The organism is Mesorhizobium sp. LSHC412B00, from assembly GCF_000503035.1.
Taxonomy (GTDB): domain Bacteria; phylum Pseudomonadota; class Alphaproteobacteria; order Rhizobiales; family Rhizobiaceae; genus Mesorhizobium.
In genome coordinates, this window is sequence record NZ_AYWB01000004.1 from 288358 (window position 1) to 345678 (window position 57321).

Consider the following 57321-nt stretch of genomic DNA (forward strand, 5'->3'; position numbering starts at 1 on the left):
CGCGGCCGGGAAAACGCATCCACGCCAATGCATAGGCGGCGAAGGCGGCGATCAGGATCGGGATGACCGTCGCCGGGATGGTGACGGTCAGCGAGTTTATGAACGAGCGGCCGATGCCCTCCGAAAACAGCACGGTCTTGTAATTGTCGGTGGTGAATTTCGGTGGCGCCGACGAGGCGTAATAGACGCGCTGGCCACGGTCGCCTTCGAAAGCCTTGGGCGAACTCATGACGAACGTTCCGTCGGCATTGAGCTGCAAGGTCACGCCGTCGCCGAGATCGGCAGTGGTGCCGGCCGGATATTGCGTCGGTGCCGCCGACTTGACGCCGAAGGCGCTGATGTTGCGCGCAGCACCGTCGCCGAAGATATTGCCGGCAAGCACGAACTTGCCGTCCTTCTCGACCTGCGCCGAGGCCGGCGGCAGGCGGCCGGCTTCAGTCTGGCTGGAGCTGGAGAACGAGTTCCACCAGCCCGAGGCGATGATCTGGTCCTTGTCGCGCAGCGACGAGACCAGGATGCCGAGCGTCGGCACGGTCCAGACGGCGACGAAGACAAGCACGGCGATGTGGACGCCGAAGCGGCTGGCAAAGGACTTTCCGGTCGCGACGGCCATCTCAATGTCCTCCCGTCTCTTTGTTCGCCTGGCGGATGTTCCAGACCATGATCGGGATGACCGCGATCATGATGATGATGGCGATGGTGGCGCCGCGGCCGAAATCGCCGCCGCCGCGGAACATCCAATCGAACATCAGATTGGCCAGCACCTGGCTGTTCCATTGGCCGTTGGTCATGGTCAGCACGATGTCGAACACTTTCAGCACCAGGATGGTGATCGTCGTCCAGACCACGGCGATGGTGCCCCAGATCTGCGGCACCATGATCTTCCAGAAGATCTGGAACGGATTGGCGCCGTCGATGACCGCGGCTTCAAGCGTCTCTTCGGGGATGCCGCGCAACGCCGAAGACAGGATGACCATGGCAAAGCCGGTCTGGATCCAGATCAGGATGATCATCAGGAAGAAATTGTTCCAGAACGGCAGCGATATCCAGACCTGCGGCTGGCCGCCGAAATACTGGATGATGGCGTTGAGCAGGCCGATCTGCGTCTGGCCCTCGCCGCGATATTCGTAGATGAATTTCCAGATCACGCTGGCGCCGACGAAGGAGATCGCCAGCGGCAGGAAGATCAGGCTCTTGGCGATTGTGCCCCACCAGATCTTGTCCGTGAGCACGGCGATTATCAACCCTAGAAAGGTGCAGGCGGCGGGCACCACCGCCAGCCAGATGATGTTATTCAGGATCGAGTTGCGGAACTCGCGGTCGCCGAACGCCCATTCATAGTTGGCGAAGCCGACAAAATGCTGGCCGCCGCGGTCGAGGAAGGACAGCCAGAGCGTCGCCACCACCGGATAGATCAGGTAGACGGTGAGGATGATCATCGCCGGGCCGACGAACAGCCACGGACGGACCAGTCCTTGCCGGCGCAGATTGTCGATGGCCGCAGCCCCGGCCACGCCGCGCGACGGGAATATCAGGTCGACCAGCTTGTTGGCGCCCCAGAAATAGGCGACGCAGCCGCCGACGCCGATGATGATGACAAAAATGGCCGATAAGATCTGAGCAGCCATGGGTCCCTCTTCCCTGCGCATGATCGGCCGGGCCTTGAACAGCCCTGGCGATGTGGCTCTGCGCCGATTTAAGTTATTCTGAAACGAACGAACGCAAATCGGTCCGGCGTAAGGCGCCGGTCGGATCCGGGCCATAGCGGCCCGGACCCAGTCTGTGGAGGAAGTCCTGAATTTGCCGCCAAAGCGGCTGATTACTTGGCAGTGGTTACTTGCCAGCTGACTGCTTGCCAGCTGACTACTTGATAGCGTCCCAGCTCTTCTGGATGTCGGTGGCGACATCCTGCGCCGACTTGCCGCCGACCAGATCGATCATGCCGGTCCAGAAGGCGCCGGCGCCGATCTTGCCCGGCATCAGGTCCGAACCGTCGAAGCGGAAGGTCGAGGCATTGGCAAGGATATCGCCCTGCTTCTTCAGCGCGTCGCTGGCATAGGCATCCTTGTTGACCGACTTAAGCGGCGTGACGAAGCCGCCCTGGGCCATCCAGATTTCATGTGCCAGCGGCATTTTCAGGAATTCGATGAACGCGCGTGCACCCTTCGAGTCCTTGGTGATCATGGCCAGCGTGCCGGCGCCGAGCACAGGCGTGCCCAGCTCGGGCTTGGATGCATAGGGCGGGAAGTAAAAGAAGTCGGCGTCCTGTCCAACCTTTGTGCCTTCCGGGAAGAAGGTCGGGATGAACGATGCCTGATGGTGCAGGTAGCATTTCGGCGGCACCGAGAAGAGGCCCTTCGGGCTGTCGCGGAAGTCGGTCGCGGCAACCGCCTTGGCCCCACCGTCGACCATCTTGTCGTCGGTCGCGATCTTGCCGAAAATGTCGATGGCGTTGACCACCGCCGGATCGTTGAACGGGATCTCGTTCTTTACCCACTTGTCATACACGTCGGGCGCCTGGGTGCGCAGCATGATGTCTTCGACCCAGTCGGTCGCCGGCCAGCCGGTAGCGCCGCCTGAGCCGAGGCCGATGCACCACGGCGTGCCGCCGTCGGCGATGATCTTCTTCTCGAGGTCGGCGAGCTCTTCCTGGGTCTTGGGAACCTTGTAGCCGGCTTCCTCGAAATTGTCGGGCGAATACCAGACCAGCGATTTCACGTCGGCCTTGTAGGGGAAGGCGAAGAAGCCCGGCTTGCCGTCCTTGTCCTTGAAGGTGCCGAGATCGACCCATGACTGGCCGGCGCCGTAATTGTCCTTGATCCATTTGGCGGTGTCGTCGCCCAGCGGCGTCAAAAGGCCCTTGGACGCCAGATCCTGGATCAGGCCCGGCTGCGGCAGTACGGCGATATTGGGCGGGCTGCCGGCCTGGGTATCGATGACGATCTGCTGTTCGTAATTTTCCGACGAGGAGTATTTGATCTCGGCGCCGGTGGCTTCCTGAAAATATTCGAGAACAGTGCGGATGAGGCCTTCGTCCTCGCCGCGCCAGGGCCCGAAGATGGTCAGTGTCTCGCCCTTGAGATCGACCTTCTTCAGTTCTTCGTAATTGGCCCAGTTGAAGCGCTTGTCTTCCCCGGGCTTGAACTTCAGTTCGGCTTGCGCCGGCAGGGACAAGGCGAGCGTGGCAAACGCTGCGCCAAGCAGAAGCATCTTCTTCATCGGTATTCCTCCCAGTGTGGACACATACACCCGGACGGAACCTCCATTCCGCCCGCCGACGCTGCAGGACTGTGACTCGTTCAGTAAGGAACCGCAACCTTTCCAAGAGTCTTCCAAAGCGCTTTGGCCTTTTTGATCTCGCCATTGAATCGGCTGAAAGTCAAGAGGGCGGTGGGCTAATCGATTTAATTTCGAGCTGGAAGACTTGGTAAAGTGCACTGCAGCATAGTTTTACGGCGGTGCAGCAGCGTATTAAGCTTCAAACTGGCCGGACCAGTGCGTATGGTCGACCAGCTTGGCCGCGCCCGTTGTGGCGCCGCGTGGCTTCAAAATTAAAAGCGCTTTGAGGCTTGGAGACCTCCCAGTGAACCTGAAGCAGCTCTCTCATTTGCTAGCCCTGTCGCAGACAACGGTAAGCCGTGCGCTCAACGGCTATCCGGAGGTCAACGAGGAAACCCGCCGGCGCGTGGTGGATGCCGCCAAGCGCCACGGCTACCGGCCCAATCCGAGCGCGCGCCGGCTGGCGACCGGCAAGACGGGCATGATCGGCTATGTCCTGCCGACGGGCGCCTCCGTAGACATCGACCCGCATTTCGTCGAGTTCCTGTCGGGTCTCGGCGACTATGCCCGCTCGCACGAGCTCGACCTGGTGCTGTCGCCGGCCGATGCCGACGACCAGGAAACCACCTATCGCCGCATCGTCGCCAACCGCCAGGTCGACGCCGTTTACATCTCCTCGCCGCGCCCGGCCGACCGGCGGGTGGCGCTGGTCAACACGCTCGGCATTCCCTTCATCGTCCATGGCCGCAGCGAAGGCTTCGATTTCGACTACCCCTTCACCGACATCGACAATGAGGGCGGCTTCCACGACGCCGCCCGGCTGCTGGTTCAGCTCGGCCACCGCCGGCTGGCGCTGATCAATGGCGACGACCGCGAGACCTTCGCCATCCACCGCGAGCGCGGCATGCGCAGGGCGCTGGCCGCGAGCGGCCTGACGCTCGGCGAGCGCCATGTCTGCTCGGTGACGATGACCGAGGAGAACGGCTATCGCGCCGCCAGGCGCCTGCTCGAACAAAGCGAACCGCCGACGGCGATCGCCTGCTCCAGCCTGATCATGTCGCTCGGCGTCGTGCGCGCCGTGCGCGACCTTGGCCTGACCATTCCCGGCGACCTGTCGCTGATTGCCCATGACGACGTTTTCCCATGGCTGAAGCCGGAGAATTTTTCCGTGCCGCTGTCGACGACGCGCTCGTCGATCCGCCTGGCCGGCGCCCGCATCGCCGAACGCCTGGCAGCGCGCATTTCCGGCTTGGAAGAAGGGGCGCGAGGCGAGGTCTGGCCAGTCGACCTTGTGGTCAGGGGTTCGGTCGCAGGCGCCCCGGTCTAGGGATTAATCCATCGCTCCGCTGGGCAAGTTCACCCTTGTGGATGTTGCCCGCAGATAGATTGACTTTGTTGGGACAACGGTCTGCCTGGACCTGTCCTTGATTTGCCTTCTAGTGGGTGGCAACCAGTAAGCCAGAGCCATCAACCAGTCCTCAGGGTGCGCCACTTGCCCACATTCCCGTTCTCCGAAACGGATCCAATCCGGCATCCTGGCCCGCCGCCGAAAGCGTCGGAGGTGGTCATTGTCGGTGGCGGCATCATCGGCGTAACGACAGCGCTTTTCCTGGCACAGCGGAACATCCCGGTGACGCTGCTGGAAAAGGGACGCATTGCGGCCGAACAGTCGTCCCGAAACTGGGGCTGGATCCGAAAGCAGGGACGAGACGCGGATGAACTGCCCATCGTCATCGAGGCCATTCGCCTGTGGCGGCAACTGGCTGAGGAATGCGGCGAGGACATCGGCCTGACCCAGACAGGTGTGACCTACCTGGCGAACACCGACAAGGACATGGCCGGGTTCGAAGCCTTCATGAAGATCGCCGCGATCCATGCGCTCGACACCCGTCTCCTGGATGCAGACGAAACCGCGACACTCATCAAAGGCATGTCGCGCAAATTCAAGGGCGCGATGACGACGCCCTCCGACATGCGCGCGGAGCCTTGGCTGGCGGTGCCCGCACTTGCCCGGCTCGCCGTGCGAAAAGGCGTCAAAATCGTCGAGAATTGCGCAGCGCGAACCCTCGAAATCTCAGGCGGCAAGGTCAAGGGCGTGTGGACCGAGACGGGGTATATCGAGGCCTCCAGCGTGCTGGTCGCGGGCGGTGCCTGGTCATCCTTGTTCCTGAGAAGACACGGCGTCTCCATCCCCCAGCTCAGCGTCAGGGTAACCGCAGCCGCAACGGACCCCTTGGCTGAGATCTATGCCGGTGCCGCGGCCGACGAACACATCGCGTTCCGGCGCCGGCAGGATGGCGGCTACACGCTCGCCGCGGGCGGCAGCCATTTGCTTTATTTGGGACCTGACGCCTTCCGGCACGCCACCAAATACCTTCCCGCCCTCAGGGACAATCCGTTCGGGACGCGCTACTTTCCGTTCGCCCCGTCAGGCTACCCTGACGCCTGGTCGACGCCGCGCGATTGGGCGCCGGATTCCGTCAGTCCTTTCGAAAAAATGCGAGTGCTGAACCCGCCCCCTGAACGAGCCGGTCTGCGTTCGATAGAACGTAACTTCGGGTGTCTTTTTCCACAGTTCGAAGCAGTTCGCCTGAAGGCAGGCTGGGGCGGCATGATCGACGCCATGCCGGACGTCGTCCCCGTCGTGGATCGGGTTGAGGCAGTCGGCAGCCTTTTCGTCGCAACGGGAATGAGCGGCCACGGCTTCGGCATCGGGCCTGGCATAGGCCGCGTCGTTGCCGACATGATCCAGGGAAACCAGACGGGGCACGACCTCAGCCGCTTCCGGCTGTCGCGCTTCCATGATGGCAGCCCTGTCCGGCTGGGTCCGGCGCTCTGAATTGGGTGGCGCGAAATTCGCCCGGTTTACTTGTTCGCCGCCGCCTTCGTATCCAGCAGCCCATAACCGAAATCATTGTCCCGTCCCTTCGGACCGAGATCCCTGGCGGTGGCGGCCAGCGCCTTTTCGATATTGTCGGCCGAGCGCTCGGGTGAGGCGTGGATCAGGTTGGCGATTGCGCCGGACACGATCGCGGCGGCAAATGAGGTGCCGGTGACGACGTCAGAGCCGGCGCCGCTCGGCGCCACCATCTCGACACCGGGCGCCGAGATGAAGACATAAGCGCCGCGATTGGCCTGCTGCATCAGCCCGTCCTTGGCGTCGGTGGCGGTGACCGCGATCACGCCGTCATAGGCGGCGGGGTAGCCATAGGGCGCTTTCGGTCCGTTGTTGCCGGCAGCAGCGACCAGGATGATGCCTAGCCCGCGCGCATTGCGGCAGGCGGTGGCGAGCAGATCGTTCTTGGGGCCGACGAAACTCATATTGATGATGCTGACATTCTGGTCCGCCGCCCAGTCGAGCGCCGACAGGATGACATCCATGGTCGACCTGCCGTCCTCGAAGGCGCGGGCGTGATAGATCCTGGCGCCGGGCGCCATGCCTTCGAGCGCGCCGACGCCGGCGATCAGCCCGTCGACCGAGGTACCGTGGTCACGCTTTTCGACCGGCACGTTGGGCATGGCGTCGAACTGGTCGGCAATGACGCCGGTCAGCGCCGGATTGGTGTCGTCTATGCCGGTGTCGATGACGGCGATGCGCACGTTTTCGCCACTGGCTTGCTTGTTGTCGAGCTGAATGCGCTCGAAGGCATAGTTGACGATGCCGGCCGCCTGCTGCAGCGAATAGATATGGTTTGGCTCGCGCCGCAGGGTGCGGCCATCGGCGGCCAGCTGCGCCAGCACGGCGCCGACCGGGCGGCCGTCGGGAATGCCGAAGCGCACCAGCGTGGTGCCGAGCAGCCGCGACTGGCGCTGCGAGCGCACTTCAAGACCGAAGGAGGCGGCGATCTGCTGGACGGCGCCGGCATCGCCGTCGACGGTCACCAGCACCTCGTCGGGCACGAACTCGCCGGCGATGGCACGGCGCGGCGCGGTCGCGACAAGATCGGTCGGCGAAACGATCGCCCCGCCGGCGGGTGGCCCGGCCTGCGTGTCGGCAGGCGGCGCTGACGGCCGTGGCGTCGGCACGGGCGCTTCGGGAACCGGTGGGTTGGGAAACAGGTCGACGATCAGGGCCGGAAGGGTAACTGCGCCTGGTTCGCCGCCGACGTTGGCCTCATTGCCGTCTTTCGGGCAGTCGGCAGCCGCCGCTCCGGCCGCGTCGGTGCAGTCGGCCCGGCCGGCATTGGGATCATTGGTCTGCGCCGACGCCGGCACGGCGACGATTGTCGTCGCCGCCACCAGGATCGCCGCAAATCGAATGACCGCCCTAGCTGCCATCAACCGGTTTCCTTCCCTCGATCACAGTCTCCGCGAACGGCTGGGCGGCAATAAGGCCGACGAGCCTGGTGTAGTCTGCTCCGGTCTTGACCGGGATGGCAATGCGGAAGACGCCCGAGGCGGTCGGCCCGCCGGCGATCTTCAGCGCGTTCTGGTCGAGGAAGGCGGCGATGTCGGACATCTTCGCATCCGGCTTGAACTTGACCAGCGCGAACGGCAGTTTCGTCAGCTCATCCTCGGCGCCGGCAACCTCGAAATCATGGCTCTTGCCGCCGGTCTGCACGTAGGACTGCACCACGACCAACGCCAGCAGCACCGCCGCTGCCGCCCAGCCGACCGTGGCCGGCATCGCCGTGAACCGGCCGAGTGCCTGCGCCAGCCAGGAACGGCCCGCGGGAGCGCGGACCGGGCCGGCTTCGGCGTCGAGCGCCCTGGCAAAGCGGCTGAGCGCATCGGCCGGTGGCCGGATCGCCTCGTTGGCGGCGGTGGCGCCGGAGAATTCCGCCTCAGCCTCGCCAAGCGCCGCCATTGCCGCCGGATCGCTCGCCAGCCATTCCTCGACGGCTTCGAGGTCCGAGCCTTCCAGCGAGCCGTTCAGGTAGAACGGCAGCAGCGTTTCCATTTCGTCGCGGCGTGACATTTTTCCAGCGGCGCTCATATCTTCAGGATTGCTCATGGCCACCCCCTGTCGTAACCGGCGGCCTTGAGGGCTTCGCCGAGTTTCTTGCGGGCGTAGAACATTCGGGTCTTGACAGTGGCGACCGGGATGCCGAGCACCTCGCCGATCTCCGTCACCGACTGTCCATGGTAATAGGCAAGGTCGACCACCGAGCGGTGTTCCTCCGGCAAGGCATCGACGAAGCGCCGCAAGGCGGCGCCCTTGTCTTCCTTCATGGTGGCGACTTCCGGCGTGTCGGCGCCATCGGGAACCTGCGCCGCATCGTCGTCATCGATCCAGTCTTCTTTTTTCTTGCGCAGCATCGACAGCGCCTTGAAGCGGGCGATGCCGAGCAGCCATGTCGAGACTTCCGAGCGCCCTTCGAAACCGGGCGCCTGGCGCCACAGCTCAAGAAAGACCTCGTTTGCGATATCGTCGGCCATCATTTCCGATCCCGTCTGGCGCACCACGAAGCGGTAGACCCGCGCGTGGTGACGCATGAACAGCAGCCGAACAGCGGCACGGTCGCCCTTCGCGACCCGGTCGACAAGCGCGCGATCAGTCTCGGTCGCTGCCGTCATGGCCGGTCGAGCCGCCTGGCTCCTGTCTGCTCTGTCGCCGATCGGTTCAAAAAGGTTCATCCTTCCGCCAAGGAATTTTGGCGAAGCTAACCGAAGAAGGTGAGTGTTGCCAGAGTGTCTCCCTTCTCCCCGTGACTATACGGGGAGAAGGTGGCGGCAGCCGGATGAGGGGCGGCACCGGCGTTGGGGTATTTATGTTTGATGTTGCGCTGCCCCTCACCCTTACCCTCTCCCCGTATAGTGACGGGGAGAGGGGGGTAGCGAACGGCGGCTCAGCGACGACCTCCGTCACCCCAAAAACGGCTTAGCCTTCATGGTCTCCGGCACCGGCACACCCAGCCGCTTCAGCACCGTCGGCGCCAGTTGCAGCTGATCAAGCAGCGTGTCCGCATCCGGCCCTTTGCCGGCTCCGAAACAATACAGCGCGAAATCCTGCATTTCATCGTCGCGGCCGCCATGATGGCCGCGGTCTGTCTGGCCGTGGTCGGCGGTTACGATCACCTCGTAACCGGCTTGCCGCCAGCCCGGCAGGAAGGCTGCCAGCATGCCGTCCATCGCATAGCAGGCATGGTCCATTTCGTGGCAGTCATGGCCGAAGCGATGACCCATCGAATCCAGCGTGCAGGTGTGCAGGATCCCGTAGTCGATATCATGGCGCCGGGTCAGCATGGTCAGCGTCGCAAACAGGTCGACATCGCTCGGCGTCATCTGGTTGCGGGCATTATAGCCGGTCATGGTGTGGAAGCGGCCATGCGTGATGGGTCCGTTGGGCTCGTCGAACTCCATGTCCTCGATCAGGTCGAACGGATAGGAGCGGAAGAATTCGGACCAGTAGGAGTGCGTCACCGCGCCGGTCTTGCCGCCGGCCTTGCTGATTTCGGAGAAAATATCCGGCTTGTTGACGAGAAACCGGTTTTCGTTGGACAGGATGCCGTGCTCCTGCGGCGAAACGCCGGTGTGGATCGAGGCATAGCAGCAGGCCGAGGTCGACGGCAGCACCGAGCGCATCTTCCACACCTGCGCCTCGCCCGACTGCACCCAGCCCTCGAGATTGCCCATCAGCCGGCGCCAGTTCCGGTAGGGCACGCCGTCGAGAATGATGAGCAGCAGTTTGGTCTTGAGCGCCATGGGCGGCTCCGGAAAGCTTTTGCCGTTGAAGGAAGTTTTCGCGACAAAGGCCGCGAATTCCCTACTAATTCCCCGCGCTCGCCATGCGCCGTCCCTTGATCGCCTTTTCCAGCCAGCCGATCTCCATCTCGGGAACGGACGACAGCAGCAGGTCGGTATAGGCGTCGAAGGGCGGCGTCAGCACCTTGCTCTTGGCGCCATAGCGCACCACCTCGCCGCGATACATCACCGCGATCGAATCGGCGATCGACTTCACCGTCGCCAGATCGTGGGTGATGAAGAGGTAGGCGACCTTCTCGTGCTGCTGCAGGTTGAGCAGCAGCTTGAGAATGCCGTTGGCCACCAGCGGGTCGAGCGCCGATGTCACCTCGTCGCAGATGATCAGCTTGGGCTTGGCGGCGAGCGAGCGGGCGATACAGACGCGCTGTTTCTGGCCTCCGGAGAGTTCGGCCGGATAACGATCGAGAAAGCCCTTGCCCATCTCGATCTCGTCGAGCAGTTCGGCGACGCGCTTGTCGCGCTCGCGGCCGCGTATGCCGAAGTAGAATTCCAGCGGCCGGCCGATGATGGTGCCGACGGTCTGGCGCGGGTTCATCGCCACGTCGGCCATCTGATAGATCATCTGCAACTGGCGCAGATCCTCCTTCGGCCGGTCGGCAAGCCGGTTGGCGAGCGGCCTGCCATCGAAGGTGACGGTGCCTTCCTCGGGCGGCAACAGCCCGGTGATAGCGCGCGCCAGCGTCGACTTGCCAGAGCCGGATTCACCGACGACCGCCAGCGTCTGTCCCGGATAGATCTCGACCGAGACGTTCTTCAGCACCTTGACGTGGCTGCCGCCGTAAGCGGCGGTGACGTTCTTGACCGACAGGAACGGCGCGGCGCCGGGCTTCTGCTCGGCATGCTCGATCTCATGCACCGAGACCAGCGCATTGGTGTATTCCTGGCGCGGCTCCTTGATGATCTGGCGAGTGCCGCCCCATTCGACCAGCCTGCCATGGCGCAGCACCATGATCTCGTCCGAGACCTGGGCGACGACGGCAAGATCGTGGGTAATGTAGAGCGCCGCGACATGGGTGTCGCGGATGGCGTCCTTGATCGCCGCCAGCACGTCGATCTGCGTCGTCACGTCGAGCGCCGTGGTCGGCTCGTCGAAGACGATCAGGTCGGGTTCCGAACACAGCGCCATAGCCGTCATCACCCGCTGCAACTGACCGCCGGAGACCTGGTGCGGGAACCGTTCGCCGATGATTTCGGGGTTTGGCAGGCTGAGCTTCTTGAACAACGCCACGGCACGTTTCTCGGCCTCGGCGCGTGTCGCCGTGCCGTGCAGCAGCGTTGCTTCCACCACCTGGTCCATCAGCTTGTGCGCCGGATTGAAGGCCGCGGCCGCCGACTGCGCGACATAGCAGACCTCGCGGCCGCGCAATTTGCGGAAACCTTCCTTGCCGCCCTTGAGGATATCGCGGCCGTTGAGCAGCACCTCTCCGCCGGTGATGCGCACGCCGCCACGGCCATAGCCCATCGACGACAGGCCGATGGTCGACTTGCCGGCGCCGGACTCGCCGATCAGGCCGAGCACCTTGCCCTTTTCCAGCGTCAGCGAGACATCGTGGACCAAAACGATGTTCTTCGGCGCCTCGCCGGGCGGAAACACTGTCGCTTCGATGCGCAGATTGCGGATATCGAGCAGCAGGCCGGGCTTTGCTTTTGTGTCAGCCATCACCCGCGTCCTCCCTTCAGGCTTGTCGTGCGGTTGAGCACCCAGTCGGCGACCAGATTGACCGAAATCGCCAGTGCTGCGATCGCCGCGGCGGGAATGAGTGCCGCCCCGATACCGAAGACGATGCCGTCCTTGTTCTCCTTGACCATGCCGCCCCAGTCGGCATCCGGCGGTTGCACGCCAAGCCCGAGAAAGGAGAGCGTCGACAAGAACAGCACCGCGTAGATGAAGCGCAGGCCAAGTTCCGAGACCAGCGGCGAAAGCGCGTTGGGCAGGATCTCGCGGAAGATGATCCAGCCGCTGCCTTCGCCCCGCAGCTTGGCTGCCTCGACATAGTCCATGACGTTGATGTCGACGGCCACCGCGCGCGACAGCCGGTAGACGCGGGTCGAGTCGAGGACGCCCATCACCAGGATCAGCGTCACCAGGTTGGTCGGCAGCACCGAAAGCACGACGAGCGCCATGATCAAGGTCGGGATCGACATCAGCAGATCGACAAGGCGCGACAGCAGCGTGTCGAACCAGCCGCCGAACACCGCCGCCGAAAAGCCGAGGATGGCGCCGAGCGAGAATGACAGCGCGGTGGCCAGCACCGCAATGAACAGCGTGATGCGAGCGCCGTAGATCATGCGCGACAGAAGATCGCGACCGAGATTGTCGGTGCCCAGCAAATGTGCCGCCGTCATCGGTTCCCAGACATCGCCGACGATTTCGGCATTGCCGTACGGTGCGATCAACGGTGCGAAAACTGCCGCCAACACGAACATAGCCGTCAGCACGATGCCGATCAGCGCGGGGATGGGGATGCGTTTGATGTCGAGCATGCCCGCCGCCTATTTCGGATGTCTGAGGCGCGGATTGGCGACAATCGCCCCGATGTCCGCAATGATGTTCAGGCTGATATAGACGGCGGCGAAGACCAGGCCGACCGCCTGCACCACCGGCACGTCGCGCTTGGTGACGTGGTCGACCAGATATTGTCCCATGCCGGGATAGACGAAGATCACCTCGACCACGACGACGCCGACGATGAGGTAGGCGAGGTTGAGCATGACCACGTTGATGATCGGCGCTATGGCATTGGGGAAAGCATGCTTGCGGATGACGTTGAAGGCCGACAGGCCTTTCAGTTCCGCCGTCTCGACATAGGCCGACTGCATGACGTTGAGGATGGCCGCGCGGGTCATGCGCATCATATGCGCCAGCACAACCAGCGTCAGCGCGGTGGCCGGCAGCGCGATCGCCTGCATGCGCTCACCGAACGGCATGCCGTCATAGACCGTGGAAATGGCCGGGAACCATTGATACTTCACGGCAAAGAAATAGACGAGCACATAGCCGATGAAGAATTCCGGGAAAGATGTCGAGGCGAGCGCCAGGCCGGAGATCAGCTTGTCGACCCAGCCATTGCGGTAACGCACGGCGATCAGGCCGAGGATGATGGCCAGCGGCACGGCCACGATCGCAGCCCAGAAGGCGAGGAACAGCGTGTTCCACAGCCGCCCCTTGATCGACGTGGCAATATCCTGGCCGCTCGACATCGCCGTGCCAAGATCGCCGGTGAGCACACCGCCTAGCCAATGGAAATACCTGATGTAAGCCGGCTGATTCAGGCCGAGCTGCTCGCGCAGATTGGCGAGCGATTCCGGCGTCGCCGACTGTCCGAGAATGGCTTGCGCGACGTCGCCGGGCAGGATCTGGGTGCCGGCGAAGATCAGGACCGAAACGGCCAGCAAGAGGACGATGCCCAGCGCAACGCGCTGGGCCACAAGTTTCACGACGGGTGAGGACATATCCGCAAAGCCGGGCTCAGGCTTCGAGCCAGCACTTCGCCAGCGCGTAGCCGTTCATCAGCTCCTGATGCGGATCGTCGACCCAGCCGCCGACCTTGGCGCCTGTCGCATCGATGAACTGATTGAACATCGGCAGGATCAGGCCGCCCTCGTCGCGCACCAGCACGGCCATGTCGTGGTACATCTGCTTGCGCTTGGTCTCGTCGAGTTCGGCGCGTGCGGCTAGCACCAGCTTGTCGAAGTCCGGACGCTTGAAACGGGTGTCGTTCCAGTCGGCGGTCGACAGATAGGCGGTCGAGTACATCTGGTCCTGGGTCGAGCGGCCGCCCCAATAGGAGGCGCAGAAGGGCTGCTTGTTCCAGACCTCGTTCCAGTACCCGTCGCCGGGCTCGCGCTTGAGCTCGATCTTGATGCCGGCCTTGGCCGCGCTCTGCTGGAAGAGCTGCGAGGCGTCGACCGCGCCCGGGAAGGCGACGTCGGAGGTGCGCAGCAGCACGGTGCCGTCATGGCCCGACTTCTTGTAGTGGAACTTGGCCTTGTCGGGATCATATTTGCGCTGCTCGATCTCGGAAAACAGCGGATAGGACGAATTGATCGGGAAGTCGTTGCCGAGCGAGCCGTAGCCGCGCAGCACCTTGTTCAGCATCTCCTCACGGTCGATCGCGAGCTTCAGCGCCATGCGCAGGTCGCTGTTGTCGAAGGGCGCGGTGTTGCAATGCATGATGAAGACATAGTGGCCGGGGCCGGCATGGTTGCGGATGGTGACGCCCGGTACGCGCTTGATCAGGTCGACGATCTTCGGCTCGACGCGGTTGATCATGTTGACCTGGCCGCCCTGCAGGGCCGCCGTGCGCGCGGTCGCGTCGTTGATGACGATGATCTCGATCTGGTCGGCATGGCCCATCTTGTCGGCCTGCCAGTAATTGGCGAAGCGCTCGCCGCCATGGCGCACGCCGGGCTCGTTGGTGGTGACCTTGTAGGGTCCTGCCGAGATGCCGGCATCCGCCTTGTCCTTGCCGCCGTTGGGCTGGACGATGAGGTGGTAGTCGCTGAGGAGATACGGAAGGTCGGCGTTGGCCTCCTTCAGCGTCAGGACGACTTCCTTGCCACTGGCTTTGATGCTGTCGATGCCCTTCATGTAGCCCAGCGCGCCGGACTTCGACTTTTCATCGGAATGGCGCTCGAGCGTTGCCGCCACATCCTCAGCGGTCACCGTCTTGCCGTTGTGGAATTCGACGCCGTCGCGGATTTTCAGCGTCCACACCTTGGCGTCGTCCGACGAGCCGATCTCTTCGGCGATGCGGTTCTCGAGCTTGCCTTCCGGAGACAGCTCGACGATCAGTTCGCCCCACATCTTGCCAAAAGCGAACGGCACTTGCGTCATGAACAAAGCCGGGTCCAGGCTGTTCGTGGATTCGCCGCCGACGAGGCCGGCCTTCAGCGTGCCGCCCTTGACCGGGCCTTCCGCGCGAGCCGCACTGGAAAGCAGCATATTGGCGAAGGGCGCTGTGACGCCGAGTGCTGCGGCGCGGCCGAGGAAATCACGACGGCTCAGCTTGCCGGACGCAACGCGCCGGCTCAGATATTCGAGTTCGTTGGACATTTGAGTTCCTCACTCTGTTGGTTCGACCTTATGGTCGTTTTTTGCTTGTTGTTACCAAAGGGATATTGACCGGAAGGCAAAGCGGTAAGCAAGACGGAATGCGACATGCCGTGGCGTAAATCGTGCGTCGCAACTGGACCAGTCGGGTGGACGCTCAGAGCAGGTCGCGCGGGATCGTCTCTTCGAAATCGCGTTCGAAAACCAGCGTTTCGCCCTCATAGGCTTCGATTCTGGCGCTGACGATGAAGTTTTGCGCATCGCAGCGCATTTCAGCCGACGTCTCGGTGCGCACCGACCACCCGTTTCGCGACAAGGTCTGCGTCCAGTGCGTGCGACCCGAGGCAGACAGCGGCTCGTCGGGGTGGATCGTCCAGCTCTCGCGGGCAATGCTGCCATTGGCCAGTCCATGCGCGAGATCGCGCACTTCGCCGAAATCATCCGTGATCGAGAGCGTGACGATGCCGGTCTTCTCATCGCGATCGACGTGACGCTCGGAATTCGCTGCACGAACTGTCGCGGTTGCCCAGGGTGTTGCGCCTTCGGGAGACTGGAACGAGGTCTCGTCGGCTTTTGCGAGCGGGCGCAGCGGCAGCCTCAGCGTCGCCGCTGAAAGGTCGAGCCGCACCGGCTCCGGCGACGGCCAGATCATCGGCCAGTAAGCATTGGAAACCGCGATGCGCAGGCGGTGTCCGGCCGGCACGCGGTAGGCGCACTGGTCGAGAATAACGCGCGCCGAAACCGTTTCGCCCGGCACCAGCGCTTGCGGCTGTTCGTGCGAAGAACGATGCGTCAGGTTGAGCACGCCGTAGGAGATCAGTTCCGAGGCGCCGTCGGGGTGCACGTCGCACAGCCGCACCGCGATGTTCGCCTGCGGGCGATCGGACGACACCCGGATGAGAAGCTCCGGCGCGCCGACGATGTCGAGTGCCTCGGCAAGCACAGGCTGATCGAAGCAGACGGACAGCGCGTCGTCCGGGCGCTGGTCGCCCGGCAGTTCCGGGCCAAAGGTGAAGGGAAAATATTCGCCGCCGGCGAGCCCGCAGCTTTGCGGGGTCGCCACGATCGCCGGCCTGACGCCGTCAGCAATGAGTTCGATCGCCCCGACCTTGATGTTGGGAGACGGCCATTCCTGTTCGGCCACCCAACGGCCCGGCCGCTCCGGGTGCCAGCGCGCCGGCCGCACACTGTCCATGACATAGGCGCGGTAGTCCGGGTCGGCCTCCACGCCGGTCTCGACGCCCTTCAACCAGCTGTCCCACCAGCGCAACGCCTCCTGCTGGAAGCCGATGGCGGGTTTGGGTTCGGCATAATGCGGGTATTTGTGGATCCATGGCCCGACAATGCCCTTCACCGGCGCCTGGATGCTGGTGACCAGATGCGAAATCGTGTTGCGGTAGCCGTCATGCCAGCCGCCGATCGACAGCACGGCGGCTTTGACCGCGGAGAAATCCTCGCAGATCGAACCGCGTTTCCAATAGGCGTCGCGATGCTGATGGCTGAGCCAGAGCGGCAGAAGGAAAGACTGGTTCTCCAGGCGCGTCAGCCAGAGGTCGCGCCAGCGGTTGTCGCCAGCAATCAGCGGATCCGGCGGTCGCGACGAATAGGACAACATGGTCGAGGCCCAGCCGAAATTTTCCGTCAAAAGGCAGCCGCCCTTGTAGTGGATGTCGTCGGCGTAGCGGTCGACGGTCGAGCACAGGCTGATCACCGCCTTCAGCGCCGGCGGCTGCTTGGCCGCCACCTGCAGGCAGTTGAAGCCGCCCCAGGAAATGCCCATCATGCCGACACTGCCATTGCACCAGGGCTGTGCTGCCGCCCAGGCAATCACATCGCAGGCGTCCTGCAATTCCTGCTCGGAATATTCGTCGTCCATCAGCCCTTCGGAATCGCCATTGCCGCGCATGTCGACGCGGATCGAGGCGTAGCCGTGGCCGGCAAAATAGGGATGCGTCAGTTGATCGCGAAAGATGGTGCCGTCGCGCTTGCGATAGGGCAGGTGCTCAAGGATTGCCGGCACCGGATCCTCGCTCGCATCGTCCGGCATCCACACCCGCGCCGACAGCCGGCAACCATCCGGCATGACGATGCCCATATCGGGGAATTCGATGACCTTGCGGGGAAATTCGGTGATGGTTTTCATGCGATGCTCCAGGATGTCAGTGACGCATGAAGCGGGCATGTCATGAAGTCAAACGGGCGACGGCCGGTGTCGCCGCGACGACGCCACGATATGTAGCCCGATTGTTTTGCCCTGATGTTGCAGGATTATAATTAATGTATTACATTTATTAACTGAACCCAACGTGATGAGGATTTCGCCTGAAAATCGTTTGGGATGAGCCAAAGCGCGTGACGAACCTGGACAGCCGGGGTCTCGATTTTGCCGAACTCGATATTGAGTTTTTTTGCGACTTCAACCGTCCTTCCAGCCAAGGCCGACCGGTTCAAGGCGATTGGCGAATTCGGAGAGATCATCCTGGCCGTGATTTTCAAGCCGCTTGGTTCGGAGGCGATTTCGGTGATCTCGATGCGCCGTGCCAGCCGAAAGGAAAGGTCAGTATATGAACAATCCTAAATCGCGTGTTCGACCGCTTACCGATGCGGAGGAAGGGGAAATTCAAAGACAAATTGTTGATGATCCCGACGATGCGGAGACGACAGACGAACAGTTGGCGCAAGCCAGGCCTTTCGCGGAAGTGTTTCCAGAACTTTTCGAGAGCATAAGGCGTACTCGTGGCCGGCCAGCCGTGGAGAAGCCTAAGCAAGTCGTGTCCATCCGTCTGGATCAGGATGTCATCAGTAAATTCAAGGCGACCGGCAAGGGCTGGCAGGCCAGGATCAACGAGGTGCTGAAAAACGCGAAGGTAGGCTAGGCAATCCGCGTCAGTTCAGCGGAATGTCGTTTTCGGCCTTGCGCGCCTGATAAGCGCCGGACAGTTCGTCGTAGCGGGCAGAAATATTGCCGATCCTTGCCTCAAGCCGGCCGCGCTCGGCCTCGGGCAGCGCCCGCACCAGCCTGCGAATGGAAAAACTCTTCCAATAAGCGTTCTCGGCATTGTAGCCGCCGGGATCAAGAGTGAAGACCTCTTTCAGGATTTTCAGATCGTGCGGGATCGCAAAGCTGTCGCGTGAATCCTCGTGGCTGAAGAGGTAGTAGAAATTGTCGAAGCCGGTCCAGGTGATCGCCGACAGGCAGAGCGAGCAGGGCTCATGCGTGGCGATGAAGATGGCGTCCTTGGTGTCGACGCGCTCGGCTTTCGGCATTTCATAGAAACGCTTCAGGCAGTGCACCTCGCCATGCCAGAGCGGATTTTCCATCTCGTTGTTGGTTTCGGCCAGCACCAGCGAGCGGTCGCCCTTCCGCAGGATGGCGGCGCCGAACAGCTTGTTCCCATGGGCCACGCCCTCTGCCGTTTTCGGCACGATGTCGTGCTCGATGACATCGAGCAGGCGGTCGATCAGCGATATGTCGGTCATTTCTCAGGTCTCGTTGGGGAGATGGATTTCGTAGGGGTGCGAGAAATGGAACTCTTCGAGGTTGGAGCCGTCACCGCCGCGGTCGACGATGACGAAATCCTGCGCTTCGCCGAGCGGCGTCAGCACGCCGTGCCAGAGATTGCGCGGATAGTTGACGCCTTGCCCGGGTGCGGTGATGAAGGCGTGCGGCTCGCCCGGACCGTCCTTGCCGTCATGGCAGACGACGACCAGGAAAGGCCGCGGCGACAGCGGGATGAACGCCTGGCTGCCCAAGGGATGGCGCTCGACCATGGTCAGCTTCAGCGGCAGATCGTAAGGCGTGCCGCGCGCCATCGAGATCAGCACGCGGGCATTCGGTCCCGCGGCTTCAGCGGTGGCGAGATTGTGGTAGCGCTCGGTCTTGCCGCCATTGATCGGGTAGTGATTGCCGCCGCCCATGTCGATGACATCGCCGAAGCCGGCAAAGCTTTCGCGGGTCAGCGGCCGCGCTGTGATGCGGGTCACCGCGCGCGACCGCCAATGCCCGCCCCGCCGAGCTTGGCGTGCCGGTTGACGTCCTTGTAAAGGAGATAGCGGAATTTGCCTGGGCCGCCCGCGTAGCAGGCCTGCGGGCAGAAGGCGCGCAGCCACATGAAGTCGCCGGCCTCGACCTCGACCCAATCCTGGTTGAGGCGGTAGACCGCCTTGCCTTCCAAGACATAGAGCCCGTGCTCCATGACATGCGTCTCGGCAAATGGGATGACGGCGCCAGGCTCGAGCGTAACGATGGTGACATGCATGTCGTGGCGCATGTCGGCTGGATCGACGAAACGGGTCGTCGCCCAGCGACCCTCGGTGCCGGGCATCGGCGTCGGCGCCATTTGCTGGTCACTGCTGAACAAGACTTCCGGCGCGTCGATGCCGTCGACGGCCTCATAGGCCTTCCTGATCCAGTGGAAGCGTACGGCGTCGCGACCTTCGTTGCGCACCGTCCAGCCGCTGTCCGGCGGCAGGAAGGCAAAACCGCCGGCTTGCAGCACGTGCTTCTTGCCGGCCAGCGAAACGGTCAACTCGCCCTCAACCACGAACAGCACGCCCTCGGCGCCGGCGTCCGGCTCGGGCCGGTCGCTGCCGCCGCCGGGCAGGACCTCGACGATGTACTGCGAAAATGTCTCGGCGAAACCCGAAAGCGGCCTGGCGATGATCCAGGCCCTGGTCTCGTCCCAGAACGGCAGTGGGCTGGTGACGATGTCCTGCATCACTCCCTTCGGTATGACGGCATAGGCCTCGGTGAAGACGGCGCGGCCGGTCAAAAGCTCAGTTTGGCCGGGATGGCCGCCATGCGGTGCATAATAGGTTTTCTGGTCAGTCTTGATCATATCCATTGGGTCCTGACCCCTCAGTCATTTCATTAGAGCGGGAGCATGTCTTTCAGGCGGAGCAGCGCGATGCGCTCGACCTGTTTGCAGGCGGTATCGAGTTCGACGCCACGGCTGTTGCCGATGCGCGCCTCGAACTCGGCGAGGATTTCCTCCTTGGTCTTGCCCCGCACCGCGATGATGAAGGGAAAGCCGAAGGTGGTGACGTAAGCGGCGTTGAGCTTAGAAAACAGCTCGCGCTCCTTGTCGGTCAGCGCGTCGAGGCCGGCGGAGGCCTGCTCGCGTGTGGATTCCGCAGTGAGGCGTCTCGCTTTGGCCAGTTTGCCAGCGAGATCGGGATGGGCGTTGAGGACGCCGATCCGCTCGGTTTCGCTGGCGGCGCGGAAGACGCGGCAGAGCGCATTGTGCAGGCCGCCGGCGCTGTCATGCGCCGGCCCAAGCTCCAGCTCATAGGCACGTTCGGCGATCCAGGGCGAATGTTCGAACACGCCGCCGAAAGTGTCGACGAAGGTCTCGAACGCCATCTTCGACGGCTTGAGCGCCGCCGGCTGGTAGGGGTGGTTCTCCTGCCAGTGCCTAGCGATATCGATGCGCCGTGCCAGCCAGACCTTGTCGTGCGATCTGACATAGTCGACGAAGCGCTTCAGCGCCGCCACCCGCCCGGGACGTCCGACGAGGCGGCAATGCAGGCCGATATTCATCATCCGCGGCCGGCCCGCTTTGCCCTCGGCATAGAGCGTGTCGAAACTGTCCTTCAAATAGGCGAAGAACTGGTCGCCGGAATTGAATCCCTGCGGCGTGGCGAAACGCATGTCGTTGGCATCGAGCGTGTAGGGGATGACGAGTTGCGCGCCGCCGCTGTGCTCGAACCAGTAGGGCAGTTCGTCGTCATAAGTGTCCGACACATAGTCGAAGCCGCCCTCTTCGGCCACCAACCGCACCGTATTGACCGAGGTGCGGCCGGTGTACCAGCCGGTCGGCCGTTGGCCTGTCACCTCGTAGTGCAGCTTGATCGCCGCTTCGAGGTCGCGGCGCTCGTCCTCGGCGCTGTGGTCGCGGTAGTCGATCCATTTCAGCCCGTGCGAGGCCATTTCCCAGCCGGCCTCCTGCATCGCCGCCACCTGGTCGGGCGACCGGGCTAATGCTGAGGCGACCCCGTAGCAGGTCACCGGCACTTGCGCCTCGCTGAACAGGCGCAGCAGCCGCCAGAAGCCTGCCCGCGCGCCATATTCGTAGATCGATTCCATGTTCCAGTGGCGCTGGCCGACCCAGGGCGCGGCGCCGACGATTTCCGACAGGAAGGCTTCCGAGGCCTTGTCGCCGTGCAGCACGCAGTTCTCGCCGCCTTCCTCGTAGTTGACGACGAATTGGACGGCCACATGCGCACCGCCCGGCCATCTCGGATCCGGCGGATTGGCTCCGTAGCCGCGCATGTCTCTAGAGTAACGCATTGCCCCTCCCCGCCGGACGCTGCCGGAAGTTGTGATCAGGATAGTCGAAAGGGTTGCTCGCGCATTCCCCCGAAATTTTTGAAAGTGTTTTTGTGCCACTCCGCTCGACCGGGACTTATGCATCGCCTTTAATTGGCGCACAATTCACTGCTTTGTTCGGCTGTATCGGAAATGGGAGGCGCCAGTGGCAGAAACGTCGAAAGCCGATGGCGGACGTCTGACGACGCATGTGCTCGACACCGCGACCGGCAAGCCGGCGGCGGGCCTGTCGATCGCGCTTTATCATCTTGAGAGCGACGCGCGGATACATTTGAAGACCGTCGTCACAAATGCCGACGGCCGCTGCGATGCGCCGCTGCTGGCAGGAGCGGAGTTCCGCCTTGGCGAATACGAACTGGTCTTCGCCGCCGGTGACTATCTACGCGGCCAGGGCACCAAACTGCCGGAACCGGCCTTCCTCGACAGCGTGCCGATCCGCTTCGGCATGGCAGAATCCGTGCATTATCACGTGCCGTTGCTTATCTCTCCCTATGGCTACTCGACCTACAGGGGGAGCTGACGCATGGCCAAGATCACCATACGCAACGAGATCCGCTTCATCCTCAATGGCAGGGATGTCGCGCTGTCGTCGGTGGCGCCCGACGCGACCTTGCTCGACTGGCTGCGGCTCGACCGCTCGCTGCGCGGCACCAAGGAAGGCTGCGCCGAGGGCGATTGCGGCGCCTGCACGGTCCTGGTCGGAAAATTGTCCGCCGGCAAGCTGGTTTATGAAAGCGTCAACGCCTGCATCCGTTTCCTCGGTTCGCTCGACGGCACCCATGTCGTCACCGTCGAGCATCTGCGCGGCGCGCCTGGCCAATTGCATCCGGTGCAGCAGGCGATGGTCGATTTCCACGCTTCGCAATGCGGCTTCTGCACGCCGGGCTTCGTCATGTCGCTCTACGGCTTGTGGATGAAGTCGCCGGACCCGTCGAATGCGGCGATCGAGAAGGCCTTGCAAGGCAATCTTTGCCGCTGCACCGGCTATGAGGCAATCATGCGCGCCGCGCGTGCCATCTCCAGCTACGGCAAGGCGGCGAAGGATCCGCTGGCGGCCGAGCGCAAGGCGATCACGGCCAGGCTCGAGGCTATGCATGACGGTGCCCGCGTCGAAATCGGCGCCGGCAAGCTGAGGTTGGTCGTCCCGGCCAACGCCGATGATTTCGCCGCTGTACTGGATAAGGAACCCGACGCCACTGTTGTCGCCGGCTCGACCGACGTCGGCCTGTGGGTCACCAAGCACATGCGCGACATCTCACCGGTAGTCTTCATCGGCAATCTCGAGGGGCTGTGCGCGATCTCCGAAGACAATGACGTCATCACCATCGGAGCCGGCGTCACCTACACCGACGCCTTCGCGACACTGGCCAAGCGCATCCCCGCGCTCGGGGCATTGTTCGACCGCATCGGCGGCGAACAGGTACGAAACATGGGCACCATCGGCGGCAACATCGCCAATGGCTCGCCGATCGGCGACACGCCGCCGCCCCTGATCGCGCTTGGTGCGCAACTGACGCTGCGCCGCGGCAAGAAGCGGCGCACCATCGCGCTCGAGGATTTCTTCATCGCCTATGGCAAGCAGGACCGGCAGCCAGGCGAATTCGTCGAGGCCGTGCACGTTCCCGTGCCGGCCAAGGGCACGAAGTTTGCCGTCTACAAGATCACCAAGCGCCGCGACGAGGACATCACCGCAGCCCTTGGCGCCTTTTTCCTCGACTTGGCCGAGGACGGAACCGTGGCCGATATATGCATCGCCTATGGCGGCATGGCGGCCACCCCGAAGCGGGCTTTCGGTGTCGAAAAAGCGCTGCTCGGCAAGCCGTGGACGGAGACAACGGTGGAAGCCGCCATGGCTGAATATGCCGGCGATTTCACCCCGCTGACCGATATGCGGGCATCGGCCGAATACCGGGCGCTGGCGGCCAGGAACCTGCTGCTGCGCTTTTTTGCCGAAACCAGCGGCAGCAAGGCGCCGTTCCAGGTGTCACGCAACGAGGCGGCCTGATGAACAAGCACGCCTCTCCAGATCTCAAGGCGCAGAAGATTTCCGGTGGCGTCGCCGCCGACCAGCGCCACGATTCCGCGCACAAGCATGTCAGCGGCAGCGCGGTCTATATCGACGATATGCCGGAACCGGCGGGCATGCTGCATGGCTGCCTCGGCCTGTCCACGGCGACGCATGCGACGATCAGCAAAATGGATCTGTCGGCGGTGCGCGCGGCGCCGGGCGTCGTCGATGTGCTGACGGCCAAGGACGTTCCGGGCGAAAATGACATTTCGCCGACCGGTCGACACGACGAGCCGGTGCTGGCCGACGGCAAGGTGCAGTTTTATGGTCAGCCGATCTTCTGCGTTATTGCCAAGACGCGCGAACAGGCGCGCCGCGCCACCCGGCTGGCCAAGGTCGAATACAGTCCATTGCCTTTCGTCACCGACATTGGCGATCTCGACCCCCGCAAGGACAAGCTGGTCACGCCGCCGCTCACGCTGAAGCGTGGCGATGCCGCTGCCGCGATCAAGGCGGCGCCGCGCCGGCTGAAGGGCAAGATGCGCATCGGCGGCCAGGAGCATTTCTATCTCGAAGGCCATATCGCAGTGGCCATTCCTGGCGAGGACCAGGACGTCACCATCTATTCCTCGACCCAGCATCCGAGCGAAGTCCAGCATATGGTCAGCCATGCGCTGGGCGTGCCGAGCAACGCCATCACAGTGGAAATCCGCCGCATGGGTGGCGGCTTCGGCGGGAAGGAGACGCAAGGCAACCAGTTTGCGGCATTGGCTGCGATCGCCGCCAAGAAACACCATCGCGCGGTCAAGATCCGGCCCGACCGTGACGACGACATGATTGCCACCGGCAAGCGCCATGACTTCCTCGTCGACTACGAAGTAGGTTTCGACGACGCCGGCAACATTCTTGGCGTCGACTTCATGTTCGCGGCGCGTTGCGGCTTTTCATCGGACCTGTCCGGCCCGGTCACCGACCGCGCGCTGTTCCATTGCGACAACACCTATTTCTGGCCGGCGGTGCATGCGCAATCGGCGCCGCTTTACACCAACACCGTGTCGAACACGGCGTTTCGCGGCTTCGGCGGCCCGCAAGGCATGGTCGGCGCCGAACGCGTCATCGACGAGGTTGCCTTTGCCGTCGGCAAGGACCCGCTCGAAATCCGCAAGCAGAATTTTTATGGCACCAGTGGTGATAAAGACGGGGGCCGCAACGTCACCCCGTATCACCAGACGGTCGAGGACAACATCATCCACCGCATCGTCGCCGAGCTGGAGGCGAGCGCCGACTATGCGGGGCGCCGCCGCATCATCCAGGCCTTCAACGCCAACAGCCGCTTCATCAAGCGCGGCCTGGCGCTGACGCCGGTCAAATTCGGCATCTCTTTCACGGCCACCCACTACAACCAGGCCGGCGCGCTGGTGCATGTCTATACCGACGGTTCGGTGCATCTGAATCACGGCGGCACCGAGATGGGGCAAGGCCTCTACGTCAAGGTGGCGCAGGTGGTGGCGGAAGAGTTCCAGATCGACCTCGACCAGGTCAAGATCACCGCGACGACCACCGGCAAGGTGCCCAACACTTCGGCCACCGCGGCGTCGTCCGGCACCGACCTCAACGGCATGGCGGCGCAGAACGGCGCCCGCCAGATCAAGGAACGGCTGACCGACTTCGCCGCCGAAAAATACCAGGTGCCGCGCGAGCAGGTGCTTTTCCTGCCCAACCGGGTGCGCATCGGCAACCAGGAGATCGCCTTCACCGACCTTGTCAAGCAGGCCTATATGGCCCGCATCCAACTGTCGGCGGCGGGTTTTTACAAGACGCCGAAAATCCACTGGAACCGTGACAAGGGCGAGGGCCGTCCGTTCTATTATTTCGCCTATGGCGCCTCGTGCTCGGAAGTCTCGGTCGACACGCTGACCGGCGAATATGTCGTCGAGCGCACCGACATATTGCATGAAACCGGCCGCTCGCTGAACCGCGCCATCGATCTCGGCCAGATCGAGGGCGGCTTCATCCAGGGCATGGGCTGGCTGACGACGGAGGAGCTGTGGTGGGACGACAAGGGCCGGCTGCGCACGCATGCGCCGTCGACCTACAAGATCCCGCTCGCGTCCGACCGGCCGAAGATATTCAACGTCACGCTGGCCGACTGGCCGGAGGCCAACGAGCCGACGGTGCACCGTTCCAAGGCGGTCGGCGAACCGCCCTTCCCGCTCGGCATGTCTGTGCTGCATGCGCTGTCGGACGCGGTGGCAAGTGTGGCCGATCATAAGGTCTGTCCGCGTCTCGACGCTCCTGCAACACCAGAACGGGTGCTGATGGCGATCGAACGGTTGAAGGGTGAAGCCGAGAATAGCGCCTGACTCTGACCTGGATTCTGGCAAAACGTGCAATTCAGACTGAAAAACTCTATATTTCCCGTACGGGAATGCGAAATATGAACTCGAAAGTGCAAAGCCTCAGAGCTTTTCTCGCCAGCGCCGGCCGGCTTGCTCTGGTCGAAGTGGCCGGCACCAAAGGCTCGACTCCGCGCGAGAAGGGCGCCTTCATGCTCGTATCGCAGGCGGCGATTTTTGGCACGATCGGCGGCGGTCAGCTCGAGTACATGGCGATCGACAAGGCGAGGCAGATGGTGGGGTCTTCACCCTCCCCCNCCCCGTTTCGCGGACGCCGCCACGCGGCGTCCGCTCACCGACCCTCCCCACAAGGGGGAGGGTAAAGAAGCCCGCATCGGCTTCGACGAAGTCTGCGCCACGCTTGACGTGCCGCTAGGTCCCGAGATCGGCCAGTGCTGCGGCGGGCGCGTCGAAGTCTTGATCCGTATCGTCGATGCCGCGCTTACTGCCGAGCTGATTGCGGCCGCAGAAGCCGAGGAAGCCCACCTGCCGCATGTCTATATGTTCGGCGGCGGCCATGTCGGCCAGGCGCTGGCCGCGACGGTAGCACTTCTTCCCGTGCATGGCGTCGTCATTGAGACGCGGGCCGAAGCGCTGGAAGACATGCCGGAGACGGTTGAGAGGCGGCTGACGCCGATGCCCGAGGCCGAGGTGCGAAACGCTCCCGCCGGCACCGCCTTCGCCATCCTCACCCACGACCATGCGCTGGATTTCCTCATCGTCGCCGAGGCGCTGAAGCGCGACGACGCGGCCTATGTCGGCATGATCGGCTCGAAAACCAAGAGAGCGACGTTCAGGAACTGGTTCCTGAAATCGGCGGATGGCACGGAGGCTGAGTTGGCCCGCCTCGTCTCCCCGATCGGCGGCGACGCCGTCAGGGACAAGCGCCCGCCGGTGATCGCGGCGCTCGCGGCAGCCGAGATCATGACGGCACTGGTCGTTCACAACACCGCGCCGAATGCCGACCATGAAGTCCAGCACAAGATGATGCCCGGCTAAGCTTCGGCGCGGCTAAGCAGGCCGCTTCAGGCCAAGATGATCTCGCAAGGTGCTGCCTTCGTATTCCCGACGGAACAGTCCGCGCCGCTGCAGTTCCGGCACCACGAGTTCGCAAAAGGCATCGAGCTCGCCGGGGAAGTATGACGGCATGACGTTGAAGCCGTCCGCGCCGCCGCCCTCGAACCGCGCCTGCAATTCGTCAGCGATCTGCACCGGCGTGCCGACGATACGCCAATGGCCACGTGCGCCGGCGAAATGGCGCGCAAGCTGGCGGATCGACAGGCCGTCGCGGCGCGATTGTTCGATGACCAGCGCCTGGCGGCTTTTCATGCCCTCGGTCTCCGGCAGTTCGGGCAGCGGTCCGTCGATCGGATAGCTCCCGAGATCGGAGATGCTGAGATAGCTGGACAGCAGCGCCACGCCGACATCGTCCGGGATCAGCGCCTGCAATTCCTCCTGTTTCTCCCGCGCTTCGGCCTCGGTGTCTGCCACCACCGGGGAGACGCCGGGCATGATCTTGATGTCGTCGGGTTCTCGCCCATAGGCCGCCATACGGCCCTTGAGGTCGTCGTAAAAGGCCTTGGCTTCCTCGAGGGTCTGCGCCGCCGTGAACACGACGTCGGCCGTGCGTGCGGCAAGGTCGCGGCCGACATCCGAGGCGCCGGCCTGCACCATCACCGGCGCGCCCTGCGGCGAGCGCGGCAGGTCGAGCGGGTCGCGCACCGAAAAGCTCTGGCCGTTGTGGCCGTGAAAGCCACTGCCTTGCCAAAGTCCTGATACCACCTCGGCGAATTCGCGCGCCCGCTCGTAGCGGTCGGCATGGGGTTTCAGGCCCGTCGCGCCGAAATTGGCGGCTTCGATGGGGCTGGCCGACGTCACCAGGTTCCAGCCAGCCCGGCCACCACTCAGATGATCGAGCGACAGAAAGGTGCGCGCCAGACCGTAGGGCTCGTTGTAGCTGGTCGACGCCGTCGAAACGAGGCCGATGCCGCTGGTCTGCACGGCGAGCGCGGACAGCAGGCTGATCGGCTCGAAGCCGATCGAGCGTGAGGTCTGGCTGGCGATGCCGACATTGGCTTCGCGCAGACCGGCGGCGTCCTCGCAGAACACCATGTCGAACTTCGCCGCTTCCGCCGTGCGCGCCAGCTGGATGTAATGATCGATGTCGATGCCTGCCGTAACATGCGCCTTGGGGTGACGCCAGGCGGCGATGTGGTGGCCCGTCGCCCACAGGAAGGCGCCAAGCTTCATCTGGCGGGTCATTGCGCTCCTCCGGCAAGTCTGAGATGCGAGCGCAAGGTGGTGCCGGGATAATCCGGGCGGACGAGGCTGCGGCGCTGCAATTCCGGCAGCACGCGGCCGATGAAACCGTCAATCGCGGCAGGCGGTATTGCGATGTTGAACCCGTCGCAGCTTTGCGAGCTGAACAATGTTTCGAGCGCGTTGGCAGCGAGATCTGCGCCAACGTTCAGCAGCAGCTTGACCGCACCCGGATCGCGTCCGCAGGCCACAACGCGGCGCTTGAGATCGTCATGGCGCGCCTTGGCGTCCTCTGTGGGTCTGTCCAGCAGGACGACATCGGCGGTGCGGACGGCGATATCCAGGTCGGCCTCGGACAGGCCGGACAGCACCAGCACCGGCGTATCCTGCGGCGAGCGCGCGACGTTCAGCGGCCCGCGCACGGAGAAAAATGCGCCTTTGTGGTCGAGCAGGTGCATTTTTTCGGGATCGTGGAAGCGACCGCCGGCCTTGTCGAACAGCAGCGCGTCGGCATCCCAGCCCTGCCACAGGCGCTGAACGATGCCGATGTATTCCTGCGTGCGGCGGCGGAACACATCGTCGGAAAATCCATCCGGCCGGCTGAAATTGGCGGCTTCCCCTGGCGCCTGCGCCATGGTCGCGTGCCAGCCGGCGCGGCCATGGCTGATGATGTCGAGCGAAGCAAAACGGCGCGCCAGATTGTACGGCTGGTGAGCGACCGTCGAGGCTGCAGCGACAAGGCCGATCCGACTTGTCACCGTGGCCAGCGCCGCCAGCAAGGTCGTCGCTTCGAAAGAACTCGACCCGGCGCTGTTCGGCGCGGAATCATCGAGGACAATCATGTCCAGCCCAGCCGCTTCCGCTTGCTTGGCAAAGCCGGCCAGGTCGCTGAACCCGAGCGGCTGCCCGGAAGTAATGTTGAGCGAAACGGCAAGATGCATTGTGGCTTGCTGGTCAGTCGGCATGGGACCATCGATCATAGGGCAGCGTATGCGAACCTAAGGTCACCTGCTTGTAAGACAACCCTGGCGACTGGGCCAACAGCCCCTCACTTGCCGGCCAGCAAATCCTTGATCAGCCGCTGGCAACGCTCGGCCATGAAGTCGAGCAACAGCCGCACCTTTGGATCCTGCAGCTTCTTGTGCGGATAGACGGCGGCGAACTGCACCGGCGTTGGCGGCGTGCTGGCCAGGATGACCTGCAGCCGCCGGTCGCGGATGAAGGGTTCGACCTCGAAGCGCGGCTTGTTGATGATGCCGCGGCCCGACAGCGCCCAGCCGGTCAGCACATCGCCATCGTCGGTGTCGTAGGGGCCGTGCACCTCGAATTTCTGCGGGCCGGACGGCGTCTGCAGCGTCCAGACATATTCGCGCGCCCCGGAATAGCGCAGCATCAGGCAGTCGTGCTTCTTGCCGATCAGCTCCTGTGGCTCCACCGGCTCGCCGCGCGCTTCGAGATATTTCGGTGCCGCCACCAGCACGCGTTCACATTCCATGATGCCGCGCATCCGCAGGCTGGAATCCTCGATGATGCCGAGCTTGAAGGCGACGTCGATGCCTTCCTTCATGATGTCGATATTGTGGTCGGAGAGCCTCAGCCGCACCTCGATATCGGGGTATTTGTCGTGGAAATCCGGAATGCCCGACGCCACCAGCCGCCGTCCAAGGCCGAGCGGGGCGGTCACCTTGATGGTGCCGCGCGGCTGGCCGGAAAGCGCCGAGACCGCGGCTTCCGCCTCGGTGATCGCCTCCAGCACCTGCTTGGCGCCGGAGTAGAACACCGTGCCATGCTCCGTCGGCATCAATTGCCGTGTGGTGCGGTTGAACAGCCGCACGCCGAGGTGTTTTTCCAGCTCCTTGATGCGGTTGGAGGCGACCGCCGGCGAAATGCGCATGTCGCGGCCCGCCGCCGAGAGATTGCCAAGCTCGACGACGCGGACGAAGACGGCGATGTTGTCGAGATAGGCCATTGGTGGCTCTTTATGTGGCGGCGTACGTGGTCAGCCTAGTATTTTCCATTTTTTTTTGAAAGTCATCGTACACCTCGCCTCTTTTCGTTTGCGCCCCACACCGTAAAGTCAGCCGATCGGCAGGGACGATTTCACATGATGGATTTCGCGATTTTCTGGGACTGGCTGAGTTTCGCCGTGCGCTGGCTGCACGTCGTCACCGGCATCGCCTGGATCGGCTCGTCCTTCTATTTCGTCGCGCTCGACCTTGGCCTGCGCCAGCGCCCCGGCATGCCGGTCGGCGCATTCGGCGAGGAATGGCAGGTGCATGGCGGCGGCTTCTACCACGTCCAGAAATATCTGGTGGCGCCGGCCGAAATGCCGGAACACCTGACCTGGTTCAAGTGGGAATCCTACGCCACCTGGCTGTCCGGCTTCGCCATGCTGTGCGTGGTCTACTATGCCGGCGCCGACCTGTTCCTGATCGACCCCAATGTTCTGTCCATGTCGGTTCCCGTGGGCATCCTGCTGTCGATGGCGACGATCGGCGTCGGCTGGGTTGTCTACGATCTGCTCTGCCGGTCGCCGCTCGGCAAAAGTGACACCGGACTGATGCTGGTGCTCTATGGCGTTCTGGTGTTCATCGCCTGGGGTCTGACGCATCTGTTCACCGGCCGCGCCGCTTTCCTGCATCTCGGCGCCATCACCGCCACTATCATGTCGGCCAATGTCTTCATGGTGATTATTCCAAACCAGAAGATCGTCGTCGCCGACCTGATTGCCGGCCGAAAGCCCGACCCGAAATACGGCAAGATCGCCAAGCAGCGCTCGCTGCACAACAACTACCTGACGCTGCCCGTGCTGTTCCTGATGCTGTCGAACCACTATCCGCTGGCGTTTGCGACGGAGTTCAACTGGGTCATCGCCTCGCTGGTGTTCATCATCGGCGTCTTGATCCGGCACTATTTCAACACCGTGCATAAGCGTGCCGGCAACCCCCACTGGACCTGGATGGCGGCTGCGGTGCTGTTCGTCATCATCATGTGGCTGTCGACAGCGCCGAAAATACTGACCGGCGAGCCCAAGGCATCCGCCGCGGCCGAAGTCTATATCGCCTCGTCGCATTTCCCGGCGGTGCGCGACACCGTGCTTGGCCGCTGCTCGATGTGCCATACGGCCGAGCCGGTCTATGAAGGCATCTACCATGCGCCGAAGGGCGTGATGCTCGACACCGACGCCGGCATTGCCGAGCATGCGCGTGAAATCTATTTGCAGGCCGGGCGCAGCCACGCCATGCCGCCCGCCAACGTCACCCAGATCAGCGACAAGGAACGGGCGCTGCTGGTCGCCTGGTTCGAAGGCGCAGGGAAATAGGGATGACCTCCACACTTCTGCGCGGCCGCACGCTAAGCTTCTTGCGCTGGCCCGAAGCCATCGACGACCATGCCGCCTGGCGCTATGAGGAGGATGGCGGCCTGCTGATCCGCGACGGCCGGATCGTTGCCGCAGGCAGCTACACGGAAGTCGAAAAGCAAGCGGGCGACGGTGCGAAAAGGATCGATCATCGGCCGCATCTGCTGCTGCCCGGCTTCATCGATGCGCATGCGCATTTCCCGCAGATGCAGGTCATTGCCTCCTACGGCGCCGAACTGCTCGACTGGCTGAACACCTACACCTTTCCCGAAGAGACCAAATTCGCCAACGCCCAGCATGGCCGCCGCATCGCCCGGCTGTTCCTGGACGAGATGGTGCGCCACGGCACGACGACGGTCGCCGCCTACTGCTCGGTGCACAAGGCGTCTGCCGAAGCGTTCTTTGCCGAATCGCATGCGCGCGGCATGCTCAACATTGCCGGCAAGGTGATGATGGATCGAAACGCGCCGGTAGGCGTGCTCGACACGCCGCAATCCGGCTATGACGATACGAAGGCACTGATTGCGGAATGGCACGGCAAGGGCCGCCAGCTTTATGCGATCACGCCGCGCTTCGCCATCACCTCTTCGCCCGAACAGTTGGAGATGTCGGGCGCGCTCTGCCGCGAGCATCCCGATCTGCATATGCAGACGCATCTGTCGGAAAACCACGCCGAAATCGCCTTCACGCAAAAACTCTATCCGCAGGCGCGCGACTACACCGATGTCTACGAGCAGTATGGCCTGCTGGGGCCAAAGAGCCTGTTCGGCCACTGCATCCATCTCTTGGAACGCGAGGCCGATGCGCTGTCGGACAGCGGCTCGGTGGCGGTGTTCTGCCCGACCTCGAACCTGTTCCTCGGCTCCGGCCTGTTCGATTACCAGCGCTTTCGGCGCCGCGACAAGCCGCTGCGCATCGCCGCGGCCAGCGATGTCGGCGGCGGCACCAACTATTCGATGCTGCGCACCATGGACGAGGGCTACAAGGTGATCGCGCTGACTGGCGAAAAGCTGAACCCGTTCCAGTCCTTCTGGCAATTAACACGTGGCAATGCCGAGGCGCTGTCTATGGCGGACAAGGTCGGCACGCTGGATGAAGGCACCGATGCCGACATCACCGTGCTCGACGCCCGCGCCACGCCGGCGATGCGGCTGAGGATGGCGACTGTGGAGACGCTGGCGGAGGAGCTGTTCCTGCTGCAGACGCTGGGCGACGACCGTGCCGTGCGCGAGGTCTATGTCGCGGGGCGGCCGGCCAAGAGTGATATGATCGCGGGTTAGGACTCATCATCCGCGCGGGACAAGATGATGATTGCGCCTGGTTGCCAAGAGGTTCCCCCACTCCGTCGCCGCTTCGCGGCGCCACCTATCCCCCTCCGGAGGGAGAGGAAGGGAGCCTTTGCTTCGGAGGACGGGCGCCGGTTCGGACAGCTTTGCGCCCTTCCTCTACCCCGTCGATCGGGGGAGAGGTGTCGAGAGAAGCTCGACGGAGTGGGGGGGCGATCCTGGCGGGGCAAGACCACCACCGCGACGAGACCTTGACCGGGCGGAGCTTGTCGTACACACGATTTGTGACGATTTCGGAGAACAAAAATGGCCGCCGCAGACGACATCGCTCTGATCCAGAAACAGGAAGAGACGCTGGTCTTCCCGGCCTTCGACGAGGCCGTCGCGTTCAAGGTCGGCGCGGCGATCCGCGAGCGGGCGCTGGCCGAAAAGCTGCCCATCATCATCGATATCAGGCTGTGGGATCGGCCGCTGTTTTATGCCGCGATGCCCGGTTCAAACGCCTCCAACCCCGACTGGGCACGACGCAAGATCAATGTGGTCAAGCGCTACCTCAGGAGCACCTATCGTCTGGTGCTGGAACAGCAGCGACCGGACCGCACCTTCAAGGTCGGCGAGGGGCTGGATATTGCTGATTACGTACTGGCCGGCGGCGGGTTTCCGGTGACTGTAAAGGGTGCCGGCGTCATCGGCGTCATCGCCGTCTCCGGCCTGCCGGAACGCCAGGATCATGGCGTCGTCGTCGATGCACTGTGCGATCATCTCGGCGTCGATCGGACACAATTGGCGCTGCCGCCGGAAGGTAAATCGTGACGTTGGCGCTGCCCCTCATCCGCCTGCCGGCACCTTCTCCCCGTATAGTGACGGGGAGAAAGGACAAGCTCGAGCGCTGGCGATCCCCTCTCCCCGTCTTTCACGGGGTGAGGGTGAGGGGCAGCGCCAACGTTTGCTCATTTTGAAAACCGCCAGTTACGGCCAAGGATAACCGTGCTCGATCCCAAATCCTTTCTCATCTCGATCTTCAATGCCGCTGTTGCCGCTGCCGATCCTGAACGGACCATCAGGGATCATCTGCCGGCCAGGCCCAAGGGCCGCACCATCGTCATCGGCGCCGGCAAGGGCTCGGCGCAGATGGCGGCGGCATTCGAGAAGGTGTGGGATGGCCCGATCGAAGGGCTGGTCGTCACCCGCTACGGCTATGGCGCCAGATGCGAGCGCATCGAAATCATCGAGGCGGCACATCCGGTGCCGGACGCTGCCGGTCTTGAGGCGTCGCGGCGCCTGCTCGAAAAGGTGCAAGGGCTGACTGCGGACGACCTGGTAGTGGCGCTGATATCGGGCGGAGGATCGGCGCTGCTGCCGTCGCCTGCCGCCGGCCTGACGCTCGCCGACGAAATCGCCGTCAACGAGGCGCTGCTTGCCTCCGGCGCGCCGATCGCGGCGATGAACACAATCCGCAAGCATCTCTCGACCATCAAGGGCGGCCGGCTGGCAGCTGCCGCCTGGCCGGCCAAACTGGTATCACTGGTTGTCTCTGACATTCCCGGCGACAACCCGGCGCTGGTGGCCTCCGGCCCGACCGTGCCCGACTCCGGCAACCGCGCCGATGCGCTGGCCTCGATAGCGGCCTACGGCATGAAACTGCCCGACGCCGTCATGGCGCACATCAACTCGCCAGAGGCCGATGCGCCAGATCTGGATGACCAGCGCTTTTCACGCAATGAAGTGCACCTGATCGCCTCGGCTGGCGTGTCGCTGGAAGCGGCAGCCGCTGAGGCAAAACGGCAGGGCATCGAAGCCGTCATCCTCTCCGATTCCATCGAGGGCGAGGCGCGCGAGGTCGGTGGCGTGCATGCAGCCATTGCGCGCGAAGTGGCGACGCGCAACCGGCCGTTCAAAAAGCCGGTGCTGATCCTGTCCGGCGGCGAGACGACCGTGACCTTGCGGGCCCCTGTTGACGGAAAAAGGGGCAAGGGCGGCCGCAACTCCGAATTCCTGCTCGCCTTTGCCATCGGCATCAGCGGCGCGGAAGGTATTCATGCACTGGCCGCCGATACCGACGGCATCGATGGCTCGGAAGACAATGCCGGCGCCTTTGCCGATGGCTCGACTGTCTCGCGCATGCGTGCCGCCGGCATCGACGCCAAGGCGATGCTGGCCGGCAACAATGCCTGGACGGCGTTCAACGCGATCGGCGATCTGTTCGTGCCGGGGCCGACGGGTACGAATGTGAACGATCTGAGGGCAATCCTAATCAGTTAATCTGGCCGTGGCGGCCGAAGTTTCCAACGTTGGATTCACGACCGTAGGTGATTGGCTGAAGCCACTCAGCTTCGTCGCTGAGGCTTTCGCTCATCTCACGACCCCATCAGCCGCTTCACCTCTTTCATATCCTTTAGGAACCGCTCGCGCTCAGCCTCCTTGTCCGTCGGCTCGTGAATGCGCAGGATAAAGGAGGGGTGGATGGTGATGAACACGCGCAAGCCATCCTCGCGTTCGATCAACTGGCCGCGCATTTTCGTCACGGCAATGGCCTTGCCCAGCAGCGACAACGCCGCCGTTGCCCCAAGCGCCACGGCGAGGTCCGGCTTGATCAGCTCAAGCTCCCGGCCGATCCACCAGCGGCAGGCCTGGACTTCGCCGGCATTTGGCTTCGAATGGATGCGGCGCTTGCCGCGCGGCTCGAACTTGAAATGCTTGACGGCGTTGGTGACGTAGACTTTTTGCCGGTCGACGCCTGCGTCATCGAGAATTGCATCGAACACTTTGCCCGCTGGCCCGACAAAAGGTTTGCCGGCGAGATCTTCCTGATCGCCCGGTTGTTCGCCGACGAAGACCACTTTGGCATCATCCGGCCCCTCGCCGAACACGGTCTGTGTCGCGTCGCGCCACAACGGGCAGCGGCGGCAGCCTTTCGCGGCTTCGCGTAGCTCGGAAATGGTGTTGGCGTCATCGTCCGGCGCCTCGGCCGGCTCGCGCTTCGGCCAATGTTTCGCCTGCAGCTTGGCGTGGTGCGGCGCCGGCGTTGTCGGCAGTCTGGCAATCATATCCCTGGCGGCCTCGTCCGCTCCTGCGATCAGATCTGGAATGAGCGAGGCCTCGGGAAGGTTCCGCCAATATTTCTTCGGCATCTCCTTCTGCATCGCCTTCACCTTGAGCCGCGCCGGGTTGAAGATGTTTTCGAAATAGGTCAGCCACAACGCCTCGGTGTCGTCCTGATCGGGTGCATCGCCCTTGGCCGCACCCGGCCCGATCGCCAGCCTTTCGCCGTTCCAGTCGGCGGAGGCATAGGGCGTCAGGATGGTCCAGCGCATGCCGGTGAACCGCCGGACGAAGAAATCCGCGTTGCGCTCGACGATGAAATGCTCCGGCTCGAACCAGGCGACGTAGCGCTCGTTCTCGCCGTCGCCGATCTTCCGGAAGCGTACGAAGGCATGCATCTTATGGCTGTCGCGCCGCACCGCCTTTTCCATGGCTTCGAGCCGCCTGGTGTCGGGATCGGATGCGATCGCCAGCAGTTTCGGCTCGGTGCGCAGGCGCCAAAGCATCCAGTAGAGAAAGGCAAACCGGCCGGGGTCGGAGTGGCAGAAGGCCGTTTCGGCATGGGCGATGAACTCGCGCGGGACGGTAAGCTGCGCGCCCTCTGGCACCGCCGGCAAGGCATCTTGAGTATCATTGGCGTCGGACCCGACACCCCAACTAATATCCTCAGGTCGGACCTCATTCAGCGCCAGACGCCGTGCCGCATCGCGCCAACCGGCGAAATCGGTCTGGCTCGCTAGCCGGACAGTGTATCGGGCAAGGTCGAGCTGGGCCGGCTGCATGGTCAAAACAGAGACAGTTGTTCGCAGGACTTTACGATCGTGTCGCGCAAGCCGGTCTTGTCCGTTAGTCCACCCGGCGACCAGCCTTCGGCGATGATGAAGGGCCTCAGCTTGGCGATCGAATGGCAGATCCGTCCGACATCTTCCAGCCGCATGTGTCGGTGGCGGCGGGTTTCAAGGATCTTCGCCACCACCTTGGTGCCCAGACCCGGAACCCGCAGCAGCGCTTCCCGATCGGCGCGGTTGATGTCGACGGGAAACCTCGCCCGATTGCGCAAAGCCCAGGCGAGCTTGGGGTCAATGGCGAGATCGAGCATGCCGTCGCTGCTGCCGGCGAGGATTTCCGGCTGCGAAAAGCCGTAGAAGCGCATCAGCCAGTCGGCCTGATAGAGCCGGTGCTCGCGCATCAGCGGCGGTTTCTGCAGCGGCAGCGACGATGACGAATCCGGGATCGGGCTGAAGGCGGAGTAATAGACGCGCCGCAGATGGTAGCTGCCATAGAGCCGCGCACTGGTGTGCAAGATGCCGTCGTCGGATGTCTTGTCGGCGCCGACGATCATCTGCGTCGACTGACCTCCGGGCGCAAAGCGTTCGCGCTTCTTGGTCCTCAGCGTCGGCTCGGCTTTTTCCTCCATCTTCCGGCGCAGGTTCGCCATGGAAAGGCGGATCGTTTCCGGCTTCTTCTCCGGCGCCAGTTTCTTGACGCCCTCATCGGTCGGCAGTTCGACGTTGATAGACAGCCGGTCGGCGTAGAGCCCGGCCTGCTCGACCAGTTCGGCCGAGCTTTCCGGAATGGTCTTCAGATGAATATAGCCGGAGAATTTTTCGTCCAGCCGCAGCCGCCGCGCCACCTCCACCATCTCGGCCATGGTCTCGTCGGGCGAACGGATGACGCCGGAGGACAGGAAGAGGCCCTCGATGTAGTTGCGCCGGTAGAAATCCATGGTCAGCTTCACCACCTCGTCGATGCTAAAGCGGGCGCGGCGCACATTCGATGACGAGCGGTTGATGCAGTAGCTGCAATCGTAAATGCAGAAATTGGTGAGCAGGATTTTCAGGAGCGAAATGCAGCGGCCATCCGGCGCGTAGGAATGGCAGATGCCCATGCCTTCTGTGGAGCCGATACCGCCGGATTGGAGCGAATCCTTCTTCGCCCAGCCGGACGAGGCGCAGGAAGCATCGTATTTGGCGGCGTCAGACAGGATTGCCAGCTTTTCACGGACGGTAGGTGCGCTCATCCGTTCATGATATGTTCTTGAAGGCTGCAGCGCCACCTCATTTGATGCAGGCGGCGAAAAAGTAATCGCCGCCTGATCGTCGGGCTAGCAGGACGACTGCCCGAGTTCCAGGCGGTCTCTCAGACCTCATGGAGGTAGAGGTGGTAATCCAGCTCGCTGACGGTGCGGGCGACGCGCAGATACTCCGACTGCTTGATCGCCACGAAGGTGCGATGCAGATCCTCGCCAAGCGCCTCTTTCAGGAAGCTCGATGCCCGCGCCGCCTCGATCGCAGCGCGCCAGTCGACCGGCATGGTCGTGCGCGTGATGGCGGCTTCATAGCCATTCCCAGTGGTTTCGGGGCCGGGGTCGAGGCCTTCATCCAGACCCTTGATGATGCCGGCCAGCACCGTTGCCGCGATCAGGTAGGGATTAGCGTCGACACCCGACGGCCGGTGCTCGATGCGCCGGTTCTTGGCGTCGCCCGCCGGGATGCGCAGCGCCACCGAACGGTTGTTGACGCCCCAGGTCGGCGCCACCGGCGCATAGGACTGCGAGACGAAGCGCCGCCAGGAATTGGCGTGCGGCGCAAACACCAGCATCGATTCGGCCATGGTCTGGATCAGCCCGCCGAGCCCCTGCAGCAGCGGCAGCGACCAGCTTTCGCCGCCGGCCTCGGCAAAAACGTTGCGGCCGTTCTTGTCCTGCAACGAAACATGGAAATGCATGCCGGAGCCGGCGTATTTTTCGATCGGCTTGGCCATGAAGCAGGCGGTGACACCATGGCGGCGCGCCTGCGCCCGCACCAGCCGCTTCAACATGACGAGGTCGTCGGCCGCCCGCATGACATCCTTGCGATAGTTCAGCGTCAGCTCGTACTGGCCGGGCGCGTATTCGGAAATCACCGTTTCGGCCGGAATGCCTTGCGCCTTGGCCGCGGCATAGATGTCGGAAAACAGCGGCTCCATGCCGTGCAGATGGTCGACGGAATAGACTTCCGTCTTGGCCGAGCGGCGGCCGTCGAGCACGGCGTCCGCCGGCTTTACCTTGCCGTCGGCGTCACGCTCATTGGCAAGCAGGAAAAATTCGAGTTCGAAGGCGCCGGCGGGATAGAGGCCCTTGGCCGCCAAGATGTCGACCTGCCTGGCCAGCGCCAGCCGTGGGTCCGACGACATAGGCTGTCCCTCCAGATGGTACATCGCCATCAGCAACTGGCCGCGCGGCGGGTTCGTGCCGTAAAGCGGCACCAGGGTGCCGGGGATCGGCCAGGCCCTGAGGTCGCCATCGCCGGTCGTCCAGATCAGCCCGGTTTCGTGAACATCCTCGCCGGTGATGTCGAGGCCGAGGATCGAGATCGGCATGTGGCGGCCGCCCTCGAAGATGCTTTTCAGCTCATGCCGGCGCACGATCTTGCCGCGGCCGACCCCGTTGGCGTCGGTCAAGACGATATCGAAGGCTTCGATTTCGGGATGGGCGTCGAGAAAGGCTTGCGCCTCGGCGGGCGTCGAGCCCGAAGGTGAAGTCATGATTAGTGTACTCGAGTTTGGCTTGGCAGCTTGTCTCATGCCGTCAGCCTTGCCGCAACCGTGGCGAAGGCGGTGATCAGCCGGTTGACCTGGGCGCCGGTGGTGGCCGGTGAGATCAGCATCATGTTGTGAAAGGGCGCGATCAGCACGCCCTGGTTGACCAGCGCGACATGGATAGCCGCCTCAAGCTCCGGCGCATGGGCAGTCTCGGCTTCGGCGCCGTTCCTGAGCGGGCCAGGGGCGCAGATGAACTCGACGCGGGCGCCGACGCGGGCGACATGCCAGGGCAGATTGTAGCGATCGATGACGCCGGTCAGCCCGGCATCGAGCCGCAGGGCGAGGCGATCCATCCGGGCATAATTCTCCTGCGTCATCACCTCTTCGAGCGTTGCGCGCATGGCTGCGAACTGCAGCGGGTTCGCCGACAGCGTCGTGCCCATGCCGGAATAGCCCGGCTCCTTGGTTCGGTTGTAGTCGGCATAGCGCGAGGCGACCTCGTCGCTCATGCCCCACACGCTTGCCGGCACGCCACCGGCGATCGGCTTGCCCAGCACGAAAAGGTCGGGCTGCAGCCCGAATTTTCTGGTGTAGCCCCCTGGGCCGGTCGAGATGGTGTGGGTCTCGTCGATCAGCAGCAGCGTTCCGGCCGCGCGCGTCAGTTTGCGCAAGGCGTCGTGAAAACCCGGATCGGGCAGCACCATGCAGGAATTGGTCAGCACCGGCTCAGCAATGACGCAGGCGACATCCTTGTCCTTGAGCGCTGCTTGCAGCGCGGCGACATCGTTGAATTCAATGACCTTCGCCGTCTTGGTCAGGTCGCGAAACTCACCCGCCAGCCCCGGCCGATTCACGGGCTTGCCGTCGACCATCCGGACCATCGTCTCGTCGACCGAGCCGTGATAGCAGCCGTTGAAGACCAGTATCTTTTCGCGGCCGGTGACGGCGCGGGCGACGCGCAGCGCGAAGCGGTTGGCGTCGGTGGCGCTGGTGGCGATCTGCCAGAACGGCAGACCGAAACGCTGTGTGAGCAGCGGCCCGATGGCCAGCGCATCCTCCGAAGGCAGCATATAGGTCAGGCCGCGCCCGGCCTGGCGGCGGATGGCGCGCGCCACCGGCGGCGGCGAATGGCCGAACATCGAACCGGTGTCGCCGAGGCAGAAATCGTCCAGCCTGTTGCCGTCGATATCCGTGATGGCGGCGCCCTTGGCGCTTTCGACCAGGATCGGGAATGGCGTCGGCCAGTCGTTCATCCAGTGCATCGGCACACCGCCGAAGAAGCCTGGCAGGCCGTTACCGACCTTGGCCTGCGATTTCGGCCGCGCCTTGCGGAAGGTGTTCGCCTCGCTTGTCCGCAATGCAGCGATGCGGTCACGGCTGATACCGCCAATGGACGCCTTTGAACTGTTCGTGCTGTACATGAAATCCCTCTCGGCCGGCACACTACCCAATTGGCGACGGCAACCGCAATTGGCCGTGTTGGTGCGCTGCATTGGGTCAGCAGCAAGTTCGGCAGACTTGACCTTCCGGCGCAGTCGGGCGCCAATGCGATCGGGTCTGTGGTTTGGGGAGAAAAATGCGGACGATCATCTGCGCTATTGCGCTACTCTTGTCGGCCGCTGCGGCTTCCGCATCGGGCGGCGTCTGGTGTTCCGTCGATGACAAAGCGGTGCAATTCGAGGTCGGCGCCGGGGTCACCAGAGGTATGGGCGGCCCGACCTTCAATTTTCGCGGCGATCTCGAGATACTTGGCCGGCCGGAAGGCGACAGTCTGCGCAAGACCGTCTTCGAGGATTCCGACCTCACCCAGTACTGGCTGGACGACAAGGAGTTGCGGCTGAACGTCTACCACGAGCATCAGCTCGGAGATAAATTCAACTCTGTCGAACTGACGATCCTGACCAAGACCAGTGACGAGGGCGTCTATGACGGCCGGTACACGCTTGCCGTCTACGACAACGCCGCCGACACGGAACAGGACGGCAAGCCGAAAGAATTGACCGGCAAGGTGTCGTGCGGAGCCGAATAGGTCACGCCGAGATATCGATGACGCCGCAGTCGCCGGCGGCACTGCCGAAGGCGACCCGGCGCTCTTCCTTGTCCCACATCATCGCGGTGATGGCGCCCATGCCCGGGCGGCGCAACAGCACCTCTTTGGCATCGGTAAAGCGCACCGCCATGACCATGCCGTCATCATAGCCGACGGCGACGACATCCTGGCTCGGATGGCAGGCAACCGATGTCACCATGGCGTTGCCGCGCGTGCCGAGCTCCAGCGGCGCCTTGCCCATCGGGCCGTCCTTGCCCGAAAACGGCCAGACGATCGCCGCCGGCGCGCCGGAACTCGCCAGCCACTTGCCCTTCACGCTCCACGACAGGCTTTTGACCTTGCCGGGATAGCCGGTCATGCGCATGTGCTTGCCGTCGGCGAGCTTCCAGCCATGCAGCGCGTTTTCCTGCATGGTGGTGACGAGGAAGGCGCCATCCGGCGAGAAGGTCACGCCGGTATGGGCGCCGGCCCATTCCAGCTCCACCGGTCTGCCCTCGGCGGCCGGGAAATGCAGCGTCGCGCCATTGTAGCGGGCGACGCCGAAGCGCATGCCCTTGGGGGAGAAGGCCAGCCCCTCGACCGAACGTGGATGGGCAAACTCTTTGGTCTTGCCGTCGGCAAAGCGCACGAACGCAGTCTTGCCTGTGGCATAGGCGATAGCGCCTTGCGGCCCGGCGGCGACGCTGGTGATCCACTTCTTGCCGGCGCTGGCGAGTTCGCTGACATTGCCGCCGGCGGCAACGGCAAAAATCTTGCCGTCCTCGCCGCCGGTGATCAGGCGGTCGTTGGCGGCGTCATGGAACGTGGAGAGCAGGCCGTCATTGGCCTGAATTGTCTTGTGGCCGTTGTCGAGCCTATGAACTGTCCCATCGGCGAGCGCAAAATGCGGCACGTTGTCGAGGAAGACGGCGGCAAGGCAGTGACCTTCCAGGTCGAGGGGAGCAACTGTGGGCATCAGGACCATTCCAATGAAGCTGTCACCACTCCCGGGAAGCCACTGAGGCGGCCAGGCCTGGCGTCAACCTTCTCCCCTTGTGGGAGAAGGTGGATCGGCGCGCAGCGCCGAGACGGATGAGGGGTGTTGAACGGATCGCCGTCGGTGCCGAGCTGGAGCACCCCTCATCCGACCTCGCTTCGCGAGGCCACCTTCTCCCACAAGGGGAGAAGGAAGAGCGGGCAGCGCTAGCGCCATAGAGTCCGGAAATCAAGCCGCCTGGCAGGCGTCAAAGCTCTTCTTCAGCCGTTCGGCGTCAAGCTCGCGGCCGATGAACACCAGCCGGCTCTCATGCTTTTCGCCGTCTTTCCAGGCGCGCTGGTGGTCGCCTTCGATGATCATGTGCACGCCCTGGATGACATAGCGCTCGTCGTCGCCCTTGAGCGCGATGATGCCTTTCAGCCGCAGGATGTTGGGACCTTCTATCTGAGTGATCTTCTCGATCCACGGGAAGAATTTCTTCGGGTCCATCTCGCCGCCGCGCAGCGACACCGACTGCACGGTCACGTCATGGATGTCGGAGGGATGCGCGTGATCGTGATGATGATGGTCGTGATCATGGTCGTGGTGATCGTGGTCGTGATCATGGTGGTCGTGATCATGATCGTGCGCCTCGAGAAAATGCGGATCGTTTTCCAATGCGCGCGACAGGTCGAAGGCGCCGCGGTCGAGCACTTCGGACAGCGCCACGCCGGCGCGCGTGGTGCGGTGAATCCTGGCCGCCGGGTTGATGGCGCGGATGGTCGCTTCGACCTTGGCCAGCTCTTCGGGCGTCACAAGGTCGGTCTTGTTCAGCACGACAACATCGGCAAACGCGATCTGGTCCTCGGCTTCCTTGGAATCCTTCAACCTGAGCGGCAGGTGCTTGGCGTCGACCAGGGCCACGACAGCGTCGAGTTTGGTCTTGGAGCGCACGTCGTCGTCCATGAAGAAGGTCTGCGCCACCGGCACAGGATCGGCGAGGCCGGTGGTCTCGACGACGATGGCGTCGAAGCGGCCGGGACGGCGCATCAGGCCTTCGACGACGCGGATCAGGTCGCCGCGCACCGTGCAGCAGACGCAGCCATTGTTCATTTCGTAGATTTCCTCGTCGGATTCCACGATCAAATCATTGTCGATGCCGATCTCGCCGAATTCATTGACGATGACGGCATAACGCTTGCCATGGTTTTCCGACAGGATGCGGTTGAGCAGCGTCGTCTTGCCGGCGCCGAGATAGCCGGTGAGAACGGTCACGGGGATTTGCGTCTGTGCTTCGCTCATATCTTGCCTCGAAATGGCTGGGCCACGGAATTGCGGGCCGCAAGAAGGGATTGTTGGCCTGATATAGGATGTGTGCCGGCCTTTTGCACGAGGCAAACCGCCTGGGTGTTTGACCCAGGATTGACGAAGCGGATGGGTAGACCCGAGAGGCCGAGTGCGAGGGATGCCGACCATCAACGTGTCGCCGGAAACGCCTCTTCGTTGACCTGTGCTGAGCCGCGCCGCGTCAAACCGTTGCAATCGCCTTGGCGGAAACTCGTTTGTCATCTAACTGAAATAAACATCTGGCATCACCATTTCGAGCACCACAAATGCTTGCCGGCAAAGCTGTTTCGAAAGCCGGAATCTTTTGGATCGTCGATTGCCAACCGGCCGGCTGCGTCTATGCTGCACGCACCGGTACGGCCGAAGAGGGATCACCATGGCCAAGGCGGACAAGACTGCAACGATGAGCCGGCTGCATTCGGCGGCAAGGCTGGCAAGGACCGCGCTGGCGGCGCGGCTTCTGGCGCACGGCTTCTATGCCGGCCAGGACCAGATCATGCTGACGCTCGACCGCGAGGACGGCCAGACGCCCGGCAATCTCGCCGGCCGCCTCGGCGTGCGCCCGCCGACCATCACCAAGACCATCAACCGGCTGCAGGCCCAGGGCTTTTTGGAAAAGCGCGCCTCTTCCGCGGATGCACGCCAGGCGCATATCTTTCTCACCGACACCGGCCGCGAGATCATCCACGCCATCGAGAAGTCGGTGAAGAAGACCGAAAAGCAGGCCTTGAAGGGCCTCGACAAGAAAGAACAGAAGACGCTGTTCAAGCTGCTCGCCCGCATCGAGGCCAATTTGTCGAACGAGGAGCTGGTGCTCGTCGACGACGACGCCGACATCGACGACTGACCGGCACGGCGGCCGCGTGTCTTGAGCTAGGCCGCCACCGAAGGGCCGCGCACCAGCGCCGACCAGCGGCCGGGCGTCAGGCCGAATGCTTTCTTGAAATGCCTGTTGAAATGACTCTGGTCGCTGAAGCCGGCGCCAACGGCAATCTCGGCCAGCGGCTCGCCCACCTCGATCATCCGTCTTGCCTTTTGCAGCCGGCGCATCAGCAGGAACCGATGCGGGCTGGTGGAATAGGTCGCGCGAAAATGGCGTGACAGCGCATAGCGGTCGAGCCCGGTGACGGCTTCCAGCTCATCGGAACGAACGGACCGCTCGGCATTCTCCTCGAGATAGCCGCGCGCCAGCGCTGCCGCACGCGAGGCCGACTTCCCCATCGGCTTTGCTTTCTGTCCCGCATGACGCCCCAGATGCTGCGCCAGCTCCGCAACGAAATCGGCGACGAACAGCTCGTCCAGTTCCTCATCGAGCGGCGACAGGGCCGAAAGCAGCGTGCCACGCAAGGCAGGATCGCTGACCACAGCATCCCTGACGAAAGGCAGCGGCGCGCCGTCGAGGCAGTCGAGCAGCAGTGAGGGTTCCAGATAGAGGATCCGGTAGCGCAGACCATCCTCGGTCCCGGCGCCGCCATCGTGCACTTCGTCGGGATGCAGCACGATAACCTGGCCGGGCAGGCTGTGGTTGACAGTGCCCCTGTAGTGGAAGCGCTGCACACCGGAAAGCGTCACGCCGACGGCAAGTGTATCATGACGGTGTAGGTCGAAGGCGTTGCCATGGAAATGCGCCTCGATGCGCTCGATGCCGGTGCTGCCTGGCGCCGAGACGATCCGGTCTTCATCCGCGCACGAACGTCCAAGACCCTGTGTCGCCTCACCGTCTAGATCGTGCGTCATCACCTATCCCTGCCCTTCATGGGCGTGCTCCGGAGTCCTCATTTTGGTGTTCGATACGAAATTTGCAATCGTGCTGCGGGACGATCTCGCCGTCTGGCAAAAGCTCAACGTCACGGCCTTCCTGACCAGCGGCGTCGTCGCGCAATTCCCCGACATTATCGGCGAACCCTACCGCGACCGCGCCGGCAACCTTTACAATCCTCTGTCGATCCAGCCGGTCATCGTGCTTTCGGCCGATGGGCCGACGCTCAACTCCATCCACCGGAAGGCGCTGGAGCGGGGCGTGACGGGGTCAGCCTATGTCGAGGAGATGTTTGCCACCGGCTTCGATGCGGCCAACCGCGCGGTCTTCGCCGAGTTCGGGCCTGAGGACGCCAAGATCGTCGGCATCGCGCTGCGTGCCGACAAGAAACTCGTCGACAAGATCACCAAGGGCGCCCGCATGCACGCCTAATTCAGCAGGAAGCGTGTGACGGCGCTCATGAATTCAGTCGGCCGCTCGACGTTCAGCATATGGACGCCCGGAAGCAGTGTAAGCGTGGCGCCGGGGATGCTGGCTGCGATCGCCTCGCTGTGGCTTGCCAGCGTTACCTTGTCGTCTTCTCCACCGATCACCAGGGTGGGGGCGGTAATGAGGGAGACAGTCCGGCGCAGATCGCAATCGCGTACGGCGGCGAAGCATCCCGCGAGACCTTGGGGCGGCGTCGCCAGGACCATCGCGCGGAACGCGTCGACGGTTTCGTTTGGGCCGGCAAGCATCGAGGCGGGAAACCAGTTGTGCATGAACATGTCCGCGGCGGCCGACATGTTGCTCGCAGCAAGGACAGTACGGATCTGCCCGTCAAAGTAAGAAGCCGGCCCGAGATGTGGCGAGGTGTTGGAAAGGATGAGACGCTCGATGCGGTCCGGGGCATGGATACCCAGCCACTGCCCTACGAAGCCGCCCAGCGACAGCCCGCAGAAATGCACGCGGGCGATCTGAAGCGCATCCAGCAGCTCAAGGACGTCGCGGCCCAGCCGATCGAGCGAATAGGCTCCGGCCGGAGCATCGGAACTGCCGTGGCCGCGCAGATCATAGCGCAGCACCCGGAAAGATCCGGCAAATTCCGCAAGCTGCCGGTCCCACATATGCAGGTTCGTCGCAATGGAATTCGAGAGCACAAGCACAGGGCCGGCCCCCGCCAGCTGATAGGCGATCCGGCAGCCGTCGCCCGTCGTAAAATAAAGCGTGTCAGTCATCTGGTCCTCATCTCACCCTGGCGAAAGGAGTTCGATGCTCCCGCCGCCCTTTGAATGAGCCACCCTAGGCCTCGTAATTATCCAGGAAAATTACTATGGTTGGACAATCTCAGTAGGTTTTGGCGATAATGAATGGTCTGAAACTCCACGACCTACGGTGCTTTGACGCCGTGGCAAGCGAGGGCAGCTTCCAGGCGGCCGCCCTTGCCTTGAACCGATCGCATCCATCCGTCTTCGCCGCTGTCGCACGCCTCGAGCAGTTGCTCGGGCTCACACTTCTCGACCGCAGCGGATATCGGGTGGGGCTGACGGAGGCGGGCCGCGAGTTTCACGCGCGAGCGCAGCTGACATTGCGCGAGCTCGACCATCTGCGAACCTATGCGGGCCAGTTGGCGAGTGGCGAGGAGACGGTCCTGCGTGTGGTCGTGGGTGATCTCTGCCCGCGACCGCAAATCCTGCCTATGCTCAGCGGCTTCTTTGCCGAACGCACCGGGACACGCCTGCACCTGGAGTACGAGGCGGTCGGCGGTCCGCTCGAACGGTTGATGGAAGGCGAGGCTGACCTCATCTTCCATCGCGCGGATCCTTCCGATCCGCATCTCGAGCAGATCCATCTCTGCGCGGTGCCCCTCGTGCCGGTGGTGGCGCCTGGGTTCCTTCCGTTCGCGCCTGGCCGCGAGATTGCGCCGGAGCAGATGCGGCCCTTCACCCAGTGCGTGATCCGCGACACGGCGCGGCGGCCGTCGCCGGAGAGCTATTTCCTCGTCGACGGTGCGCATCAGTGCTCGGTGCCGGATCATCTGATGAAGAAGGAACTGATCCTTCACGGACTGGCCTGGGGCCATCTGCCGGCATGGCTGATCGAGGACGAACTGCGGGATAGGAGGCTGATCTCGATCGCTGGTGCACATCTGCCCGGCCGGACGGAGACCCTGGCGGCGGTGCGCCGGCGCTACCGACCGCATGGACCCGTCGCCCAGGCGTTGTGGCTTCATCTCCAGGCGCAAGTGGCATCCGGCGAGGCGCTTTAGCCGGCATAGGATCGGCCCGCGCTGAGCCTGCGCGCGGCTCCTGTTGTGCCAGTCGCTTTTGGCTTGCCGGGCGCTGGAGATTGCCGCAAAGGTTAAGCGTTGATCCTCCCTGCCCGGCCTGACATTTGAACGTTCCCGCAAGATCAGACGAAAGCGCAACGCCGCCCGCGGCGATGCTGTTCATGCTTTCCACCTATGTCTTTTTCACCTTTCTCGACACATCGAGCAAATATCTGGTGCTGGCCGGCGTCTCGGCGCTGATCGTCGCCTGGGCCCGCTTCACCGTCCATGTCCTGCTTGTCGGCGTTTTTCTGCGCGGCTGGCGCGAGCCGTCGCGCTTCCGCGCCAACAATCTGTCGGCCCACATCCTGCGCGGCGGACTGCTGTTCGGCTCGACCATGTGCAACGTCATGGCGCTCAAGACACTGCAATTGGCCGAGACCACCTCGATCTACTTCTTCGGCCCGATGGTGATCACCGCCCTTGCCGGACCGCTGCTTGGTGAATGGGCCGGCTGGCGGCGCTGGCTGGCGATCCTGTCGGGCTTTGTCGGCGTGCTGGTCATCACAAGGCCTGGCGTCGGCGTGTTCGGCGTCGGCCACCTCTTTGCGCTCGGCTCGATGCTGTCGAACAGTTTTTACGTCATCATGACGCGGCGCATGTCGGCCAGCGAAAGCTCGGAGAGCCTGATCCTGTTTTCAGCGCTGGCGCCGGCCGTGCTGCTTCTGCCGATGCTGCCGTTCTCGCATGGGCTGCCGCAGGATGGCTGGCACTGGTTTATCCTTGTGATGCTGGGTGTGTTCGGCGCCGGCGGCCACTGGCTGCTGGTTCAGGCCTACCGACTGGCGACCACCACGGCGCTGGCGCCTTACCCGTATTCGCAGATGGTCTGGATGATCCTGTCCGGCTGGATCATCTTCCATCAGTTCCCCGACCGCTGGACGCTGGTGGGTGCTGCCATCATCGTCGCCAGCGGCCTCTACATCATCCATCGCGAGCACCGTTTGCGGCTGCGCAATCGCACGACCGTCGATGTCGAGGCGGAGGCTCTGGCGAAAAAACTTTGATTTGCTCCGAATCCGATGGCATAACGCCGCATTTAAAAAATTTAAAAAACTCGGGGAGCGAAGGGCTGGCACAAAAGATCAAGCTTTCGACGATCGCGGATGCGCTTGGCGTCTCCACGGCCACGGTCTCCCTCGCCTTGCGCGACAGCCCGCTGGTCGCAGGCGCCACGCGTGACCGCATCAAGGAGCACGCGCGGGCCATCGGTTATATCTACAATCGCCGCGCCGCCTCACTGCGCACCTCGCGCTCGGGCATTGTCGGCGTCGTCGTGCATGACATCATGAACCCGTTCTTCGCCGAGATCCTGCGCTCGATCGAGAGCGAACTCGACCGCAGCCGGCAGACCTTCATCCTGTCCAATCACTACGACCAGCTGGAAAAGCAACGCACCTTCATCGATACGCTGCTGCAGCTCGGCGCCGACGGCGTCATCATGTCCCCGGCCATCGGCACGCCGGCCTCTGACATCGTCATGGCCGAGGAAAACGGCCTGCCGGCGGTGCTGATCGCACGCAGCGTGGAAGGCGCCGACGTGCCGGTGTTTCGCGGCGACGATGCCTATGGCACGGCACTTGCCACCAATCATCTGATCTCGCTCGGGCACAAGCGCATCGCCATGATCGGCGGCACCGACCAGACCTCGACCGGGCGCGACCGCTACCAGGGCTATCTCAACGCCATGGAGGCCGCCGGGCTTGAGGTCAGGCCGTCCTGGCGCATCGCCGGGCCGCGCACCAAGCAGGGCGGATTCGAGGCGGCTGGACAGTTTCTGGCGCTTAAAGACAAGCCAACCGCCGCTTGCTGCTGGAATGATCTGGTCGCCATCGGCCTGATGAACGGCATTGCCCGTGCCGGCCTGGTGCCGGGCGCCGACATCTCGGTGACCGGCTATGACGATCTCGAGGAGGCGGCAATCGCGACACCGGCGCTCACCACAGTCTGGAATGGCCAGCGAGAGGTCGGCCGCCGTGCCGCCAGCGCGCTGCTCGACAAGCTGAACGGACAGGCGGTACGGCCGTCACAGGAACTGATCAAGCCGGAACTGCATGTGCGCCAGTCGACCGGCAAGCCGGTGGAGCGTGCATGACCAAGACTGATGCGTTGCAGACCGTCGCCGTTCTGGTGCCAGGACATTTCAACGACCATGCGGTCGAGCGCATCGACCGCACCTTCAAGCGGGTCAAGATAGAGCGCGCCGATCCCGCCCTGGTCACCGACGAGATGCGCCATGACGTGCGCGCCATTGCGTCCTTCGCCGGCGTCAATGCGGCATTGATGGATGCATTGCCCAACCTCGAACTCATCGCCTCCTTCGGCGTCGGCTATGATTCGGTCGATGCCGGCCATGCGGCCAAGAAAAACATCATGGTCACCAACACCCCCGATGTTTTGACCGAGGAGGTCGCCGACACCACGATCGGCCTTTTGCTCAACACCGTGCGTGAACTTTACAAGGCCGAGAAATGGCTGCGCGACGGCAGTTGGGTGAAGAAGGGCAACTATCCCCTGAGCCGGCTGACCTTGCGCGGTCGGCATGTCGGCATTTTCGGCATGGGCCGCATCGGCCTTGCCATTGCGCGCCGGCTGGAAGCGTTCGGGCTGCCGGTGGCCTACCACAACAGGCGCAAGGTCGAAGGTCTGGCTTATGAATACCACCCGACGCTGAAGGGCCTTGCCGAAGCGGTCGATACGCTGATTTCCGTAGTGCCGGGCGGCGCTTCCACGGAGAAGGCGGTCAATGCCGAAATCCTGGCGGCGCTTGGCGCCAACGGCGTTTTCGTCAACATCGGCCGTGGCAGCACGGTCGACGAGGCAGACCTCGCCGCAGCGCTTGCCAACGGCACCATCGCCGCGGCCGGGCTCGATGTTTTCGCCGATGAACCGAATGTGCCCAAGGCTTTGCTGGAGGCGCCAACCTCGCTTTTGCCCCATGTCGGCTCGGCCTCGCACCATACGCGCCGCGCCATGGCGGATCTGTGCGTCGACAATCTGGTATCCTGGTTCAGCGAGCGCCGGCCACTGACCCCGGTGCCTGAGACGGCGCAAGTCAAGCCACGAAGCTGAGCGGCTCTCTGCCACACTCGTTAACGTCGGCTTAACGCTTTGGAATCATTGTGCATCTGCGCCGGGGGGCGCGGAGTGCAAGATGACGAAACTTCCGGCATTGGTTGCGGCAGCGGCACTTTTCGCCGGCTTTCAGCTGTTTCACGGCGGCAGCAGTGAAAGTTCGGCCAATGAAGCAAGGCCGGCAACCACCTTCAGGCTGGTCGCCAATGGCGACGAAGGCGACTGCGCGGTTAGCCGCGGCGCCGCGATTGACGATGGCCTGTCGCTGTTGACCGTGGCGCCGAGTTGCCGCGGGTTGCTGCCGGGGATCGAGCGGGCAAAATTCTGGCGAGAGGGCGAGGACGGCACAATCGCGTTCAGCGCCGACGGCACCGACCCGATCGTCACCTTCTCGGTTGCGGATGGCGACGGCTACGAATCCTACGCTCCGGCCACGCCGCTGCTTTCGCTGGCGACAACCGGCGAACGGGATCAATCCGCCGGCAATTGATCGTCGGGATTTATTCCGCCGCCGCCCGTGCACCGGCCTTCGCCGCCGCATGCAGCCGCACCGCATCGCCGAAGGCGCGGAAGATCTTGGCCGAGTTCCCGTCCGACTTGACCCAGTATTCGGGGTGCCATTGCACGCCGACGGCGAAGGCGCGGGCGTCCTTCACCGAAACCGCCTCCACCGTGCCGTCGCCGGCAACCGCCTCGACCTGCAGCTTCGAGCCGAGCCGGTCGATGCCTTGGCGGTGCAGCGAGTTGACCTTGATGTCGCCGGCGCCGAATACACCGGCCAGGCAACTGCCCGGCTTGATCGAAATGGTCTGGTGAATGGCGAAACGTTCGTCCTGATTGTCGCTCACCGGCGCGCGATGGTCCAGCGAACCTTCGCGCTCCTGGATCTCGGTGCCAAGCGTGCCGCCTAGCGCCACGTTCAACTCCTGGATGCCGCGGCAGATGGCAAGCAGCGGCACGCCGCGCTCGATCGCCTTGCAGATCAACGGCAGCGTGGTGGAATCGCGCGCCGGGTCGTAGGGGCCGTTGGCCTCGCTGGCGTCGCCGCCATAGAGCGAGGGATGCACGTTGGACTTTGAGCCGGTGACCATGACACCATCGACCGAGGACAACAGCTCGTCGAAATCGAGCCGGTCGCCGAAGGACGGCACCAAAAGCGGGAACACGCCGGCGCCGGAAAGTGCCGCCTCGATATATTGCTGCGGGACGGCATGCCAAGTGTAGTTGTCAAACTGACGGACGTCGGTGGATATGGCGACGAGCGGCTGGTGCATTTGGGTCCGGATTCCATTTGGAGCGAAGCGAATTATCTATTGTGCCTGCAAAATAGGCGATCCGAAGGCGCTTTTCCATGGCAAGTTTCGCCATCTCGCATGGGCCACGCGGCGAACGTTAGACTATAGTTGCAGGCTGGCCGGCCGGCCCGCGGATTTGTCGCCAGCGCCGCCGTCAAATCCCGCTGCCATGCTGGACTCGACCCCTTGCCCGTGTATTGTTTCGGCAAATCGATACCGGGCGTGAGGAGACGTCCCTGATGTCGGTTTGTTGGTCCAAAAGGGAGGTTCTGCATGGATCGTCGTTCATTCATCCGCAAGGCCGGGGTCACCGGCGTGGGCGCAGCGGCGGCTGCCGCGACGCTAGCCGCACCGGCAATCGCCCAGTCCAATCCGAAAGTGACGTGGCGGCTGGCGTCATCTTTCCCCAAGTCACTCGATACGATCTATGGCGGCGCCGAAGTCTTCTCCAAGATGCTGTCTGAGGCGACGGACGGCAATTTCCAGGTCCAGGTCTTCGCCTCCGGCGAACTCGTACCCGGCCTGCAGGCCGCCGACGCCACCACGGCCGGCACCGTCGAGGCCTGCCACACGGTGTCATACTATTATTGGGGCAAGGACCCGACATGGGCGCTCGGTGCGGCGGTGCCGTTCTCGCTCAACGCGCGCGGCATGAATGCCTGGCACTATCATGGCGGCGGCATCGACCTGTTCAACGAGTTTCTCGCCACGCAAGGCCTGTTCGGCCTGCCCGGCGGCAACACCGGCGTGCAGATGGGCGGCTGGTTCCGCAAGGAGATCAACACCGTCGCCGATCTCTCCGGCCTCAAGATGCGCATCGGCGGCTTTGCCGGCAAAGTGGTCTCGAAGCTCGGCGTCGTACCGCAGCAGATCGCCGGTGGCGACATCTATCCGGCGCTGGAAAAAGGCACGATCGACGCCGCCGAATGGGTCGGCCCCTATGACGACGAGAAGCTCGGCTTCTACAAGGTCGCGCCCTATTACTACTATCCCGGCTGGTGGGAAGGCGGCCCGACCGTCCATCTCCTGTTCAACAAGGCGAAGTACGAAGAGCTTTCGCCGGCCTACAAGTCGCTGGTGCACACGGCCGCGCACGCGGCGGACGCCAACATGCTGCAGAAATACGACTACCTCAATCCTGCAGCAGTCAAGCGGCTGGTGGCCGGCGGCGCGAAATTGCGCCCGTTCAGCCAGGACATCATGGCCGCCTGTTTCGAGAAGGCCAATGAGGTCTACACCGAAATGGAAGCCACCAACGCACCGTTCAAGAAGATCTGGGACTCGATCAAGGGCTTCCGCAAGGAGCACTATCTGTGGGCGCAGGTGGCCGAGTACAATTACGACACCTTCATGATGGTCCAGCAGCGCAACGGCAAACTGTAGGCTGGGATCTGCCCCTTCTCCCCGTCACTATACGGGGAGAGGGGCGCGGTCATCGCCGTTTCGCCAATCGCCAACACCGCAGGACTGAGGCTGCCCTTCATTCCCTGCCCGGCACCACCAACACCTTGACCTCGCCGGGCGCTGCCGGGTTGGAGATAACCGAGGGGGCTCCGTCCAGGCCGACCTGTCTGGAGATGAGCTTGTCGATCTCGATTGCCCCGGACGCGACAAGGTCCGCCGCTCGCCCGTGGGTGAAGGGGTTGATGAACGAGCCGAGAACCTTCAGTTCGCGAAACAGGATGTCGAACGGTTCGAAGGGCACTTTCACGCCTTGCGGCATCACGCCGACGATCACCACCGTGCCGCCGGACTTCGCCAGCCGCATCGATTGTTCGACGGTATCGGGGACACCGGCGCATTCGAGCACCACGTCGGCCCCGCCGGGCACAAGGCCGGTTGGGCCGGCGATCGCCTCGATCGGGTCGACCGCGCTTGGGTCGACCGTCGCCGTTGCACCGAGCTCTTCGGCGAGCGCACGGCGGGAGGCCTGCCGCGTCGACAGGATGATGGTCGCCGCTCCTGCGAGCCTCGCCAATTGCACGGTAAGCAGGCCGATGACGCCGCCACCAAGCACCACCACGGCAGCGCCGGGTCTGATTCCGGCGAGGTCGACAGCGTGCAGGCAGCAGGCCAGCGGCTCGCAGAAGGCGCCATGCGTTGGCTTGAGGTTCGCAGGCAGAAGAAAGGCCTGGCTCTGCGGCATCACGACGTAGTCGGCGAAGCCGCCGTCGCGATGGATGCCGATGGCCCTGAGATTGCTGCACAGATTGACGCGGCCGGCTCGGCAATGACTGCAGCGTCCGCAGAAGATGTTGGGATCGCCGGTAACACGGTCACCGATGGCGATGCCGGAAACCGCGTCGCCGACAGCCTCGACGATGCCGCAGAATTCGTGACCAAGCGTCACCGGCGGGCTCGAAGGGAATTCGCCGTGGAGGAGGTGACGGTCGGTGCCGCAAACGCCGCAGGTTTCGACGCGCACCAGAACGTCCTGCGGTCCCGCAACAGGCTTGTCGACCTCCCGTAGCGCAATGCTGCCCACGGCTTCCAGGCGCACGGCTCTCATGACATCCTCACTCAGGTTCTCAGTGTTCACACATCAGTTGAAGTTCGGCGGCTGCGACAGGTCGGTCGCCGGCGCCGCCGGCTTGGCGGGCGGCGTCTCGCCGAAATTCGGCGGCTGCGAGAGATCGTTCGACAGTGGCGCCGCGGGTGATGGGCTACCGTTGGCTGGTGGTGGTGTGCCGAGAGGCGCAAGGCCTGGCATATCAGGCAAGTTGATCTCGATCGTTCCCGGATCGACGGCCGCACCCTTGTAGCGCATGACCATTTGCGGGAAGGCGATGGTCAGCCCGATCATGATCACCTGGATGCAGACGAAGGGCACGGCGCCCCAATAGATCTGGCCGGTGGTCACCGGCGCGATCTGCTTGCCGGTGAGGCGATCGAGATAGGGCACGCGCGCGGCGACAGAGCGCAGGTAGAACAGCGCAAAGCCGAAAGGCGGGTGCATGAAGGAGGTCTGCATGTTGACGCCGAGCAGCACGCCGAACCAGATCAGGTCGATGCCGAGCTTATCGGCTGCCGGCGCCAAAAGCGGCACGATGATGAAGGCGAGCTCGAAGAAATCGAGGAAGAAGGCGAGCACGAAGACCAGGATGTTGACGCCGATCAGGAAGCCGACTTCGCCGCCCGGCAGCGACGTCAACAAATGCTCGACCCAGACGTGGCCGTTGACGCCGTAGAAGGTCAGCGAGAACACCCGCGCGCCGATCAGGATGAACAGCACGAAGGAGGAAAGCCTGGTGGTCGACGCGAGCGCCTGTTTGATGACATCCAGCGACAACCGCCCCTTCATTGCCGCCATCGCCAGGGCGCCAACCGCGCCCATGGCGCCGCCCTCCGTCGGGGTGGCGATGCCGAGGAAGATGGTGCCCAGCACCAGGAAGATCAGCGCCAGAGGCGGGATCAAAACGATGATCACCTGCTGCGCCAACCTGGACATCATGTTGATGTTCAGGCCCTTGTCGGCGATCGCCACGATATAGATCAGGATCACCCCGATGCTGGCGCCAAGGATATCGGCATTGTCGCCATGCGCCGGCGCAAGGTAGCGATATGCCGCATAGGAAGCCGCGACTGCCACCAGCAGTGCCGCGAGCAGCGACAGCACGCCGTGGCCAAGCGTGCGGGCCGCCAGCGGCAACGCCGGCATCGAGTTCGGCCGGACGATCGACATGATCAGGATGTAGAGCGTGTAAAGGCCGGTCAGCACCAGGCCGGGGATCAGCGCGCCGGCATACATGTCGCCGACCGAACGGCCGAGCTGGTCGGCCAGAACGATCAGCACCAGCGACGGCGGGATGATCTGGGCGAGTGTGCCGGATGCGGCGATGACGCCCGACGCCAGTCGTCGGTCATAGCCGTAGCGCAGCATGATCGGCAGCGAGATCAGGCCCATGGCGATGACCGAAGCCGCGACCACGCCCGTGGTCGCGGCAAGCAGCGCACCGACGAAGATCACTGCATAGGCAAGGCCGCCGCGAACCGGGCCGAACAGCTGGCCGATCGTGTCGAGCAGGTCCTCGGCCATGCCCGATCGTTCCAGCACGATGCCCATGAAGGTGAAGAACGGGATTGCCAAGAGCGTGTCGTTCGACATCACCCGGCTGCCGTAGAAATTGTCGGGCAGCGCATGCAGCAGCGGCCACGCCAGGTTGATCGAGCCGCCCGAATAGGGCGACAGCACGACGCCGATGAAGAAGAACATCAGGCCGTTGGCGGCGAGCGAGAAAGCGACGGGGTAGCCGATCAGCAGGAAGATGATCAGCGAGGCGAACATGATCGGCGCCATGTTCTGGGCGATGAACTCGATCATGGGCGCGCCTCCTGGGCGAGCGCCTTGGCTTCTTCGGCAAGGGCTTTCGCCTCGAGCTCGGCCTGTTCGTGCACCGAGATGAACGGATTGGGATCGTCCATGTCGCCGCGCATGATGGCGATCTTCTTGATGATCTCGGAGATGCCCTGCAGCGCCAGCAGAAAGAAGCCGACGAGCAGGATCGCCTTGGCCGGCCAGATGATCAGGCCGCCGGAATTGTTCGACATTTCGCCGCTGCGGAACGACAGCGACACGTAGGGTACAAAATAGATCACCATCAGCGTCACAAACGGCATCAGGAAGAAGACATGGCCGAGCAGGTCGATCCAGTGCTGCACGCGGCGCGACCACATGCCGTAGACGATGTCGATGCGGATATGGTCGTTCTGTTTCAGCGTGTAGGCGGCGGCCAGCATGAAGGCGGCGCCGAACAGGTACCACTGCAGTTCCAGCCAGGCATTCGACGAGACGTCGAAGACCTTGCGGATGATGGCATTGGCGGCGCTGACCAGGATTGCCAGCAGGATCAGCCACGATATCCACCGGCCGATGAACTCGTTCATACGGTCGATCGTTCTGGATAGAGCGAGCAGCCCTGCCATGCATTTCCTCCCTGAGGTCGAAGGCGCGCCGGCTCCCCTATTTTCCGTCGCGCCGCTGTGGCCCAACGGTATGCCGTGCGTGGTTCGGCGGGTCAACATGGCATGGGCGCGATCAACGCCGTCGTGACGGGAGGCAGGGGATAAGTGCCGACCGGCTGCTGCGTCATGCAACCAAAGTCTGACAGCGGATGCGGCGATCAGGCGATCTTCTGCTGGTCGCGGCCAGGACCGATCAGCACAAGTGCCGCGACCAGGAACAGATACATCCAGCCATCGCGCCATTCGATCGGGAAATAGCCGGCCCATAGCGACTCCGTCATGCCGAAGGCGGCCGCACCGAGCGCGGCCCGAGGCGGAGAGAGATAGCCGC

At 63.4% G+C, this 57321-nt stretch carries 53 protein-coding genes and 1 pseudogene (2 of these 54 cut by a window edge); 22 read left to right on the forward strand and 32 right to left on the reverse strand.

From position 1 onward, the window contains the following. The 3 genes from X757_RS154520 to X757_RS154510 form a co-directional block, all read right to left on the reverse strand. Window positions 1–613 carry the 5' portion of a carbohydrate ABC transporter permease gene (locus tag X757_RS154520; protein WP_023668890.1) on the reverse strand. 542 nt of this gene lie to the left of the window's left edge, so only the first 613 of its 1155 coding nucleotides appear in the window; the start codon lies at window positions 611–613; the stop codon falls past the left edge of the window. Between the two features lies 1 nt (window position 614). Further along, window positions 615–1628: a carbohydrate ABC transporter permease gene (locus X757_RS154515; RefSeq protein ID WP_023668891.1), complete on the reverse strand. Its 1014-nt coding sequence runs from the start codon at window positions 1626–1628 to the stop codon at window positions 615–617. A 235-nt stretch (window positions 1629–1863) separates the two neighbouring features. Further along, entirely contained in the window at window positions 1864–3219 is a 1356-nt protein-coding gene (locus X757_RS154510) for an ABC transporter substrate-binding protein (RefSeq protein ID WP_023668892.1), read from the reverse strand. 364 nt (window positions 3220–3583) lie between these two features. On the opposite strand from X757_RS154510, the gene X757_RS154505 reads away from it, so the two are divergent. Together X757_RS154505 and X757_RS154500 are read left to right on the forward strand one after the other, a co-directional pair. Continuing rightward, window positions 3584–4606, forward strand: a complete 1023-nt coding sequence (locus X757_RS154505) for a substrate-binding domain-containing protein (RefSeq protein ID WP_023725913.1) — start codon at window positions 3584–3586, stop codon at window positions 4604–4606. Window positions 4607–4771: 165 nt separating this feature from the next. Next, a complete protein-coding gene (locus X757_RS154500; RefSeq protein ID WP_023725914.1) occupies window positions 4772–6118 on the forward strand; it encodes an FAD-binding oxidoreductase in 1347 nt (448 codons plus the stop codon). A gap of 26 nt (window positions 6119–6144) precedes the next feature. Here X757_RS154500 and X757_RS154495 read toward each other — a convergent pair whose 3' ends face one another. From X757_RS154495 to X757_RS154455, 9 genes are all read right to left on the reverse strand, one after another. Then, the gene (locus tag X757_RS154495) at window positions 6145–7557 is read right to left on the reverse strand and encodes a S8 family serine peptidase (protein ID WP_023725915.1); all 1413 of its coding nucleotides are present in this window, start codon (window positions 7555–7557) and stop codon (window positions 6145–6147) included. Continuing rightward, window positions 7547–8215, reverse strand: a complete 669-nt coding sequence (locus X757_RS154490) for a hypothetical protein (RefSeq protein ID WP_023725916.1) — start codon at window positions 8213–8215, stop codon at window positions 7547–7549. The genes X757_RS154495 and X757_RS154490 overlap by 11 nt, the downstream gene beginning before the upstream one ends. 14 nt (window positions 8216–8229) lie before the next feature. Beyond that, window positions 8230–8796, reverse strand: coding sequence for a sigma-70 family RNA polymerase sigma factor (locus tag X757_RS154485; protein WP_023725917.1), 567 nt, complete (start codon window positions 8794–8796; stop codon window positions 8230–8232). Window positions 8797–9084: 288 nt separating this feature from the next. Next, window positions 9085–9924 (reverse strand): alkaline phosphatase family protein, encoded by an 840-nt coding sequence (locus X757_RS154480; RefSeq protein ID WP_023725918.1) that lies wholly within the window; start codon window positions 9922–9924, stop codon window positions 9085–9087. Between the two features lie 64 nt (window positions 9925–9988). Next, entirely contained in the window at window positions 9989–11644 is a 1656-nt protein-coding gene (locus X757_RS154475; protein WP_023725919.1) for an ABC transporter ATP-binding protein, read from the reverse strand. Then, window positions 11644–12468 (reverse strand): ABC transporter permease, encoded by an 825-nt coding sequence (locus X757_RS154470; RefSeq protein ID WP_023671389.1) that lies wholly within the window; start codon window positions 12466–12468, stop codon window positions 11644–11646. Before X757_RS154470 ends, X757_RS154475 begins: the two co-directional genes overlap by 1 nt. 9 nt (window positions 12469–12477) lie before the next feature. Continuing rightward, window positions 12478–13437 (reverse strand): ABC transporter permease, encoded by a 960-nt coding sequence (locus tag X757_RS154465; protein ID WP_023671388.1) that lies wholly within the window; start codon window positions 13435–13437, stop codon window positions 12478–12480. Window positions 13438–13453: 16 nt separating this feature from the next. Beyond that, window positions 13454–15040: an ABC transporter substrate-binding protein gene (locus tag X757_RS154460; protein ID WP_023671387.1), complete on the reverse strand. Its 1587-nt coding sequence runs from the start codon at window positions 15038–15040 to the stop codon at window positions 13454–13456. A gap of 154 nt (window positions 15041–15194) precedes the next feature. After that, on the reverse strand, window positions 15195–17180 hold the full coding sequence (locus X757_RS154455; RefSeq protein ID WP_023725920.1) for a CocE/NonD family hydrolase: 1986 nt from the start codon (window positions 17178–17180) through the stop codon (window positions 15195–15197). Between the two features lie 179 nt (window positions 17181–17359). Between X757_RS154455 and X757_RS01000000164690 the strand changes: the two are divergent. Both X757_RS01000000164690 and X757_RS154450 read left to right on the forward strand, forming a co-directional pair. Beyond that, window positions 17360–17615 (forward strand): annotated as a pseudogene (locus X757_RS01000000164690) (BrnT family toxin). Beyond that, window positions 17602–17913: a BrnA antitoxin family protein gene (locus X757_RS154450; RefSeq protein WP_023725921.1), complete on the forward strand. Its 312-nt coding sequence runs from the start codon at window positions 17602–17604 to the stop codon at window positions 17911–17913. The pseudogene X757_RS01000000164690 and the gene X757_RS154450 overlap by 14 nt, the downstream one beginning before the upstream one ends. A 10-nt stretch (window positions 17914–17923) precedes the next feature. Here the strand turns inward: X757_RS154450 and X757_RS154445 are convergent, their stop codons facing one another. The 4 genes from X757_RS154445 to puuE are packed head-to-tail and all read right to left on the reverse strand — an operon-like array spanning window position 17924 to window position 21326. After that, entirely contained in the window at window positions 17924–18517 is a 594-nt protein-coding gene (locus tag X757_RS154445) for a nucleoside deaminase (protein WP_023683488.1), read from the reverse strand. Window positions 18518–18520: 3 nt separating this feature from the next. Continuing rightward, entirely contained in the window at window positions 18521–19021 is a 501-nt protein-coding gene (locus X757_RS154440; RefSeq protein ID WP_023725922.1) for an ureidoglycolate lyase, read from the reverse strand. Beyond that, a complete protein-coding gene (locus X757_RS154435; RefSeq protein WP_373420145.1) occupies window positions 19018–19875 on the reverse strand; it encodes a bifunctional allantoicase/(S)-ureidoglycine aminohydrolase in 858 nt (285 codons plus the stop codon). The genes X757_RS154440 and X757_RS154435 overlap by 4 nt, the downstream gene beginning before the upstream one ends. Before the next feature lie 32 nt (window positions 19876–19907). Continuing rightward, window positions 19908–21326, reverse strand: coding sequence for an allantoinase PuuE (puuE, locus tag X757_RS154430; RefSeq protein WP_023725923.1), 1419 nt, complete (start codon window positions 21324–21326; stop codon window positions 19908–19910). A gap of 184 nt (window positions 21327–21510) precedes the next feature. Here puuE and uraH point away from each other — a divergent pair, with 184 nt between their 5' ends. The 5 genes from uraH (at window position 21511) to xdhC (ending at window position 26768) form a co-directional block, all read left to right on the forward strand. Next, window positions 21511–21885 (forward strand): hydroxyisourate hydrolase, encoded by a 375-nt coding sequence (gene uraH / locus X757_RS154425; RefSeq protein ID WP_023694734.1) that lies wholly within the window; start codon window positions 21511–21513, stop codon window positions 21883–21885. A gap of 3 nt (window positions 21886–21888) precedes the next feature. Continuing rightward, complete coding sequence (gene xdhA, locus X757_RS154420) at window positions 21889–23370, forward strand: xanthine dehydrogenase small subunit (RefSeq protein WP_023725924.1); 1482 nt, start codon at window positions 21889–21891, stop codon at window positions 23368–23370. Next, complete coding sequence (gene xdhB, locus X757_RS154415) at window positions 23370–25736, forward strand: xanthine dehydrogenase molybdopterin binding subunit (RefSeq protein WP_023725925.1); 2367 nt, start codon at window positions 23370–23372, stop codon at window positions 25734–25736. Before xdhA ends, xdhB begins: the two co-directional genes overlap by 1 nt. A gap of 74 nt (window positions 25737–25810) precedes the next feature. Continuing rightward, the gene (locus X757_RS1000000169675; protein ID WP_373432829.1) at window positions 25811–26092 is read left to right on the forward strand and encodes an XdhC family protein; all 282 of its coding nucleotides are present in this window, start codon (window positions 25811–25813) and stop codon (window positions 26090–26092) included. A gap of 43 nt (window positions 26093–26135) precedes the next feature. Beyond that, a complete protein-coding gene (gene xdhC / locus X757_RS1000000165720) occupies window positions 26136–26768 on the forward strand; it encodes a xanthine dehydrogenase accessory protein XdhC (RefSeq protein WP_373432830.1) in 633 nt (210 codons plus the stop codon). A gap of 12 nt (window positions 26769–26780) precedes the next feature. On the opposite strand, the gene X757_RS154410 is transcribed toward xdhC, so the two are convergent. The 3 genes from X757_RS154410 to X757_RS154400 form a co-directional block, all read right to left on the reverse strand. Beyond that, entirely contained in the window at window positions 26781–28031 is a 1251-nt protein-coding gene (locus X757_RS154410; protein ID WP_023725926.1) for an LLM class flavin-dependent oxidoreductase, read from the reverse strand. Then, window positions 28028–28969, reverse strand: a complete 942-nt coding sequence (locus X757_RS154405) for an LLM class flavin-dependent oxidoreductase (protein ID WP_023725927.1) — start codon at window positions 28967–28969, stop codon at window positions 28028–28030. The genes X757_RS154410 and X757_RS154405 overlap by 4 nt, the downstream gene beginning before the upstream one ends. Before the next feature lie 107 nt (window positions 28970–29076). After that, window positions 29077–29997 carry a LysR family transcriptional regulator gene (locus tag X757_RS154400; protein ID WP_023671373.1) on the reverse strand — a complete coding sequence of 307 codons (921 nt, stop codon included), beginning with the start codon at window positions 29995–29997 and terminating at the stop codon, window positions 29077–29079. A gap of 135 nt (window positions 29998–30132) precedes the next feature. Here X757_RS154400 and X757_RS154395 point away from each other — a divergent pair, with 135 nt between their 5' ends. From X757_RS154395 to X757_RS154380, 4 genes are all read left to right on the forward strand, one after another. After that, window positions 30133–31350: a urate hydroxylase PuuD gene (locus tag X757_RS154395; protein WP_023671372.1), complete on the forward strand. Its 1218-nt coding sequence runs from the start codon at window positions 30133–30135 to the stop codon at window positions 31348–31350. A 2-nt stretch (window positions 31351–31352) separates the two neighbouring features. Next, window positions 31353–32669, forward strand: a complete 1317-nt coding sequence (gene guaD, locus X757_RS154390; RefSeq protein ID WP_023671371.1) for a guanine deaminase — start codon at window positions 31353–31355, stop codon at window positions 32667–32669. Window positions 32670–32981: 312 nt separating this feature from the next. After that, a complete protein-coding gene (locus X757_RS154385; RefSeq protein ID WP_023671370.1) occupies window positions 32982–33488 on the forward strand; it encodes a heme-degrading domain-containing protein in 507 nt (168 codons plus the stop codon). 168 nt (window positions 33489–33656) lie between these two features. Further along, the gene (locus X757_RS154380; RefSeq protein WP_023671369.1) at window positions 33657–34937 is read left to right on the forward strand and encodes a glycerate kinase; all 1281 of its coding nucleotides are present in this window, start codon (window positions 33657–33659) and stop codon (window positions 34935–34937) included. A gap of 95 nt (window positions 34938–35032) precedes the next feature. On the opposite strand, the gene X757_RS154375 is transcribed toward X757_RS154380, so the two are convergent. The 4 genes from X757_RS154375 to X757_RS154360 form a co-directional block, all read right to left on the reverse strand. Continuing rightward, complete coding sequence (locus X757_RS154375; protein ID WP_023700412.1) at window positions 35033–36499, reverse strand: UdgX family uracil-DNA binding protein; 1467 nt, start codon at window positions 36497–36499, stop codon at window positions 35033–35035. A 2-nt stretch (window positions 36500–36501) separates the two neighbouring features. Then, window positions 36502–37737: a putative DNA modification/repair radical SAM protein gene (locus X757_RS154370; protein WP_023700413.1), complete on the reverse strand. Its 1236-nt coding sequence runs from the start codon at window positions 37735–37737 to the stop codon at window positions 36502–36504. A gap of 119 nt (window positions 37738–37856) precedes the next feature. Next, window positions 37857–39242 (reverse strand): glutamine synthetase family protein, encoded by a 1386-nt coding sequence (locus X757_RS154365; RefSeq protein ID WP_023695949.1) that lies wholly within the window; start codon window positions 39240–39242, stop codon window positions 37857–37859. Between the two features lie 35 nt (window positions 39243–39277). Continuing rightward, window positions 39278–40660 (reverse strand): aspartate aminotransferase family protein, encoded by a 1383-nt coding sequence (locus X757_RS154360; protein ID WP_023700414.1) that lies wholly within the window; start codon window positions 40658–40660, stop codon window positions 39278–39280. Between the two features lie 155 nt (window positions 40661–40815). On the opposite strand from X757_RS154360, the gene X757_RS154355 reads away from it, so the two are divergent. Next, entirely contained in the window at window positions 40816–41268 is a 453-nt protein-coding gene (locus tag X757_RS154355; RefSeq protein ID WP_023683507.1) for a hypothetical protein, read from the forward strand. A gap of 1 nt (window position 41269) precedes the next feature. Here X757_RS154355 and X757_RS154350 read toward each other — a convergent pair whose 3' ends face one another. Together X757_RS154350 and X757_RS154345 are read right to left on the reverse strand one after the other, a co-directional pair. After that, window positions 41270–42244 carry a WD40 repeat domain-containing protein gene (locus tag X757_RS154350; protein ID WP_023711331.1) on the reverse strand — a complete coding sequence of 325 codons (975 nt, stop codon included), beginning with the start codon at window positions 42242–42244 and terminating at the stop codon, window positions 41270–41272. A gap of 249 nt (window positions 42245–42493) precedes the next feature. Beyond that, the gene (locus X757_RS154345; protein ID WP_023725928.1) at window positions 42494–43546 is read right to left on the reverse strand and encodes a GTP-binding protein; all 1053 of its coding nucleotides are present in this window, start codon (window positions 43544–43546) and stop codon (window positions 42494–42496) included. Between the two features lie 421 nt (window positions 43547–43967). On the opposite strand from X757_RS154345, the gene X757_RS154340 reads away from it, so the two are divergent. Next, a complete protein-coding gene (locus X757_RS154340; RefSeq protein WP_023694717.1) occupies window positions 43968–44438 on the forward strand; it encodes a MarR family winged helix-turn-helix transcriptional regulator in 471 nt (156 codons plus the stop codon). A gap of 26 nt (window positions 44439–44464) precedes the next feature. On the opposite strand, the gene X757_RS154335 is transcribed toward X757_RS154340, so the two are convergent. Next, window positions 44465–45328 (reverse strand): AraC family transcriptional regulator, encoded by an 864-nt coding sequence (locus X757_RS154335; RefSeq protein WP_023703657.1) that lies wholly within the window; start codon window positions 45326–45328, stop codon window positions 44465–44467. A 46-nt stretch (window positions 45329–45374) separates the two neighbouring features. Between X757_RS154335 and X757_RS154330 the strand changes: the two genes are divergently transcribed. Continuing rightward, window positions 45375–45782, forward strand: a complete 408-nt coding sequence (locus tag X757_RS154330; RefSeq protein ID WP_023725929.1) for a DUF2000 family protein — start codon at window positions 45375–45377, stop codon at window positions 45780–45782. On the opposite strand, the gene X757_RS154325 is transcribed toward X757_RS154330, so the two are convergent. Continuing rightward, window positions 45779–46567, reverse strand: coding sequence for an alpha/beta fold hydrolase (locus X757_RS154325; RefSeq protein ID WP_023725930.1), 789 nt, complete (start codon window positions 46565–46567; stop codon window positions 45779–45781). The two genes, X757_RS154330 and X757_RS154325, sit on opposite strands and share 4 nt — an antisense overlap. 128 nt (window positions 46568–46695) lie before the next feature. On the opposite strand from X757_RS154325, the gene X757_RS154320 reads away from it, so the two are divergent. From X757_RS154320 to X757_RS154300, 5 genes are all read left to right on the forward strand, one after another. Continuing rightward, a complete protein-coding gene (locus tag X757_RS154320) occupies window positions 46696–47598 on the forward strand; it encodes a LysR family transcriptional regulator (RefSeq protein ID WP_023725931.1) in 903 nt (300 codons plus the stop codon). 182 nt (window positions 47599–47780) lie between these two features. Then, window positions 47781–48665: a DMT family transporter gene (locus X757_RS154315; RefSeq protein ID WP_032889662.1), complete on the forward strand. Its 885-nt coding sequence runs from the start codon at window positions 47781–47783 to the stop codon at window positions 48663–48665. A 65-nt stretch (window positions 48666–48730) separates the two neighbouring features. After that, entirely contained in the window at window positions 48731–49753 is a 1023-nt protein-coding gene (locus X757_RS154310; protein ID WP_023671355.1) for a LacI family DNA-binding transcriptional regulator, read from the forward strand. After that, on the forward strand, window positions 49750–50730 hold the full coding sequence (locus tag X757_RS154305) for a 2-hydroxyacid dehydrogenase (RefSeq protein ID WP_023703659.1): 981 nt from the start codon (window positions 49750–49752) through the stop codon (window positions 50728–50730). The genes X757_RS154310 and X757_RS154305 overlap by 4 nt, the downstream gene beginning before the upstream one ends. Window positions 50731–50812: 82 nt before the next feature. Next, window positions 50813–51223: a hypothetical protein gene (locus X757_RS154300; protein ID WP_023725933.1), complete on the forward strand. Its 411-nt coding sequence runs from the start codon at window positions 50813–50815 to the stop codon at window positions 51221–51223. 10 nt (window positions 51224–51233) lie between these two features. Here X757_RS154300 and X757_RS154295 read toward each other — a convergent pair whose 3' ends face one another. Then, window positions 51234–52007: a gamma-glutamyl-gamma-aminobutyrate hydrolase family protein gene (locus X757_RS154295; protein WP_023725934.1), complete on the reverse strand. Its 774-nt coding sequence runs from the start codon at window positions 52005–52007 to the stop codon at window positions 51234–51236. Window positions 52008–52301: 294 nt separating this feature from the next. Here X757_RS154295 and X757_RS154290 point away from each other — a divergent pair, with 294 nt between their 5' ends. Then, entirely contained in the window at window positions 52302–53411 is a 1110-nt protein-coding gene (locus X757_RS154290; RefSeq protein WP_023725935.1) for a TRAP transporter substrate-binding protein, read from the forward strand. Between the two features lie 97 nt (window positions 53412–53508). Here X757_RS154290 and X757_RS154285 read toward each other — a convergent pair whose 3' ends face one another. From X757_RS154285 to X757_RS154270, 4 genes are all read right to left on the reverse strand, one after another. Further along, the gene (locus X757_RS154285; RefSeq protein ID WP_023725936.1) at window positions 53509–54537 is read right to left on the reverse strand and encodes a zinc-dependent alcohol dehydrogenase family protein; all 1029 of its coding nucleotides are present in this window, start codon (window positions 54535–54537) and stop codon (window positions 53509–53511) included. A 33-nt stretch (window positions 54538–54570) separates the two neighbouring features. Then, entirely contained in the window at window positions 54571–56349 is a 1779-nt protein-coding gene (locus X757_RS154280; RefSeq protein WP_023725937.1) for a TRAP transporter large permease subunit, read from the reverse strand. Then, window positions 56346–56951 (reverse strand): TRAP transporter small permease subunit, encoded by a 606-nt coding sequence (locus X757_RS154275; RefSeq protein WP_023683517.1) that lies wholly within the window; start codon window positions 56949–56951, stop codon window positions 56346–56348. The genes X757_RS154280 and X757_RS154275 overlap by 4 nt, the downstream gene beginning before the upstream one ends. 197 nt (window positions 56952–57148) lie before the next feature. Next, on the reverse strand, window positions 57149–57321 hold the end of the coding sequence (locus X757_RS154270; protein WP_023725938.1) for a branched-chain amino acid ABC transporter permease. 733 nt of this gene lie beyond the right edge of the window; 173 of the gene's 906 nt are visible here — the last part of the coding sequence; the start codon falls outside the window, past its right edge; the stop codon is at window positions 57149–57151.

Coding starts and splice junctions, on each gene's coding strand:
- X757_RS154290 (WP_023725935.1), top strand. CDS start 52,302: ATGGATCGTCGTTCATTCATCCGCAAGGCCGGGGTCACCGGCGTGGGC.
- X757_RS154465 (WP_023671388.1), bottom strand. CDS start 13,437: ATGTCCTCACCCGTCGTGAAACTTGTGGCCCAGCGCGTTGCGCTGGGC.
- X757_RS154335 (WP_023703657.1), bottom strand. CDS start 45,328: ATGACGCACGATCTAGACGGTGAGGCGACACAGGGTCTTGGACGTTCG.
- X757_RS154410 (WP_023725926.1), bottom strand. CDS start 28,031: ATGACCCGCCAGATGAAGCTTGGCGCCTTCCTGTGGGCGACGGGCCAC.
- X757_RS154485 (WP_023725917.1), bottom strand. CDS start 8,796: ATGACGGCAGCGACCGAGACTGATCGCGCGCTTGTCGACCGGGTCGCG.
- X757_RS154305 (WP_023703659.1), top strand. CDS start 49,750: ATGACCAAGACTGATGCGTTGCAGACCGTCGCCGTTCTGGTGCCAGGA.
- X757_RS154355 (WP_023683507.1), top strand. CDS start 40,816: ATGCGGACGATCATCTGCGCTATTGCGCTACTCTTGTCGGCCGCTGCG.
- X757_RS154325 (WP_023725930.1), bottom strand. CDS start 46,567: ATGACTGACACGCTTTATTTTACGACGGGCGACGGCTGCCGGATCGCC.
- X757_RS154375 (WP_023700412.1), bottom strand. CDS start 36,499: ATGCAGCCGGCCCAGCTCGACCTTGCCCGATACACTGTCCGGCTAGCG.
- X757_RS154510 (WP_023668892.1), bottom strand. CDS start 3,219: ATGAAGAAGATGCTTCTGCTTGGCGCAGCGTTTGCCACGCTCGCCTTG.
- X757_RS154275 (WP_023683517.1), bottom strand. CDS start 56,951: ATGGCAGGGCTGCTCGCTCTATCCAGAACGATCGACCGTATGAACGAG.
- X757_RS154405 (WP_023725927.1), bottom strand. CDS start 28,969: ATGCATCTTGCCGTTTCGCTCAACATTACTTCCGGGCAGCCGCTCGGG.
- X757_RS154350 (WP_023711331.1), bottom strand. CDS start 42,244: ATGCCCACAGTTGCTCCCCTCGACCTGGAAGGTCACTGCCTTGCCGCC.
- xdhB (WP_023725925.1), top strand. CDS start 23,370: ATGAACAAGCACGCCTCTCCAGATCTCAAGGCGCAGAAGATTTCCGGT.
- X757_RS154495 (WP_023725915.1), bottom strand. CDS start 7,557: ATGGCAGCTAGGGCGGTCATTCGATTTGCGGCGATCCTGGTGGCGGCG.
- X757_RS154280 (WP_023725937.1), bottom strand. CDS start 56,349: ATGATCGAGTTCATCGCCCAGAACATGGCGCCGATCATGTTCGCCTCG.
- X757_RS154400 (WP_023671373.1), bottom strand. CDS start 29,997: ATGGCCTATCTCGACAACATCGCCGTCTTCGTCCGCGTCGTCGAGCTT.
- X757_RS154360 (WP_023700414.1), bottom strand. CDS start 40,660: ATGTACAGCACGAACAGTTCAAAGGCGTCCATTGGCGGTATCAGCCGT.
- X757_RS154480 (WP_023725918.1), bottom strand. CDS start 9,924: ATGGCGCTCAAGACCAAACTGCTGCTCATCATTCTCGACGGCGTGCCC.
- X757_RS154475 (WP_023725919.1), bottom strand. CDS start 11,644: ATGGCTGACACAAAAGCAAAGCCCGGCCTGCTGCTCGATATCCGCAAT.
- X757_RS154370 (WP_023700413.1), bottom strand. CDS start 37,737: ATGAGCGCACCTACCGTCCGTGAAAAGCTGGCAATCCTGTCTGACGCC.
- X757_RS154385 (WP_023671370.1), top strand. CDS start 32,982: ATGGCCGCCGCAGACGACATCGCTCTGATCCAGAAACAGGAAGAGACG.
- xdhA (WP_023725924.1), top strand. CDS start 21,889: ATGGCCAAGATCACCATACGCAACGAGATCCGCTTCATCCTCAATGGC.
- X757_RS154460 (WP_023671387.1), bottom strand. CDS start 15,040: ATGTCCAACGAACTCGAATATCTGAGCCGGCGCGTTGCGTCCGGCAAG.
- X757_RS154295 (WP_023725934.1), bottom strand. CDS start 52,007: ATGCACCAGCCGCTCGTCGCCATATCCACCGACGTCCGTCAGTTTGAC.
- X757_RS154445 (WP_023683488.1), bottom strand. CDS start 18,517: ATGACCGACATATCGCTGATCGACCGCCTGCTCGATGTCATCGAGCAC.
- X757_RS154515 (WP_023668891.1), bottom strand. CDS start 1,628: ATGGCTGCTCAGATCTTATCGGCCATTTTTGTCATCATCATCGGCGTC.
- X757_RS154285 (WP_023725936.1), bottom strand. CDS start 54,537: ATGAGAGCCGTGCGCCTGGAAGCCGTGGGCAGCATTGCGCTACGGGAG.
- X757_RS154365 (WP_023695949.1), bottom strand. CDS start 39,242: ATGACTTCACCTTCGGGCTCGACGCCCGCCGAGGCGCAAGCCTTTCTC.
- X757_RS154395 (WP_023671372.1), top strand. CDS start 30,133: ATGATGGATTTCGCGATTTTCTGGGACTGGCTGAGTTTCGCCGTGCGC.
- puuE (WP_023725923.1), bottom strand. CDS start 21,326: ATGCGTTACTCTAGAGACATGCGCGGCTACGGAGCCAATCCGCCGGAT.
- X757_RS154315 (WP_032889662.1), top strand. CDS start 47,781: ATGCTTTCCACCTATGTCTTTTTCACCTTTCTCGACACATCGAGCAAA.
- X757_RS154435 (WP_373420145.1), bottom strand. CDS start 19,875: ATGATCAAGACTGACCAGAAAACCTATTATGCACCGCATGGCGGCCAT.
- X757_RS154470 (WP_023671389.1), bottom strand. CDS start 12,468: ATGCTCGACATCAAACGCATCCCCATCCCCGCGCTGATCGGCATCGTG.
- X757_RS154455 (WP_023725920.1), bottom strand. CDS start 17,180: ATGAAAACCATCACCGAATTTCCCCGCAAGGTCATCGAATTCCCCGAT.
- X757_RS154345 (WP_023725928.1), bottom strand. CDS start 43,546: ATGAGCGAAGCACAGACGCAAATCCCCGTGACCGTTCTCACCGGCTAT.
- X757_RS154490 (WP_023725916.1), bottom strand. CDS start 8,215: ATGAGCGCCGCTGGAAAAATGTCACGCCGCGACGAAATGGAAACGCTG.
- X757_RS154300 (WP_023725933.1), top strand. CDS start 50,813: ATGACGAAACTTCCGGCATTGGTTGCGGCAGCGGCACTTTTCGCCGGC.
- X757_RS154320 (WP_023725931.1), top strand. CDS start 46,696: ATGAATGGTCTGAAACTCCACGACCTACGGTGCTTTGACGCCGTGGCA.
- X757_RS154450 (WP_023725921.1), top strand. CDS start 17,602: ATGAACAATCCTAAATCGCGTGTTCGACCGCTTACCGATGCGGAGGAA.
- guaD (WP_023671371.1), top strand. CDS start 31,353: ATGACCTCCACACTTCTGCGCGGCCGCACGCTAAGCTTCTTGCGCTGG.
- X757_RS154340 (WP_023694717.1), top strand. CDS start 43,968: ATGGCCAAGGCGGACAAGACTGCAACGATGAGCCGGCTGCATTCGGCG.